This window comes from Streptomyces sp. NPDC047974, assembly GCF_040653375.1.
In the GTDB taxonomy this organism is placed as follows: Bacteria; Actinomycetota; Actinomycetes; order Streptomycetales; family Streptomycetaceae; genus Streptomyces.
Genome location: NZ_JBEZNU010000012.1, coordinates 161,349 through 213,741, shown reverse-complemented (window position 1 = coordinate 213,741; position 52,393 = coordinate 161,349). Strand labels below are relative to the sequence as shown.

Annotated in this window: 54 protein-coding genes and 4 tRNA genes; 25 read left to right on the top strand and 33 right to left on the bottom strand. The window is 71.4% G+C overall.

Annotated elements, in window-relative coordinates; translation table 11 throughout:
- Positions 1 to 124: 124 nt before the first annotated feature.
- Both AB0E19_RS19450 and AB0E19_RS19445 read left to right on the top strand, forming a co-directional pair.
- Complete coding sequence (locus AB0E19_RS19450) at positions 125 to 415, top strand: hypothetical protein (protein ID WP_362181261.1); 291 nt, start codon at positions 125 to 127, stop codon at positions 413 to 415.
- Between the two features lie 71 nt (positions 416 to 486).
- Positions 487 to 861 carry a hypothetical protein gene (locus AB0E19_RS19445; protein WP_362181279.1) on the top strand — a complete coding sequence of 125 codons (375 nt, stop codon included), beginning with the start codon at positions 487 to 489 and terminating at the stop codon, positions 859 to 861.
- A 56-nt stretch (positions 862 to 917) separates the two neighbouring features.
- On the opposite strand, the gene AB0E19_RS19440 is transcribed toward AB0E19_RS19445, so the two are convergent.
- Complete coding sequence (locus AB0E19_RS19440; RefSeq protein ID WP_362181258.1) at positions 918 to 1,814, bottom strand: hypothetical protein; 897 nt, start codon at positions 1,812 to 1,814, stop codon at positions 918 to 920.
- 305 nt (positions 1,815 to 2,119) lie between these two features.
- Here AB0E19_RS19440 and AB0E19_RS19435 point away from each other — a divergent pair, with 305 nt between their 5' ends.
- The 14 genes from AB0E19_RS19435 (at position 2,120) to AB0E19_RS19370 (ending at position 14,413) form a co-directional block, all read left to right on the top strand.
- Positions 2,120 to 2,332: a hypothetical protein gene (locus tag AB0E19_RS19435; protein ID WP_362181255.1), complete on the top strand. Its 213-nt coding sequence runs from the start codon at positions 2,120 to 2,122 to the stop codon at positions 2,330 to 2,332.
- A gap of 92 nt (positions 2,333 to 2,424) precedes the next feature.
- On the top strand, positions 2,425 to 3,435 hold the full coding sequence (locus tag AB0E19_RS19430; protein ID WP_362181252.1) for a hypothetical protein: 1,011 nt from the start codon (positions 2,425 to 2,427) through the stop codon (positions 3,433 to 3,435).
- A gap of 27 nt (positions 3,436 to 3,462) precedes the next feature.
- Entirely contained in the window at positions 3,463 to 4,668 is a 1,206-nt protein-coding gene (locus AB0E19_RS19425; RefSeq protein ID WP_362181249.1) for a phage tail protein, read from the top strand.
- Positions 4,665 to 5,966 (top strand): tape-measure protein, encoded by a 1,302-nt coding sequence (locus tag AB0E19_RS19420; protein ID WP_362181246.1) that lies wholly within the window; start codon positions 4,665 to 4,667, stop codon positions 5,964 to 5,966. Before AB0E19_RS19425 ends, AB0E19_RS19420 begins: the two co-directional genes overlap by 4 nt.
- Positions 5,967 to 6,000: 34 nt before the next feature.
- Positions 6,001 to 6,924 carry a phage tail protein gene (locus AB0E19_RS19415; protein WP_362181243.1) on the top strand — a complete coding sequence of 308 codons (924 nt, stop codon included), beginning with the start codon at positions 6,001 to 6,003 and terminating at the stop codon, positions 6,922 to 6,924.
- 143 nt (positions 6,925 to 7,067) lie between these two features.
- A complete protein-coding gene (locus AB0E19_RS19410; protein ID WP_362181240.1) occupies positions 7,068 to 8,261 on the top strand; it encodes a hypothetical protein in 1,194 nt (397 codons plus the stop codon).
- A gap of 43 nt (positions 8,262 to 8,304) precedes the next feature.
- Positions 8,305 to 9,492: a hypothetical protein gene (locus AB0E19_RS19405; RefSeq protein ID WP_362181237.1), complete on the top strand. Its 1,188-nt coding sequence runs from the start codon at positions 8,305 to 8,307 to the stop codon at positions 9,490 to 9,492.
- A 41-nt stretch (positions 9,493 to 9,533) separates the two neighbouring features.
- On the top strand, positions 9,534 to 10,676 hold the full coding sequence (locus tag AB0E19_RS19400) for a hypothetical protein (RefSeq protein WP_362181234.1): 1,143 nt from the start codon (positions 9,534 to 9,536) through the stop codon (positions 10,674 to 10,676).
- Positions 10,677 to 10,683: 7 nt separating this feature from the next.
- Positions 10,684 to 11,784 (top strand): hypothetical protein, encoded by a 1,101-nt coding sequence (locus AB0E19_RS19395; protein WP_362181231.1) that lies wholly within the window; start codon positions 10,684 to 10,686, stop codon positions 11,782 to 11,784.
- Positions 11,784 to 12,419 (top strand): hypothetical protein, encoded by a 636-nt coding sequence (locus AB0E19_RS19390; RefSeq protein WP_362181228.1) that lies wholly within the window; start codon positions 11,784 to 11,786, stop codon positions 12,417 to 12,419. Before AB0E19_RS19395 ends, AB0E19_RS19390 begins: the two co-directional genes overlap by 1 nt.
- Before the next feature lie 37 nt (positions 12,420 to 12,456).
- A complete protein-coding gene (locus AB0E19_RS19385; RefSeq protein WP_362181225.1) occupies positions 12,457 to 12,882 on the top strand; it encodes an ATP-binding protein in 426 nt (141 codons plus the stop codon).
- Between the two features lie 92 nt (positions 12,883 to 12,974).
- On the top strand, positions 12,975 to 13,886 hold the full coding sequence (locus AB0E19_RS19380; protein WP_362181222.1) for a peptidoglycan-binding protein: 912 nt from the start codon (positions 12,975 to 12,977) through the stop codon (positions 13,884 to 13,886).
- Positions 13,887 to 13,929: 43 nt separating this feature from the next.
- Entirely contained in the window at positions 13,930 to 14,163 is a 234-nt protein-coding gene (locus AB0E19_RS19375; protein ID WP_362181219.1) for a hypothetical protein, read from the top strand.
- A complete protein-coding gene (locus AB0E19_RS19370; protein WP_360601179.1) occupies positions 14,150 to 14,413 on the top strand; it encodes a hypothetical protein in 264 nt (87 codons plus the stop codon). The genes AB0E19_RS19375 and AB0E19_RS19370 overlap by 14 nt, the downstream gene beginning before the upstream one ends.
- A 62-nt stretch (positions 14,414 to 14,475) precedes the next feature.
- Here the strand turns inward: AB0E19_RS19370 and AB0E19_RS19365 are convergent, their stop codons facing one another.
- From AB0E19_RS19365 to AB0E19_RS19320, 10 genes are all read right to left on the bottom strand, one after another.
- Positions 14,476 to 18,375, bottom strand: coding sequence for a DNA-directed RNA polymerase subunit beta' (locus AB0E19_RS19365; RefSeq protein ID WP_362181215.1), 3,900 nt, complete (start codon positions 18,373 to 18,375; stop codon positions 14,476 to 14,478).
- Between the two features lie 98 nt (positions 18,376 to 18,473).
- On the bottom strand, positions 18,474 to 21,956 hold the full coding sequence (gene rpoB / locus AB0E19_RS19360) for a DNA-directed RNA polymerase subunit beta (protein ID WP_362181212.1): 3,483 nt from the start codon (positions 21,954 to 21,956) through the stop codon (positions 18,474 to 18,476).
- 546 nt (positions 21,957 to 22,502) lie between these two features.
- Positions 22,503 to 22,889: a 50S ribosomal protein L7/L12 gene (rplL, locus tag AB0E19_RS19355; protein WP_031009366.1), complete on the bottom strand. Its 387-nt coding sequence runs from the start codon at positions 22,887 to 22,889 to the stop codon at positions 22,503 to 22,505.
- Between the two features lie 111 nt (positions 22,890 to 23,000).
- Complete coding sequence (gene rplJ, locus AB0E19_RS19350; protein WP_030494216.1) at positions 23,001 to 23,531, bottom strand: 50S ribosomal protein L10; 531 nt, start codon at positions 23,529 to 23,531, stop codon at positions 23,001 to 23,003.
- Between the two features lie 247 nt (positions 23,532 to 23,778).
- Positions 23,779 to 24,684, bottom strand: a complete 906-nt coding sequence (locus tag AB0E19_RS19345; RefSeq protein ID WP_362181207.1) for a hypothetical protein — start codon at positions 24,682 to 24,684, stop codon at positions 23,779 to 23,781.
- Positions 24,685 to 24,853: 169 nt separating this feature from the next.
- Positions 24,854 to 25,582, bottom strand: coding sequence for a 50S ribosomal protein L1 (gene rplA, locus AB0E19_RS19340; protein WP_360601168.1), 729 nt, complete (start codon positions 25,580 to 25,582; stop codon positions 24,854 to 24,856).
- Positions 25,583 to 25,666: 84 nt separating this feature from the next.
- Positions 25,667 to 26,101 (bottom strand): 50S ribosomal protein L11, encoded by a 435-nt coding sequence (gene rplK / locus AB0E19_RS19335; protein WP_018543896.1) that lies wholly within the window; start codon positions 26,099 to 26,101, stop codon positions 25,667 to 25,669.
- 159 nt (positions 26,102 to 26,260) lie between these two features.
- Positions 26,261 to 27,154: a transcription termination/antitermination protein NusG gene (nusG, locus tag AB0E19_RS19330; protein ID WP_362181202.1), complete on the bottom strand. Its 894-nt coding sequence runs from the start codon at positions 27,152 to 27,154 to the stop codon at positions 26,261 to 26,263.
- Between the two features lie 44 nt (positions 27,155 to 27,198).
- Positions 27,199 to 27,483: a preprotein translocase subunit SecE gene (secE, locus tag AB0E19_RS19325; protein ID WP_362106537.1), complete on the bottom strand. Its 285-nt coding sequence runs from the start codon at positions 27,481 to 27,483 to the stop codon at positions 27,199 to 27,201.
- 104 nt (positions 27,484 to 27,587) lie between these two features.
- Positions 27,588 to 27,660, bottom strand: a tRNA-Trp gene (locus AB0E19_RS19320).
- Positions 27,661 to 27,863: 203 nt separating this feature from the next.
- On the opposite strand from AB0E19_RS19320, the gene AB0E19_RS19315 reads away from it, so the two are divergent.
- Together AB0E19_RS19315 and AB0E19_RS19310 are read left to right on the top strand one after the other, a co-directional pair.
- Positions 27,864 to 29,090, top strand: a complete 1,227-nt coding sequence (locus tag AB0E19_RS19315) for a pyridoxal phosphate-dependent aminotransferase (RefSeq protein WP_362181198.1) — start codon at positions 27,864 to 27,866, stop codon at positions 29,088 to 29,090.
- Positions 29,091 to 29,226: 136 nt separating this feature from the next.
- A complete protein-coding gene (locus AB0E19_RS19310) occupies positions 29,227 to 30,246 on the top strand; it encodes an adenosine deaminase (RefSeq protein ID WP_362181195.1) in 1,020 nt (339 codons plus the stop codon).
- Here AB0E19_RS19310 and AB0E19_RS19305 read toward each other — a convergent pair.
- Complete coding sequence (locus AB0E19_RS19305; protein WP_362181192.1) at positions 30,239 to 30,835, bottom strand: helix-turn-helix domain-containing protein; 597 nt, start codon at positions 30,833 to 30,835, stop codon at positions 30,239 to 30,241. The two genes, AB0E19_RS19310 and AB0E19_RS19305, sit on opposite strands and share 8 nt — an antisense overlap.
- Before the next feature lie 87 nt (positions 30,836 to 30,922).
- Here AB0E19_RS19305 and AB0E19_RS19300 point away from each other — a divergent pair, with 87 nt between their 5' ends.
- A complete protein-coding gene (locus AB0E19_RS19300; protein ID WP_362181189.1) occupies positions 30,923 to 31,561 on the top strand; it encodes an NAD(P)H-binding protein in 639 nt (212 codons plus the stop codon).
- Positions 31,562 to 31,577: 16 nt separating this feature from the next.
- Here the strand turns inward: AB0E19_RS19300 and AB0E19_RS19295 are convergent, their stop codons facing one another.
- The 6 genes from AB0E19_RS19295 to AB0E19_RS19270 form a co-directional block, all read right to left on the bottom strand.
- Entirely contained in the window at positions 31,578 to 32,633 is a 1,056-nt protein-coding gene (locus AB0E19_RS19295) for a UDP-N-acetylmuramate dehydrogenase (protein WP_362181186.1), read from the bottom strand.
- Between the two features lie 55 nt (positions 32,634 to 32,688).
- A complete protein-coding gene (locus AB0E19_RS19290) occupies positions 32,689 to 33,117 on the bottom strand; it encodes a MaoC family dehydratase (RefSeq protein ID WP_362181183.1) in 429 nt (142 codons plus the stop codon).
- Positions 33,118 to 33,119: 2 nt separating this feature from the next.
- Complete coding sequence (locus AB0E19_RS19285) at positions 33,120 to 33,572, bottom strand: MaoC family dehydratase N-terminal domain-containing protein (protein ID WP_362181180.1); 453 nt, start codon at positions 33,570 to 33,572, stop codon at positions 33,120 to 33,122.
- 86 nt (positions 33,573 to 33,658) lie between these two features.
- Complete coding sequence (rpmG, locus tag AB0E19_RS19280) at positions 33,659 to 33,823, bottom strand: 50S ribosomal protein L33 (protein ID WP_003956487.1); 165 nt, start codon at positions 33,821 to 33,823, stop codon at positions 33,659 to 33,661.
- A gap of 114 nt (positions 33,824 to 33,937) precedes the next feature.
- A tRNA-Met gene (locus tag AB0E19_RS19275) sits at positions 33,938 to 34,010 on the bottom strand.
- A gap of 44 nt (positions 34,011 to 34,054) precedes the next feature.
- A tRNA-Thr gene (locus tag AB0E19_RS19270) sits at positions 34,055 to 34,127 on the bottom strand.
- 206 nt (positions 34,128 to 34,333) lie between these two features.
- On the opposite strand from AB0E19_RS19270, the gene AB0E19_RS19265 reads away from it, so the two are divergent.
- Together AB0E19_RS19265 and AB0E19_RS19260 are read left to right on the top strand one after the other, a co-directional pair.
- Positions 34,334 to 35,593 (top strand): amidohydrolase family protein, encoded by a 1,260-nt coding sequence (locus AB0E19_RS19265; RefSeq protein ID WP_362181177.1) that lies wholly within the window; start codon positions 34,334 to 34,336, stop codon positions 35,591 to 35,593.
- Positions 35,594 to 35,609: 16 nt separating this feature from the next.
- Complete coding sequence (locus AB0E19_RS19260; protein ID WP_362181173.1) at positions 35,610 to 36,266, top strand: SDR family oxidoreductase; 657 nt, start codon at positions 35,610 to 35,612, stop codon at positions 36,264 to 36,266.
- A 62-nt stretch (positions 36,267 to 36,328) separates the two neighbouring features.
- Here AB0E19_RS19260 and AB0E19_RS19255 read toward each other — a convergent pair.
- Positions 36,329 to 36,410: transfer RNA gene (locus tag AB0E19_RS19255), tRNA-Tyr, on the bottom strand.
- A gap of 172 nt (positions 36,411 to 36,582) precedes the next feature.
- Between AB0E19_RS19255 and AB0E19_RS19250 the strand changes: the two genes are divergently transcribed.
- The 4 genes from AB0E19_RS19250 to AB0E19_RS19235 are packed head-to-tail and all read left to right on the top strand — an operon-like array spanning position 36,583 to position 39,494.
- A complete protein-coding gene (locus AB0E19_RS19250) occupies positions 36,583 to 37,074 on the top strand; it encodes a YajQ family cyclic di-GMP-binding protein (RefSeq protein WP_362181170.1) in 492 nt (163 codons plus the stop codon).
- 55 nt (positions 37,075 to 37,129) lie between these two features.
- Positions 37,130 to 37,636 carry a methylated-DNA--[protein]-cysteine S-methyltransferase gene (locus AB0E19_RS19245; protein ID WP_362181167.1) on the top strand — a complete coding sequence of 169 codons (507 nt, stop codon included), beginning with the start codon at positions 37,130 to 37,132 and terminating at the stop codon, positions 37,634 to 37,636.
- The gene (locus AB0E19_RS19240) at positions 37,633 to 38,259 is read left to right on the top strand and encodes an alpha-ketoglutarate-dependent dioxygenase AlkB (RefSeq protein WP_362181164.1); all 627 of its coding nucleotides are present in this window, start codon (positions 37,633 to 37,635) and stop codon (positions 38,257 to 38,259) included. The genes AB0E19_RS19245 and AB0E19_RS19240 overlap by 4 nt, the downstream gene beginning before the upstream one ends.
- Entirely contained in the window at positions 38,256 to 39,494 is a 1,239-nt protein-coding gene (locus AB0E19_RS19235; protein ID WP_362181161.1) for an amino acid permease, read from the top strand. The genes AB0E19_RS19240 and AB0E19_RS19235 overlap by 4 nt, the downstream gene beginning before the upstream one ends.
- On the opposite strand, the gene AB0E19_RS19230 is transcribed toward AB0E19_RS19235, so the two are convergent.
- From AB0E19_RS19230 to AB0E19_RS19165, 14 genes are all read right to left on the bottom strand, one after another.
- Positions 39,460 to 40,476 (bottom strand): hypothetical protein, encoded by a 1,017-nt coding sequence (locus AB0E19_RS19230; protein ID WP_362181158.1) that lies wholly within the window; start codon positions 40,474 to 40,476, stop codon positions 39,460 to 39,462. The two genes, AB0E19_RS19235 and AB0E19_RS19230, sit on opposite strands and share 35 nt — an antisense overlap.
- A gap of 5 nt (positions 40,477 to 40,481) precedes the next feature.
- Entirely contained in the window at positions 40,482 to 40,910 is a 429-nt protein-coding gene (locus tag AB0E19_RS19225; protein WP_362181155.1) for a YccF domain-containing protein, read from the bottom strand.
- The gene (htpX, locus tag AB0E19_RS19220) at positions 40,907 to 41,770 is read right to left on the bottom strand and encodes a zinc metalloprotease HtpX (RefSeq protein ID WP_362181152.1); all 864 of its coding nucleotides are present in this window, start codon (positions 41,768 to 41,770) and stop codon (positions 40,907 to 40,909) included. Before htpX ends, AB0E19_RS19225 begins: the two co-directional genes overlap by 4 nt.
- A 154-nt stretch (positions 41,771 to 41,924) precedes the next feature.
- A complete protein-coding gene (gene mscL, locus AB0E19_RS19215) occupies positions 41,925 to 42,401 on the bottom strand; it encodes a large conductance mechanosensitive channel protein MscL (protein WP_362181149.1) in 477 nt (158 codons plus the stop codon).
- A 37-nt stretch (positions 42,402 to 42,438) separates the two neighbouring features.
- Positions 42,439 to 43,962 carry an NADH-quinone oxidoreductase subunit N gene (locus tag AB0E19_RS19210; protein ID WP_362181145.1) on the bottom strand — a complete coding sequence of 508 codons (1,524 nt, stop codon included), beginning with the start codon at positions 43,960 to 43,962 and terminating at the stop codon, positions 42,439 to 42,441.
- Positions 43,962 to 45,539 carry an NADH-quinone oxidoreductase subunit M gene (locus AB0E19_RS19205; protein ID WP_362181142.1) on the bottom strand — a complete coding sequence of 526 codons (1,578 nt, stop codon included), beginning with the start codon at positions 45,537 to 45,539 and terminating at the stop codon, positions 43,962 to 43,964. The genes AB0E19_RS19210 and AB0E19_RS19205 overlap by 1 nt, the downstream gene beginning before the upstream one ends.
- A 3-nt stretch (positions 45,540 to 45,542) precedes the next feature.
- Positions 45,543 to 47,522: an NADH-quinone oxidoreductase subunit L gene (locus tag AB0E19_RS19200; protein WP_362181139.1), complete on the bottom strand. Its 1,980-nt coding sequence runs from the start codon at positions 47,520 to 47,522 to the stop codon at positions 45,543 to 45,545.
- Positions 47,519 to 47,896, bottom strand: a complete 378-nt coding sequence (gene nuoK, locus AB0E19_RS19195) for an NADH-quinone oxidoreductase subunit NuoK (protein WP_362181136.1) — start codon at positions 47,894 to 47,896, stop codon at positions 47,519 to 47,521. Before nuoK ends, AB0E19_RS19200 begins: the two co-directional genes overlap by 4 nt.
- Positions 47,896 to 48,453 carry an NADH-quinone oxidoreductase subunit J gene (locus tag AB0E19_RS19190; protein ID WP_362181133.1) on the bottom strand — a complete coding sequence of 186 codons (558 nt, stop codon included), beginning with the start codon at positions 48,451 to 48,453 and terminating at the stop codon, positions 47,896 to 47,898. Before AB0E19_RS19190 ends, nuoK begins: the two co-directional genes overlap by 1 nt.
- Entirely contained in the window at positions 48,450 to 49,037 is a 588-nt protein-coding gene (locus tag AB0E19_RS19185) for an NADH-quinone oxidoreductase subunit I (protein WP_362181130.1), read from the bottom strand. Before AB0E19_RS19185 ends, AB0E19_RS19190 begins: the two co-directional genes overlap by 4 nt.
- Positions 49,038 to 50,000, bottom strand: a complete 963-nt coding sequence (locus AB0E19_RS19180) for a complex I subunit 1 family protein (protein WP_360601122.1) — start codon at positions 49,998 to 50,000, stop codon at positions 49,038 to 49,040. It lies immediately after the preceding gene.
- Positions 49,993 to 51,237 (bottom strand): NADH-quinone oxidoreductase subunit C, encoded by a 1,245-nt coding sequence (locus AB0E19_RS19175; protein WP_362181126.1) that lies wholly within the window; start codon positions 51,235 to 51,237, stop codon positions 49,993 to 49,995. The genes AB0E19_RS19180 and AB0E19_RS19175 overlap by 8 nt, the downstream gene beginning before the upstream one ends.
- Complete coding sequence (locus tag AB0E19_RS19170; RefSeq protein ID WP_360601118.1) at positions 51,234 to 51,827, bottom strand: NADH-quinone oxidoreductase subunit B family protein; 594 nt, start codon at positions 51,825 to 51,827, stop codon at positions 51,234 to 51,236. Before AB0E19_RS19170 ends, AB0E19_RS19175 begins: the two co-directional genes overlap by 4 nt.
- The gene (locus AB0E19_RS19165) at positions 51,818 to 52,210 is read right to left on the bottom strand and encodes an NADH-quinone oxidoreductase subunit A (RefSeq protein ID WP_189948350.1); all 393 of its coding nucleotides are present in this window, start codon (positions 52,208 to 52,210) and stop codon (positions 51,818 to 51,820) included. Before AB0E19_RS19165 ends, AB0E19_RS19170 begins: the two co-directional genes overlap by 10 nt.
- Positions 52,211 to 52,393 lie beyond the last annotated feature (183 nt).

The following is a 52,393-nucleotide window of genomic DNA, read 5'->3' as shown; positions in this document are numbered from 1 at the left end:
GATCCCGACCTGGAACCGGCCGATCCGCTGCCGCTGGTCCCGGGAGGGGTGACGGCCCGCCGTCCCGCCCCGCCCCCTCCTTCCCCCCTGTTCGTACGCATCCGATCAAGGAGTACGCATCACCATGGCCCGTTTCGACGTCAACGCCGCCCGCGCCCAGCGCCAGGAGGGCCGCGGCCGCTCCTGGACCTTCGAGCTGGACGGCGACACCTTCACCCTCCCGACGGAGCTCTCCCGTACGACCGCGAAGGGCCTGCGCAAGCTCGACGACAACGACGTGGACGGCCTGCTCGCGCTGCTCATGGGCGCCGAGCAGTTCGCCCGCTTCGAGGAGCACGACGTCACCATGCAGGACATCGCCGCAATCCTGGAGGCGTACGGCAAGGAGACCGGGCTCGGCCTGGGGGAAGACTGAGCCTCGTCGAGTTCGTCGACGAACACGCCGAGGCCCTTGAGGCGGACCTGATCCGCTACTACGGGACCGACATCCTCGACTGGCACCGGGGCGAGCTGTCCAGCCGGCGGCTGCTGGTGCTGATCAAGCACCTGCCCCGGGACAGCGCGCTCCAGCGCGACCTCCACGGCGAGGTGGCCGAGTGGTCGGTCACCGACCATCTGCTGGCGGCGGTGGTGGACCACCTGGCCGTCGCCAACTGGATGTTCTCCTGCGTCAACGGCGCGGAGGACGGCGACGCGCCCGAGTTCCCGGAGCCGGTGCCCCGTCCGAAGTCCACGAAGGACGAGGAGGACGGGGAGGAGGACGGGAAGGGATCCGGCGCGTCCGGGGCGGCGGTCGCCCCGGGCGCCGGGGAGGCCGTCCCGGCCGTCTCCCCCGGCCAGCTGGCCCGCTTCTTCGGCTGACCGCGGCCGGCCGGCCCGTCCGCCCGTCGGCGCCACCCTCCCGGAGTCCGTTCCCGTCAGGGGGCGGACTCCGGAGGTGCTTCCTGGGCGCGCTCGGCGGCCAGCTCCTCCTCCAGGGCCTTGGCCCGCTCGGAGAGCGTCCGGGGCTTGCGGGGCTCGGCGTCCCGGCGCTCGACGGCGCCGCCGGACTGCTGGACGGGGACGTGGGAGAGCGGCGGGACGATCGGGCGGCCGCCCTTGCCCCGCACGACCTTCCGCACGGGCTGCGCGGTGCGCCGGGCGCGCCTCTCCTGAGCCGTGACCAGCGGGTCGGGCGCCGTCGCGTGGGGCTCGGACTCCTTGCCGTACGCGGCTTCGGACTCGGGTTCGGGTGCGGATCCACCCGCGGGTTCGGGCTCGGGCCCGCCCCCGTCCCCGGCCCCTTTCCCCTCCCCCGCCTCGCGCTCCCCCGCGTCCTGCTCCCCCGTCTCGCGCTCCCCCGCGTCCTGCTCCCCCGCCTCGTGCTCCGGCGCGGAGCCCTGTTCGAACAGGGCGCGCTCCCGGCGCACCCTTTCCTCGGCCTCGACGACGGAGGCGGGCGGTTCGAGGAGGCGTGCGAAGGGCAGGGCGATGACCCGGGCGCCGTCCTGCGGCCCGGCGTCCGTGCGGCGCTGCGGGCGTCGGATGCCGCGGCCGTCGCTCTGGCCCTGGGCGTAGGCGTCGGCGACGCGGCGCTCGTACTCCCGCCGGATGCGCGGGAGTTCGTCGGAGACGGCCTCGGCCCAGCCGGAGGTGAAGGCGGTGGTCTCCCGGCGGTCGATCTCGGATCTGGGGATCACGACGAGCTCCTCGGGGGCGTACCCGAAGACGTGGACGAGCTCGGAGAGCCGTGCGAAGAGGTGGGGCAGGTCCGGATGGGAGGCGAGCCAGTCGACCACCCGCTCCCGCCGGTCGGCGTCCGACTCCGTGTCCATGTGTCAGTGCTGCCTTCCAGCCCCCTGGGGTCCCCGCGCGCCCCTCGCGCCCCGCGCTGCCCCGGAGTGGTCGGGTCCGGGAGAGCGCCCTCCAGATTACCCGGTCCGGTTTTCCTTTCGATCACGGCCAACTCGTTCGAGAACCTGACGAGAAGACACGCCGTCACCTCCATCTCGCTCGACAAACCTCGAACGAGTGTTCCACACTCTGTTCGCACAATAGTTCGAAAACGTGGTGCCCCCGCTCTCCACACGCACGCGGCGCCGCCACGCACGCACGGGCAAGCACAGGAAGGCAGGCGTCCATGACTCAGCCGGGCGAGGCATCGCGACCGCACATCCCTCTCCAGGACCGCCTCCGCCGGCTCCTCGACGGACCCGCCGCCCTCGACAAGAGGGCCCTGCTCGGGACCCTGTACGCCGAGGTCTCCCGCCGCGAGACCCTCGCGTACGCCGCCGGCTGGAACGACGCCCTCGCGACGGTGCGGCGCGGCCCCCGCCGGGCCCCCGACGCCTAGCCCCCGCGCACCGCCCCTGCGAACGAGCCCCTGCCGGAGACCGGCAGGGGCTTTTCGGCGCTTGGCCCTCACGGGCCGGAAGCGGAGCACACATGACCAAGGAACAGGAGATCCTCGACAGGATCTCCGATCTGAAGGCCGCACTTCTGGAGGAGCGGGCCAACCCGAAGGGCGACAAGGAACCGAAGCTGCCCTCCCTGCTCAAGGACCACCTCGTCAACGTGGCCCCGAAGGTCGCCACGGAGGAGCTCCTCAGCGGCTTCCTCAAGGACTGGACCGACGCGTACGACAAGATCAAGCAGATCCACACCGAGGTCAGCAAGCACAAGACGACCGAGATGCTGGAGATGCTGGGCCTGAACAGCATCGCCGCCGTGCACGAGAAGTACCAGGAGGCGAAGGAAGACCCGACGGTCGCGTGGAAGGACTGGCTCTGGGGGGCCATCGGAGGCGCCGTCCTCCTCGTCGCGATCCCCGCCCTCGCCCTGTTCTTCGCGGGCCAGCTGGTCAACCTGTCGCGGACCATCCAGACCTGGCGCCCCTTCGGCGACAACAGCGCAGGGGCACGCGCCGGGCGGAGGATCCTCGCCTCGAACGGCAACAGCGGAGTGTCGCTCCAGACGCTCGGCGCCGTCAACCAGCGCGAGCAGCGGGTCTTCATGGGCGGCACCAGCCTCGCCGACCTCGTGAGCAACCCCGCCAACGCCCAGCAGGCCGAGACGCTGGCCAAGGCCCTCGAAAAGCTGAACCCGCAGGTGGAGAGGTTCGACGCGAAGGCCCCCTCGTTCCTGGACTCGTTCAAGAGACTGCCGGACCAGAACAAGGCCGACAAGGCGGTGACCGTCCTCGGCACGGTGGGCGAGGCCATCAAGAAGGTCAACGCCGTGAAGCTGAAGAAGATCGCCGACGGCCTCGAAAAGCTCAACTCCGAACTGGACAGGTTCCAGCCCACCAAGCTGCCCACGGAAACCCAGCTCGGGAACACCGCCCAGGCGATGAGCAACCTCGCCACCCAGACCGGAACCCTCCGGGAGAAGTTCCAGAGCCTGAGCGGCACCATCACCTCCCTCGACCAGGACATCGCGGGCTCCGTCTCCCGCTGACCCCCACCCCCAGAAAGGAGGTGACCCATGTCCCTCGTCAGTTCCGCGAAGAAGGCCTCGGACTCCCTGCGCGCCCTCAAGTCGCAGGCGTCCGGCACCGGCACCTCGGTCAAGAAGGTCGGCGACGCCGGCCGTGCGGCCAACGGGCAGCTGAAGAACCTCAAGAGCGGCGCCCAGGGCGCCGGCGGCCAGCTGAAGAACCTCAGGACCGCGTCCGACCAGGCCGAACGGGCCATGAAGAAGGCCGGCGACACCGCCCAGTCCGCCGGCGGCAAGCTCGCCAAGTACGAGTCCGGCGCCGGCAAGGCCGCCAAGGGCCAGGACAAGCTCAACCGGTCCATGAAGGGCAACTTCCTGGTCCGCCTGCTCGAACTCTTCATGCCGCTCATCGAGGCCATCGTCGACATGGCGCTGCGCTCCAAGACGATGCAGACGGTCCTGAAGAAGGCCTTCAACGCCATCAAGAGCGTCATCAGCTCGGTCATGAAGGCCGTCGGGCCGATCATGAAGAAGGCCGGCAGCCTCATCAAGACGGTCTGGAACGGCATCAAGAAGGCCATTTCCAGCGTCGTCAAGGCCGTCGCCACCGTCATCAAGACCTACGTGAAGATATGGAAGACGGTCATCACCACGGTCATGAAGGCGATCAAGACCGTCATCAGCACCGTCTGGAACGGCATCAAGCGCGTCATCACCCCGGTGGTGAACTGGATCAAGAGCGCGATCCCCAAGGCGTTCAGCGCCGTCAAGGAGAAGATGTCGTCCATCTGGAACGGCCTCAAGGACATCGCGTCCCGCGCCTTCGAGGGCATCAAGAGCGGCGTCAAGGGCCCGATCAACGCCGTCATCGGCCTGATCAACTCCATGATCCGCGCCGTCAACAAGGTCAAGGTCTCCGTCCCCGGCTGGGTCCCCGTCGTCGGCGGCAAGACCTTCGGCGTCGACATCCCGACCATCCCGATGCTCGCCACCGGCGGTGTCGTCATGCCCCGCACCGGCGGCGTCCCCGCCATCCTCGCCGAGGCCGGCGAAGCCGAGGCCGTCCTGCCGCTCTCCAAGCTCGACCGGCTCCTCGCCCTCACCGCCCGCCGCGCCCGCCAGGCCCAGGGCCCCGGCGCCGCGGCCGGCGCCGGACTCCACATCGAGCACTACCACGCGGCCCGCGGCAGCGACCCGCACGCCACCGCCGACGCCCTCATGTACCTCGTGAAGGCGCGTGGAGCCCGGGCATGAGTGCCGCGCTCGCCCTGCCCCGGCTCGCCATGCCCCGCTTCCAGGTCGCCCTCGGCCCGATGCGGGGCCTCCGGCAGGCGGCCGAATCGGCGAGCGGAGCGGTACGGAACCTGCGGACCGGCGTCCAGCGGGCGTCCGCCGGCATCGGCACCCTCGCCACCGCCGCCCGTGACGCCGCCACCGCCACCCGCGCCCTCGGCCGGGACGCCACCACCGCCCGCACCGCCCTCGACCGGCTCCGCCGCTCCCCCGCCGCCACCCGCCTCAAGCGGACCGCCACCGCCGCCGGCAAGGCCCGCCGGGCCGCGGGGCGGATCGGCACCGGAGCCGGGGCCGTCCTCGCGCTCCTGCTGCCTCTGCTGCCCGTCGCCGACGTCATCACCGGCCTCATGGGCACCTTCGGCACCGTCATGACCATCGCCTCGGTCGCCATGACAGGCATCAACGTCGCCATGCGGGCCAACCCGCTCGGCTTCCTCGTCGGCCTGCTCGTGCCCATCGCCGCGTACCTGATCGAACTCGCCGTCAACTCCGAGACCGGACAGCGGATCATCCGCCAGGTCCTCCAGCAGGCGCTCAAGGTCGTCCAGTCCGTCTGGAACTTCGTCAGCCCCTTCATGAAGGCGCTCGGCAAGGCCGTCGGGACCTACGCCAAGGCCTACCTGACCGTCTTCACGACCGCGCTGAGGATCGTCGGCTCGGCCATCGGCGGAATCTCCCGGATCGGGTCCGCCGTCCGCTCCGCGAGCAACGCCCTGCGCTCCCTCGCCTCCCGCACGCTCGGCGGCGTCAAGAACGCCGTGAAGCCCGTCGTCCGCTGGATCACCGACAAGATCCCCGGCTTCTTCCGCACCGCCAAGGACGCCGTCTCCCAGGCCCTCAGGGGCATCGGCGACCTGGTCGAGGGCGGCCTCAGTGCCGTCTTCGGCGTGGTCAAGGGGCCGATCAACGGCCTCATCGCCTTCGCCAACTGGATCATCGACGGGCTCAACAAGCTGAGCTTCAAGATCCCGCTCACCGGCAAGAAGTTCGGCGTCTCCCTCGACAAGATCCCGATGCTCGCCGAGGGCGGCATCGTCGCGCCCCCCGAGGCCGGCGCCTACCGCATCGACGCGCTGGACGAGCTGGAGCACCGGCGCGTCCCCGCGCTCACCGAACCGCCCCCGCGCCCGCACCGCGTCCGGGAGTTCCGCGAGGAGCCCGGCGCCGGCCCCCGGGGGGTGGCCGAGGACCTCTTCTTCCTCCTCACCGCCCACGCCGGGACCCCCGCCGGCGCCGCACAGCCGGCCCTGACCTGACGACCCCGCCCACCCGAAGTGAGGTGACGGCCCCATGGCCGAGACCACGACCCCGTACGCCGGAAACACCCACACCGCCGACCTCGCGCCCGGCTCCCTCATCACCCAGGACGGACAGATCCAGTGGGCCGGGCTGCTCATCGGCCCCGGCACCCCCTTCGCCGTCGACAAGTCCGGGCTGAGCGGCTGGGAGGACCTCCCCGAGTACGACTCCTCCGACGCCGACCGCCCGACCTCCCACGGCGCCTGGCCCGGCTCCCGCTACGCCAAGCCCCGCAAGACGGGCGGCACCGTCGTGCTGATGCCCGAACACGGCGGCGCCGTCACGGCCGTCCGGGCGCTGCGCCAGGCGCTGGCCCTGCTCGACGAGGAGCGGTGGCTCGCCGTCCGGCTGCACGGCGAGACCCTCGCCGTGCGGGCCCGGATCGCCCAGCGGGTGATCCCCGCCGACCAGGGCTTCGCCACCCAGGGCAGCAGCCGCATGTCCGTCCAGTGGCTCGCCACCGACCCCCGCCGGTACGTGGTCAACGAGCAGCAGGCCACGACCACCCCGCCGCAGCCGGAGGCCGGCCTCACCTGGCCGCTGACCTGGCCGCTCTCCTGGGGCGAGGCCAAGTCGACCGGCGACGCCGTCGTCGAGAACACCGGCTCCGCCCCCACCCACCCGGTGATCGTCTTCCGCGGCCCCTGCTCGATGCCGAGCGTCACCGAGCGGGTCAGCCGGCGCCGGCTGCGGTACGCGATCGACCTCGCGGCCGGCGACGAGCTCACCGTCGACACCCGCGCGGGCTCCGTCATGCTCAACAACTCCGCCTCCCGGCTGCACACGGCGATGGCCGACTCCACCCCGGAGGAGCTGTTCGTCCTGGAGCCCGGCCGCAGCGACCTCTCCTTCCGCCCGGAGGAGGGCACCGACCAGGCCCTCATGACGGTCCGCTGGCGCAGCGCCGAGTGGTGACGGCCGCGCGAGGAGCGCGCCCGCGCGCCGCACGGTGACCCCGTACGACCCCTGGCCGCCCGGCGCCCCGCCGCCGGGCGGCCTTTCGTGTGCCGCCGTCCGGCGGCCGTGCCGCACCCCCTCCCCTACCCCGAGGTGACCCCATGACCGTACGAGCCGCCTGGCTCCTGCCCGAAGGGCAGACCCGCGAGGACACCCGACTCACCCTCGCCGCCCTCCTCACCCCCAGCGGCCAGAGCGCCGAGGAGACCCCGCTCCGGTCGCGGCCCGGCGTCCTGCCGGGCGGGCTGCTGCTGAACGGCGGCTCGCCGATGCAGGCCACCATCGGCACCGGCCGCGCGATCGTCCAGGGCAAGGACACCGCCCAGGGCGCGTACCTCGTCGCCGTCACCGCCCCGGAGACCCTGACGATCGAGGACGGCAACGCCCAGTACGACCGGATCGACCTGATCGAACTGGCCGTGATCGACGACCTCTACGACCGGACCGGCACCACCGAAGCCGTCGTCCGCCTGGTCAAGGGCGAGCCGAGCGCCACCCCGGTCGCCCCCGCGAGCGGCGTCGGCAGCGTGCTGCAGCTGTACACGGTCAGGGTGCCGAAGGGCACCTCGGCCGGCACCGGCGGCATCGCCTGGGCCACCGCCGTCACCACCCAGCACTGGCCCGTCGTCGCCCTCGGCGGGATCCTGCCGACCAGCGGCTACAAGGGCGCCTACGCAGGCCAGTACCGGGACGCCGCCGGCCTCCTCCAGCGCTGGGACGGCACCACCTGGGTCTCGTACCCGAAGGCGATCGGCGGCATCGCGCCGAGCGGCACCGCCGCCGGCTCCTACACCGGCCAGTTCCGGGACACCGGCGGCGGCCTCCAGCGCTGGGACGGCGCCGCCTGGCAGCACACCCAGGGCACCTCGACGCTGCTGCTCAGCGCCACCCAGTGGCTCACCGCCCAGCAGCAGAGCATCGCGGCCAACACCTGGACCGTGCTGAGCCTGCCCACCGTGGAGGTCGACGACGGCGCCGGCTGGAACGGCACCACCACCTACACCGTCCCGCGCGCCGGCTGGTGGCGGATCTCCGCCCACGCCACCTGGGAAGGCGCCTCGTCCACCGGCGTCCGCGGCTCCCGGGTCCTGGTCTCCGGCGCCGGCCAGTCCCGCATGACCTGGCTCCACCCGGCCGGCAGCGGCGCCGTCACCGTCGGCGGCGGCGGCGTGGTCCGGCTCGCCGTCGGCGACACGCTCCAGATCGCCGGTTTCCACAGCCACACCGCCGCGCTGAAGACCCTCGGCGGCTCCGGCTACGCCTGCAACCTCACCGCCGAATGGATCAAGGCCTGACCCGGTCCGCGCTCCCCGCGGCCCCTCCCGATTGGAGAACCCCATGAACCTGCGCAGCAGCTGGACCGTCGAGACCGGCCAGACCCGCGAGGACACCCGCCTCACCCAGACCGGCGTCACCACCCTGGCCAACCCGGTCCAGGTCCGCTCCGGCGTCCTGCCCGGCTCCTACGACGGCCAGTACCGGCTCGCCGCCTTCTGGACCTTCGGCTCCGCCCCCATGACCGCGACCGTCTCCGAGGGCCGCGCCGTCATCCAGGGCGACATCTCGCAGGGCGCCTACCCGGTCACCCTGCCGAACTCCGAGACCCTCACCTTCGCCCCGGGCCACGCCCAGTACGGCCGCATCGACCTGATCGTCCTCCGGATCTACGACGGCCTGTACGACGACAACCAGCGGTACGAGGCCAAGCTGGAGATCCTCCAGGGCACCGCCGACGCCGGCCCGCAGGCCCCGCTGGTCCCGGAGCGCTGCCTCCCGCTGTACGAGGTCCTCGTCCCGGCCGGCGTCAGCGCGGGCAACGGCGGCATCCCCTGGAACACCTCGCTCAAGGACCTCCGCACCCCGGTCGTCTCCCTCGGCGGCATCCTCCCGGTCGAGGGCGCGGTGCTGCCCGGCGCCTACCCCGGCCAGTACCAGGACGCCGGCGGCGCGCTCCAGCGCTGGGACGGCGGCGCCTGGGTGCCGTACTCCTCGGCGCTCGGCGGCATCATCCCGAACTCCGCCGCCAGCACCCCGGCCAGCTACACCGGGCAGTACCGCGACTCCACCACCGGAATCCTCCAGCGCTGGAACGGCACGGCCTGGGTGCCGGCCGTGCCGGGCCCGTACTACACCGAGAACAACGACCAGGGCGAGACGACCTCCGGCACCTACACCTCGACGCTCCCTGGCCGCACCACCAACCCGCTCAAGATCAGCTTCACCGCCCCGCCGTCGAAGGCGGTCGTCGCCCACTACGGCTGCCGCACGCGCGCCCGGGACGACCTGTACTCGTACATGGCACTCGAACTCTCCCTGAACGGCACCGTCCTCATCGCCCCCGAGGACGAGTACGGGATCTACACCGCCACCACCACGACGACCTCGGTCTCCTCCATGCGCCGGTTCACGAACCTGACCCCGGGCCAGACCTACACGCTCACCGCCTACTTCCGGGTCGCCCCCGCCTCCCCGGCCGTCAAGGCGTTCTTCGACAACACCTTCATCAAGGTCGACCCGCTGCCGTAGCCCCGGCCGCCCCACCACCCGCCCCACGAGAGGAGCACCCCATGCCCCTTCGCCCCGGCTGGCTGCTGCCCGACGGCCAGACCCGACAGACCACCCGTCTCACCGCCCTCGGGGCCGCCACCCCGGTCGCCCCGCTCGTCTCCCGCTCCGGCATCCTGCCGGGCTCCGCCGACGGCACGTACCGGGTCAGCGGCCTGTCCCTGACCGGCAGCGGGCCGATGACCGCGACCGTCCACTCCGGCCGTGCCCTCGTCCAGGGCCGGCCCGAGCAGGGCGCGTACCCCGTCGCCCTCGACGGCGACACCGTCCTCGCCTTCGGCGACGGCGACCCGCTCGCCCCGCGGATCGACCTCGTCGTGCTGCGCGTGTACGACGACGAGTTCGACAGCCTCACCCGCCACGAGGCCGTCCTGGAGGTGCTCGTCGGCCAGCCGTCGGCCACCCCGTCCGCCCCGGCCGTCCCCGCCGCCTCGCTGCCGCTCTTCACCGTCCGGGTCAAGGCCGGCACCTCGGCCGGCACCGGCGGCATCGACTGGACCGGCGGCGACCTCACCGACCTGCGCACCACCGTCGTCTCGGCCGGCGGCATCCTGCCCGTGTACAACAACGCCGGCGTCCCCGGCTCCTACCCGGGCCAGTACCAGGACAACGACACCGCCCACCACCTCCAGCGCTGGAGCGGCACCGGCTGGGTCGCGTACCCCAGGGAGATCGGCGGCGTCGCCCCCCAGGGCGCGCTCACCGTCGGCGGCTACACCGGGCAGTACCGCGAGCACAACGGCGTCCTCCAGCGGTGGAACGGCACCGTCTGGGCGAACTACCAGCCGCCCGTGGAGGTGGAGTCGGCCACGACCGGCGCCGCCGCGCTCACCGGCTGGGCCCTCGTCGCCTTCGACGCCCGCCGCAGCCGCGGCCTGTGCACCATGTCGGTCACCGTGACCCGCACCGGCACCCAGATCGACGTCAACACGGCGGGGAACGTCACCAACGACGAGCCGCTCTGCACGCTGCCGTCCGGCTGGCGGACCCCCGTCGGCATGGAGGCCGTCGCCGGCGACGGCTACGGCTGCGGCGCCGCCTACCTGTCCCCCACGGGCACGGTCACCCTGCGGACCTGGTCCTCCAACGGCGCCCTCGTCCCCGGCCGCAACATCCGCGTCAGCGCCACCTACATCCTCCCGTGAGGTCGTCATGAGTCTCGACACGCCCTACCGGGCCATCTTCTGCGACCTGGTGACCGACCAGACCCTCGACATCCTGCCGCTGCGGGACGTCTCCTTCGAGGACTACATCGGCCGGGCCGGCTCGCTCTCCGGCACCGTCCCCATCCCCGACCGCGCCATGGCCGACCGCGCCCACCAGATCAAGCCCGGCCGCACCACCGTCTACCTGGAGCGCGGCGGCTACCTGTGGTGGGGCGGCATCGTCTGGACCACCAACCTCCAGGGCAGCGACCGCGGAGTGGTGACCCTCTCCGTCCAGGCCGCCACCTTCGACTCGTACGCGGGCCGCCGCCGCATCCGCACCGAGCTCAAGTACACCCAGGTCGAGCAGTTCGACATCATCCGCGGCCTCTGGAGCGAACTCGGCGCCGGCCTCGGCGCCAGCTCGGTCGACCCCGGCGACGACGTGCCCACCAAGGCGGTCCCGCGGACCGCGGCGTGGCGCTTCGGCGACGAGACCGTCTACCAGGAGGCGCTCGACCAGCTCGCCGCCTACGAGGACGGCGTCGAGTACCACGTCCTCGTCTACCGCGACCCCGCCGACGGGCAGCGCGTCCGCCGGCTCCGGCTCGGCTCCCCCAAGATCCGCACCGGCGCCACCGACATGGTCTTCGACCGCCCCGGCACCATCCTCGGCTACTCCCTCCCGGACGACGCCACCCGCGGCGGCACCACCTCGCTCGCCCGCGGCGCCTCCGGCAACGGCAACGCCGCCGCCGAGTCCCGGCCGACGGTGTCCGCGGAGATCCCCGCCGTCGGCCTGCCCGACCGCTGGCCCCAGCTGGACCTCTCCACCGACTACAACGACGTCAGCGACAAGGCCGTCCTCGACGCGCTGGCCACCGCCGTCCTCCGGGAGGCCCAGGGCTCCGTGCAGATCCCCGAGATCAGCATCCGGCTGTCCGGGATCGTCCCCCCGGCCCTCCTCGGCCGCACCGCCCGCATCCGGATCACCGACGAATGGCACCCGACGGGCCTCGACGCCCGCTACCGGATCGTCGGCGTGAAGGTCCGCCCGGCCGAACGCGGCCGCCCCGACACCGCCGACCTCGCCCTGGAGGCCCTCTGATGGCCCTGCTGCCCGAGTCCATCATCGACCGGCTGATCCAGATGGAACGCCGGATCAACGCCCTGTCCACGGCGGTCAACACCCGCCCCCCGCTCACCGAGATCCTCAACGGCTCGCTCGCCGTCAGGCGGCAGGAGGGCCCCCAGGACCCGGTGACCCTGGTCGCGCAGATCACCACCAGCGGCCCCGGCGGCAGCAAGCCCGTGCTGCGGGTCAACGACGCCTACGGCCACGAGATCCTCTCCGACGACATCCTCACCGGCGGCCTCGCCCGTCCCTGGCTGCCGATGCTGCCGCCGCAGGACCTCGCCTCGGTGAACTGGCCGGCCACCAGCGCCACCGCCTGGACCGCCATCGCCCAGTCGCAGAACCCGATCTGGCAGCCCAAGATGCGGCTGCGGATGCTCACCCGGGTCTCCTCCGGGGCCACCGGGCAGATCCGGGTGATGGTCGGCGGCGTCCCGTTCGGCTCCACCGTGGCCGCCGGCGCCGTCTTCGACCACACCGCCGCCGTCACCGCCGACATGCAGGCCGACTTCGGCAAGGACCTCACCGTGGAGGTCCAGGGGATCGTCACCAGCGCCTCGGGCACCGTCTACGCCCGGCCGGTGCTGATGTACGGCCGCCAGACCTGACCGACCGCCCGCCCGTCCTCCCGCAAGGAGAGCACCCATGATCCCCGACCCCACCCAGCCCTGGGGCGTCGCCATCGACTACGCGGGCCGCGGCACCGTCGCCGAGCAGGGCCACACGGTCGAGCTGCGGCTGTACGACAACAGCCTCGGCGGCCCGCTGGAACCCGACCCGATGACCGGCGAGTACCCCGCGGTGTACGTCACCGCGCAGATCGCCGAGAACGGCGAGGGCGGCGCCCAGCTGCGCGGCTACGGCCTCACCATGGTCCAGCCCGTCAACGGCCGGCCCGCCGTCCCCGACCCCGACGCCGTCGTCCGCGCGGTCGCCGCCGCCCTCACCGACTTCGAGACCCGCAGGACCGCCTTCGCCGCGCTCTGCGCCGCCTGGACCCCGGCCCCCGAACCGGAGCCCTCGCCCGAACCGGAGCCCTCGCCGGAACCGGAACCGGAGCCCGGGGCGTAGCCCCCGCGCCCCGTCCGCCCCACGCACTCCCCCCGCCCCATCCGCCCCGCGCCCCCGACGGCCGGGGTTTTCGCATGTCTGGAGGACCTCAGATGGCCACCCCCTTGTCCGCGGACCGGCTCCTCGCCGCGCTCCGCGCCGAAGGCGTCACCGTCGTCGAACACCCCGGCTGGCGCGGCCACCACCGCAACCGCGCCGGCGCCTGGGGCCCCGTCGCCGGCGTCATGATCCACCACACCGTCTCCACCGGCACCGCCCACTCCGTCGAGATGTGCTTCGACGGCTACGACAGCCTCCCCGGCCCCCTCTGCCACGGCGTCATCGCCAAGGACGGCACCGTCCACCTCGTCTCCGACGGCCGCGCCAACCACGCCGGCGGCGGCGACCCGTCCGTCCTGCGGGCCGTCGTCACCGAGGCGTACGGCGACCGGCCCCCGGCCCCCCGCGAGCACCAGGGCAGCGCCGGCGCCGTCGACGGCAACTCCCGCTTCTACGGCTTCGAGTGCGTCAACCTCGGCAACGGCCGCGACCCCTGGCCGGCCGCCCAGCTCGACGCGATCGAACGCGTCTCGGCCGCCCTCTGCCGCGCCCACGGCTGGGGCGCCAGGTCCGTCATCGGCCACCTGGAGTGGTCCGACTGGAAGAGCGATCCCAAGGGCTTCGCCATGCCCGTCATGCGCGACCGGGTGCAGAAGCGGCTCGGCGCCGCCCCCGCCCCCCGGCCCACCGCCCCCGCCACGCCGGCCACCCCCCGCTACCAGCCCTTCCCCGGCGCCGCCTTCTTCCGGAACGACCCCAGCTCGCCGGTGATCACCGCGATGGGCCGCCGGCTGACGGCCGAGGGCTGCGGCCGCTACCAGGTCGGACCCGGCCCCCGCTGGACCGAGGCCGACCGCAGGTCGTACGAGGCCTGGCAGCGCAAGCTCGGCTTCCGCGGCGCCGACGCCGACGGCTGGCCCGGCGCCGCCTCGTGGAACGCGCTGAAGGTCCCGTACACCACGTGATCCCCCCCGTGATCCCGCAGTGATCCCCCAAGGAGGGACCCCCATGTCCGAAGCCGCGAAGCGCACGGCCCGCACCGTGCTGCAGACCGCCGTCGCCCTCGCCCTGGTCCTGCCGGCGCTCGTCGACGCCTCCGGCATCCCCGCCACCCTTCCCTGGGTCGCCGGCGCGCTCACCGTGGCCGGCGCCCTGACCCGGGCGATGGCGGTCCCCGCCGTACAGCTCCTGCTGCCCCTGTGGCTGCGGACGGACCAGGGCGGCGCCGATGACCGAGGCTGATCCGAACGACCCGGTCGCGGTGGCGCTCGAACTGGAGCGGCTGCGCGGCACCCTCGAAGCCGGCTTCGCCCGCGTCGACGGCTCGCTCGCCCTGCTCGTCCAGCGCAGCGACCAGACCGACAAGCAGCTCGCCGACCACGAGGCCCGCCTCGACGACCTGGAGCGCGCCCGCTGGCCGCTCGCCTCCATCGCCGCGCTCACCGCCGGCGCGGGCGTGCTCGTCGCGCTGTGGGAACTGGCCGGGCGGTGAAACCCCGAAGGGCGGCCACCCCGTGCGCAACGGGGTGACCGCCCTTCGGTCAAGCGACTCGCTTACTGGTTGTACGGACCGTAGTCGTAGTCCTCCAGCGGAACGGCCTGGCCGGAGCCGGTGCCGAACGGCGAGTAGTCGAGGTCGTCGTAGCCGACGGACGAGTACATCGCCGCCTTGGCCTCCTCGGTCGGCTCGACCCGGATGTTGCGGTAGCGGGACAGACCCGTACCGGCCGGGATGAGCTTACCGATGATCACGTTCTCCTTGAGGCCGATGAGGCTGTCGGACTTGGCGTTGATCGCCGCGTCCGTCAGGACTCGGGTCGTCTCCTGGAAGGAGGCGGCCGACAGCCAGGACTCCGTGGCCAGCGAGGCCTTGGTGATACCCATCAGCTGCGGACGGCCGGAGGCGGGGTGACCGCCCTCGGTGACCACACGACGGTTCTCCTGCTCGAACTTCGAGCGCTCGACCAGCTCGCCCGGGAGGAGCTCCGCGTCGCCGGACTCGATGATCGTCACGCGGCGGAGCATCTGCCGGATGATGATCTCGATGTGCTTGTCGTGGATCGACACGCCCTGCGAGTTGTAGACCTTCTGGACTTCGCCGACCAGGTGGACCTGGACCGCGCGCTGACCGAGGATCCGGAGCACGTCGTGCGGGTTGGTGGCACCCACGGTGAGCTTCTGGCCCACCTCGACGTGGTCGCCCTCGCCCACGAGCAGACGGGCACGCTTCGAGATCGGGAACGCCGTCTCGTCGCTGCCGTCGTCCGGGGTGACGACGATCTTCTTGGTCTTCTCGGTCTCCTCGATGCGGACGCGACCGGCCGCCTCGGAGATCGGGGCGACACCCTTGGGCTGACGCGCCTCGAAGAGCTCGACGACACGCGGCAGACCCTGGGTGATGTCGTCACCGGCCACACCACCGGTGTGGAAGGTACGCATCGTCAGCTGGGTACCGGGCTCACCGATGGACTGGGCGGCGATGATGCCGACCGCCTCACCGATGTCGACCAGCTTGCCGGTGGCCAGCGAGCGGCCGTAGCAGAAGGCACAGGTGCCGACGGCGGACTCACAGGTCAGGACCGAGCGGGTCTTGACCTCCTCGACGCCCGCGTTGACCAGGGCGTCGATGAGCACGTCACCCAGGTCGACGTTGGCCGGCGCGATGACCTTGCCGTCCACGACGACGTCCTCGGCGAGCATCCGCGCGTACACGGAGGTCTCGACGTCGTCCGTCTTCCGCAGGACACCGGCCTCGTCCTTGGCCGCGATCCGCAGCTTCAGACCGCGCTCGGTGCCGCAGTCCTCCTCGCGGATGATGACGTCCTGCGAGACGTCCACCAGACGACGGGTCAGGTAACCCGAGTCGGCGGTACGCAGGGCGGTGTCGGCCAGACCCTTACGGGCACCGTGCGTCGAGATGAAGTACTCGAGGACGGTGAGGCCCTCACGGAAGGACGCCTTGATGGGACGCGGGATCGTCTCGTTCTTGGCGTTCGACACCAGACCACGCATACCGGCGATCTGACGCATCTGCATCATGTTTCCTCGGGCGCCCGAGTCCACCATCATGAAGATCGGGTTCGTCCGCGGGAAGTTCGCGTTCATCGCCTCGGCGACCTCGTTGGTCGCCTTGGTCCAGATCGCGATGAGCTCCTGAGTGCGCTCTTCCTTGGTGATGAGACCGCGCTCGTACTGCTTCTGGACCTTCTCGTCCTGCTCCTCGTAGCCCTTGACGATGGCCTTCTTGGCCTCGGGCACGACGACGTCGGAGATGGCCACGGTGACGCCCGAACGGGTCGCCCAGTGGAAGCCGGCCGCCTTCAGGTTGTCGAGCGTCGCCGCCACGATGACCTTGGGGTAGCGCTCCGCCAGGTCGTTGACGATCTCGGAGAGCTGCTTCTTGCCCACCGAGTAGTCGACGAACGGGTAGTCCTCGGGCAGCAGCTCGTTGAAGAGCGCGCGGCCCAGCGTGGTCTTCACGCGGAACGAGTCGCCCTGCTGCCACTCCGGCTCGCCCTCCTCCGCGACCGGGGGGACCCAGCCGCGCGGCGGGACGGTGCCGATCGGGAAGCGGATGTCGATCTCCGACTGGAGAGCGAGCTCCCCGGCGTCGAACGCCATGATCGCCTCGGCCGTGGAGCCGAACGCGCGGCCCTCGCCCTTGGTGTCACGCAGCTCGCCGTCGGTGGTGAGGAAGAACAGACCGAGGACCATGTCCTGGGTCGGCATCGTCACCGGGCGGCCGTCGGCCGGCTTGAGGATGTTGTTCGAGGACAGCATCAGGATGCGGGCCTCGGCCTGCGCCTCCGCGGAGAGCGGCAGGTGCACGGCCATCTGGTCACCGTCGAAGTCCGCGTTGAAGGCGGTGCAGACGAGCGGGTGGATCTGGATGGCCTTGCCCTCGACCAGCTGCGGCTCGAAGGCCTGGATGCCGAGGCGGTGCAGCGTGGGCGCACGGTTCAGCAGAACCGGGTGCTCGGCGATGACCTCTTCGAGGACGTCGTACACGACCGTGCGGCCGCGCTCGACCATCCGCTTGGCGCTCTTGATGTTCTGCGCGTGGTTCAGGTCGACCAGGCGCTTCATCACGAACGGCTTGAAGAGCTCCAGCGCCATGGCCTTCGGCAGACCGCACTGGTGCAGCTTGAGCTGCGGGCCGACGACGATGACGGAACGCGCCGAGTAGTCGACACGCTTGCCGAGCAGGTTCTGACGGAATCGACCCTGCTTGCCCTTCAGCATGTCGCTGAGGGACTTCAGCGGACGGTTGCCGGGGCCCGTGACCGGGCGACCACGACGGCCGTTGTCGAAGAGGGCGTCGACCGCCTCCTGGAGCATCCGCTTCTCGTTGTTCACGATGATCTCGGGGGCACCGAGGTCGAGCAGACGCTTCAGACGGTTGTTGCGGTTGATCACACGGCGGTACAGGTCGTTCAGGTCGGAGGTCGCGAAGCGGCCACCGTCGAGCTGCACCATCGGACGGAGGTCCGGCGGGATGACCGGCACGCAGTCGAGAACCATGCCCTTGGGGCTGTTCGCGGTCTGCAGGAACGCGGAGACGACCTTGAGGCGCTTGAGCGCACGGGTCTTCTTCTGGCCCTTGCCGGTACGGATGATCTCGCGGAGCTTCTCCGCCTCCTCCTCCAGGTCGAAGGACTCCAGGCGCTTCTGCAGCGCCGCGGCACCCATCGAGCCGTCGAAGTACGTGCCGAAGCGGTCACGCAGCTCGCGGTAGAGGAGCTCGTCGCCCTCCAGGTCCTGGACCTTGAGGTTCTTGAAGCGGGACCAGACCTCGTCCAGACGGTCGATCTCGCGCTGCGCGCGGTCGCGCAGCTGCTTCATCTCGCGCTCGGCGCCCTCGCGCACCTTGCGGCGCACGTCGGCCTTGGCGCCCTCGGCCTCCAGCTCGGCCAGGTCGGACTCGAGCTTCTTGGCGCGGTTCTCCAGGTCGGAGTCGCGGCGCTGCTCGATCTGCTGGCGCTCGACGGAGACGTGGGCCTCCAGCGACGGCAGGTCGCGGGTACGACGCTCGTCGTCGACGAAGGTGATCATGTACGCCGCGAAGTAGATGACCTTCTCGAGGTCCTTCGGGGCGAGGTCGAGCAGGTACCCGAGGCGCGACGGGACGCCCTTGAAGTACCAGATGTGGGTGACGGGAGCGGCCAGCTCGATGTGGCCCATCCGCTCACGGCGCACCTTGGCGCGGGTGACCTCGACGCCACACCGCTCACAGATGATGCCCTTGAAGCGGACACGCTTGTACTTGCCGCAGTAGCACTCCCAGTCCCGGGTCGGACCGAAGATCTTCTCGCAGAAGAGTCCGTCCTTTTCGGGCTTCAGGGTGCGGTAGTTGATGGTCTCCGGCTTCTTGACCTCGCCGTGGCTCCACTGACGGATGTCGTCAGCGGTGGCCAGACCGATCCGGAGCTCGTCGAAGAAGTTGACGTCGAGCACTATGCGTCAATCCCTCTCAGGGTTGTAAGGCTGTGGGGTCTGATACGGGGGTCCTGGGGCCGGCGGACCTTGATCACTCAAGGTCCGCCGGACTCCCGTCAGACCTCTTCGACGCTGCTCGGCTCGCGCCGGGACAGGTCGATGCCGAGCTCCTCCGCTGCGCGGAAGACGTCCTCGTCGGTGTCGCGCATCTCGATGGACATGCCGTCCGAGGACAGCACCTCCACGTTGAGGCACAGGGACTGCATCTCCTTGATGAGCACCTTGAAGGACTCGGGGATGCCGGGCTCAGGGATGTTCTCGCCCTTGACGATGGCCTCGTAGACCTTCACGCGGCCGGTCACGTCGTCGGACTTGATCGTCAGCAGCTCCTGGAGGGCGTACGCGGCGCCGTAAGCCTCCAGCGCCCACACCTCCATCTCACCGAAGCGCTGGCCACCGAACTGGGCCTTACCACCCAGCGGCTGCTGGGTGATCATCGAGTACGGGCCGGTCGACCGGGCGTGCAGCTTGTCGTCGACCAGGTGGTGGAGCTTGAGGATGTACATGTACCCGACCGAGATCGGGTCCGGGAACGGCTCGCCGGAGCGGCCGTCGAACAGGCGCGCCTTACCGGTCGGGAGCACCATGCGCTCGCCGTCGCGGTTCGGGATGGTGTGCTGGAGCAGACCGGCGAGCTCGTCCTCGCGGGCACCGTCGAAGACCGGGGTCGCGACGTTGGTGCCGGGGGCGACCTGGTCGGCGCCGATGGCCTGCAGGCGCTGCGCCCACTCGTCCGCGAGGCCGGAGACGTCCCAGCCGCGGCTGGCGAGCCAGCCGAGGTGGATCTCCAGGACCTGTCCCGGGTTCATTCGGGACGGGACACCCAGCGGGTTGAGGATGATGTCGACCGGGGTGCCGTCCTCGAGGAAGGGCATGTCCTCGATCGGGAGGATCTTGGAGATGACACCCTTGTTGCCGTGGCGGCCGGCGAGCTTGTCACCGTCGGTGATCTTGCGCTTCTGGGCGACGTAGACGCGGACCAGCTGGTTCACGCCCGGGGGAAGCTCGTCCCCCTCCTCGCGGTCGAAGACGCGGACACCGATGATCTTGCCGGTCTCGCCGTGCGGGACCTTCAGGGAGGTGTCGCGGACCTCACGGGCCTTCTCACCGAAGATCGCGCGGAGCAGGCGCTCCTCCGGGGTGAGCTCGGTCTCGCCCTTGGGCGTGACCTTGCCGACCAGGATGTCGCCGGCGACGACCTCGGCACCGATGCGGATGATGCCGCGCTCGTCGAGGTCGGCGAGGACCTCCTCGGAGACGTTCGGGATGTCCCGGGTGATCTCCTCGGGGCCGAGCTTGGTGTCACGGGCGTCGACCTCGTGCTCCTCGATGTGGATCGAGGAGAGGACGTCGTCCTGCACGAGGCGCTGCGACAGGATGATCGCGTCCTCGTAGTTGTGGCCCTCCCACGGCATGAACGCCACGAGGAGGTTCTTGCCGAGCGCCATCTCGCCGTCTTCGGTGGCGGGACCGTCGGCGAGGACCTGGCCCTCGATGACGTGGTCACCCTCGGCGACGACGACCTTCTGGTTGACGGAGGTGCCCTGGTTCGACCGGGAGAACTTGTGCAGGCGGTACGTGTTGTACGTGCCGTCGTCGTTGGCGACCGTGATGTAGTCGGCCGACAGCTCCTGGACGACACCGGCCTTGTCGGCCTTGAGGACGTCGCCGGCGTCGGTGGCACAGCGGTACTCCATGCCGGTGCCGACGAGCGGGGCCTCCGCCTTGATGAGCGGGACGGCCTGGCGCATCATGTTCGCGCCCATGAGGGCGCGGTTGGCGTCGTCGTGCTCGAGGAAGGGGATCATGGCGGTCGCGACCGACACCATCTGGCGCGGCGAGACGTCCATGTAGTCCACGTCCGACGGCTCGACGTAGTCGACCTCGCCGCCACGCTTGCGGACCAGGACGCGCGGCTCGGTGAACTGCAGGTCGTCGTTGAGCGCGGCGTTGGCCTGCGCGATGACGAACCGGTCCTCCTCGTCGGCGGTGACGTAGTCGACCTCGTCGGTGACCTGGCCGTCGACGACCTTGCGGTACGGCGTCTCGATGAAGCCGAACGCGTTGACGCGGCCGTACGAGGCGAGCGAACCGATCAGACCGATGTTCGGGCCTTCGGGGGTCTCGATCGGGCACATGCGTCCGTAGTGGGACGGGTGCACGTCTCGGACCTCGAAGCCGGCCCGCTCACGGGAGAGACCACCGGGGCCCAGCGCGGACAGACGACGCTTGTGCGTCAGACCCGAGAGCGGGTTGTTCTGGTCCATGAACTGGGACAGCTGGCTGGTGCCGAAGAACTCCTTGATGGAGGCGACGACCGGCCGGATGTTGATCAGGGTCTGCGGCGTGATCGCCTCGACGTCCTGGGTGGTCATCCGCTCGCGGACGACGCGCTCCATGCGGGCCAGGCCGGTGCGGACCTGGTTCTGGATGAGCTCGCCGACGTTGCGCAGACGACGGTTGCCGAAGTGGTCGATGTCGTCGGTCTCGACGACGATCTCGTTGCCGTTCTCGCCGATCGTCTCGGTCTCGCCCGCGTGGAGCTTCACGAGGTACTTGATCGTGGCGATGATGTCGTCGGTGGTGAGGATGCCCGCGTCGAGCGGCTCGTCGGCGCCGAGCTTCTTGTTCACCTTGTAGCGGCCGACCTTCGCGAGGTCGTAGCGCTTGGGGTTGAAGTACAGGTTCTCGAGCAGCGTCTGCGCGGCCTCGCGGGTCGGCGGCTCGCCCGGACGGAGCTTGCGGTAGATGTCGAGCAGCGCGTCGTCCTGGCCCTGGGTGTGGTCCTTCTCCAGGGTGGCGCGCATGGACTCGTACTCGCCGAACTCCTGGAGGATCTGCTCGGTGGTCCAGCCGAGCGCCTTCAGGAGGACGGTGACCGACTGCTTGCGCTTGCGGTCGATGCGGACGCCGACGAGGTCGCGCTTGTCGATCTCCATCTCCAGCCAGGCACCCCGGGACGGGATGATCTTGGCCGAGAAGATGTCCTTGTCGGACGTCTTGTCGATGGAGGAGTCGAAGTAGACGCCCGGCGAACGGACGAGCTGCGAGACGACGACACGCTCGGTGCCGTTGATGACGAAGGTGCCCTTGTTCGTCATGAGCGGGAAGTCGCCCATGAAGACCGTCTGGGACTTGATCTCGCCGGTCTCGTTGTTGGTGAACTCGGCGGTGACGAAGAGCGGGGCGCCGTACGTGAAGTCACGGTCCTTGCACTCGTCGATGGAGTTCTTCGGCGGCTCGAAGCGGTGGTCGCGGAAGGTCAGCGACATCGACCCGGAGAAGTCCTCGATCGGGGAGATCTCCTCGAAGATCTCCTCCAGACCGGACTTCGTGGGGACGTCCTGTCCCGACTCGAGGGCGGCCTCGACGCGAGCCTTCCAGGCGGCATTGCCGAGCAGCCAGTCAAAGCTCTCGGTCTGCAGCGCGAGGAGGTTCGGAACCTCGAGGGGCTCCTTGATCTTTGCGAAGGAGATGCGCAGCGGGGCGGTGCTGGCGGCGTTGTTCATGTTGTTCGAGGCGTTGCGCGAGGCGGCCAAGAGGGGGTCCTTCCGAGGGCTCGGACTCACTACGCGCGTACCGGTCCCCAGCAACGCTTCACGGCAGACGTTTCCTGAATTGACCAAAAGGCCAGGTCAGACGGGGTCGGTCCACGAAGCTGATGCGAAGGTATGCCCCTGGTGACGGGCAGGGGGCAGCTAACAGGCAGCGCAAAGGGACAGTGTAGCCACTTGGCCCACTGATGTCCAGGGCGACTTCCTCGCGACCCTCGTTGCTCTCAACTCCGCGGTACTCGCGCCGTGCGGCGCACCTCGATACTGCCCGTTCGGTCGTCGATCCATGCCTCGGAAACGGATCGTTGTGACGACGCGTCCTGAGAATTGCGCGCGGCGTGCCGTTCGTCAAGGCCCCCGCCCGTGAGCGGCGCACGGCGAAGATCACCATACTCCGCTTCCGGGGGCCCCGAGGACCCCCGCCACGCGGGTCCCGGGAACGCCGAAAGGCGACCACCCAGATGGATGATCGCCTTTCGGTGCCTCCGCGTTACACGGGGGCGAGAGTCAGCTCAGCGAGCCGAAACGGCCTTACTTGACCGTGACGGTGGCGCCGGCGCCCTTGAGGGCCTCGGCGGCCTTCTCGGCGGCGTCCTTCGCGACCTTCTCGAGGACCGGCTTCGGGGTGCCGTCGACGAGGTCCTTGGCCTCCTTGAGGCCCAGGGAGGTGAGCTCGCGCACGACCTTGATGACCTGGATCTTCTTGTCGCCGGCACCCTCGAGGATGACGTCGAACTCGTCCTGCTCCTCGGCGGCACCGGCGGCGTCGCCACCACCAGCGGCCGGGGCGGCAACGGCGACGGCCGCGGCGGCGGTGACGTCGAACTTCTCCTCGAAGGCCTTCACGAACTCGGAGAGCTCGATGAGGGTCATCTCCTCGAACTGGGCGAGGAGGTCGTCCTGAGAGAGCTTCGCCATGATGGGCGATCCTTCCACTAATTCGGCAGGTGCCGATGTGTCTATAGAGGCGGGCGTAACGGCCCGCTACGACCCGCGCACTAGGCGGCGCGGATCAATGCGCGAGCCGAATTACTCGGCACCGCCCTGCTCGGCCTGCTTGGCACGGAGCGCGTCCACGGTGCGGACGAGCTTCGACGGCAGAGCCTGGAAGAGCTGAGCAGCCTGAGACTGCTTGCCCTTGAAGGCGCCGGCCAGCTTGCTGAGCAGAACCTCGCGGGACTCGAGGTCCGCAAGCTTCTTGATGTCGTCGGCGGAGAGAGCCTTACCGTCAAGGACACCAGCCTTGATGATGAGGTTCGGGTTCTCCTTGGCGAAGTCACGCAGGGCCTTCGCCGACTCCACCGGGTCACCGGTGACGAAGGCGACCGCGGTCGGACCAGCGAAGTGCTCGTCCAGTGCGGTGATCCCGGCCTCGTTGGCCGCAATCTTGGTCAGCGTGTTCTTCACCACGGCGTACTGGGCGTTCTCACCGAGCGAGCGACGCAGCGTCTTGAGCTGCGCGACGGTGAGACCCCGGTACTCGGTCAGCACGGCGGCGTTGGAGCTGCGGAACTGGTCCGTGAGCTCGGCCACCGATGCAGCCTTGTTGGGCGTCGGCATAGTGCGTTCGCCTCCTTCCGGGTGATGAGGACCGCTCAGAAGGGGCTGAACAAACGAAAACGCCCCGGCGCAGGCGCACGGGGCTCAGCTCGACCGGATGGAACATCCGGGAACTCTCCACAGTCACCTGCGCGGGTCGTCCGCAGTCAGCGGATCCTTCGGCCACCGCACCCGGTAAGGGCACAGCAACGACCAGCGGTCTTTGGCTTCTGTGGAAGAGTACGTGATGGTTCGACCCAGGGGCAAATCAGCCCTGAGCGCCCGCCTCGTCGGCCTCCTGGAGCATCTTGAAGAGGTCGACGGTCTCGCTCGCCGGCGGGGCCTCGACGGCGCTCTTGGTGCCGTAGTCGCTGTAGTCGGCGCGGATCTGCACCTTGCCCTCGGCCATCTCCATGCCGATGTCCATGCGGGCCGGGTAGCCGTCCTTGTTGACCCAGACCTCGGTGTCGTAGCCCTTGAGGCCGGTCTTCTTCACGTTCTCGATGAGCTTGTCGTGCTCCTCCTTGGAGAGGAGCTTCGAGGACTCGTTCGCCGCGAGCATCTGCTCGAAGGTGAGCGTGCCCTTGTAGTGCTCGGTCTCCATGCCGTTGACCTTCTCGGCACCGACGTGCTTGAGGTCCGGGGAGTCGAGCAGCAGGGCCAGCTGCTGGGCCGGGTCCTGGTTCATGTTGTCCAGGCCGCCGGTCAGCTGCTTCTGGAGGGCCTTGTCGCCGGACTCCGCGGCCGCGGCCTTCATGTCCAGCTTCATCCAGCGCTTGCCGTCCATCTCGGCGGCCTGCTTCTCGCCCATGTCCATGTACATGACGTTGTCGAGCATGACCATGCGCATCTGCTCGGGCGCGTCGGGGTCGCCCGCGCTCAGCATGGAGCCCTTCATGGTGATGTCCATCGACGCCGGGGCCCAGCCCTGGACGCCGGTCATCTCGATGGTCCCGGACTCGGCGCCGGCGCCCTCGATGCTCATGGTCATCGTGACCTTGGCCGACTTGGCGGCCGAGGTCTTCTCGTACGCCGCCGTCAGGGCCTGCAGCGGGTCGCCGAGGGCTTTGCCGACCGCCTTGGCGTCGCCGTCGTTGCAGCCGGCCAGCCCCGCGACGAGAGCCGCCGCGGAGACGGTCGCGACGCCCGCGCGCTTCCAGGTGGACTTGCTCATAGGTGTTCCCCACCCCTTGATCTTCATGATCGTCGTCTTTGCGTCTTTGCGTTCTCTTGAACCGTATCCGACGGCTACGACAGGAGGAGACGCAAATAAAGCCGCCCCCCGTTCCTCCGGAGAGGAACGGGGGGCGGCTTCAGGACTGACTGCGCCGAGCCGGAAGGGCTCAGACCGCGGCCGGGTCCTCCTCGACGAGGAGGTTGCGGGTGCGGTTCGAGTCGACCGGGATGCCGGGGCCCATCGTGGTGCTGATGGCGGCCTTCTTGATGTAGCGGCCCTTGGCGGCGGACGGCTTCAGACGGAGGATCTCCTCCAGGGCCGCGCCGTAGTTCTCCACCAGCTGCGTGTCGTCGAAGGACGTCTTGCCGATGATGAAGTGCAGGTTCGAGTGCTTGTCGACGCGGAACTCGATCTTGCCGCCCTTGATGTCGTTGACAGCCTTGGCGACATCGGGGGTCACGGTGCCGGTCTTCGGGTTCGGCATGAGACCACGCGGACCGAGCACGCGGCCGAGGCGGCCGACCTTGCCCATGAGGTCCGGGGTGGCGACCACGGCGTCGAACTCGTTGAGGCGCTGGCCCTTGGCGATCTCGTCGATCAGCTCGTCGGAGCCGACGATGTCGGCGCCCGCGGCGACCGCGGCCTCGGCACGCTCACCGGTCGCGAAGACCAGGACCCGGGCGGTCTTGCCGGTGCCGTGCGGAAGGTTCACGGTGCCACGGACCATCTGGTCGGCCTTGCGCGGGTCGACGCCCAGACGGAAGGCCACCTCGACGGTGCTGTCGAACTTGGTGGTGGAGGTCTCCTTGGCGAGACGCACGGCCTCGAGCGGGGCGTACTGCTTCTCCCGGTCGATCTTGGCGTCGGCAGCCCGGAGGGACTTGCTGCGCTTCACTTCTGCTCCTGTGGTGTTTCAGGTATGGAGTCGTGGTGCGGACCAGCGCTTGGCCCTACCACTGAGGTCACGAGGGGGAGGTGATCAGCCCTCGACCGTGATGCCCATGGAACGGGCGGTGCCGGCGATGATCTTCGACGCGGCGTCCAGGTCGTTCGCGTTGAGGTCGGGCATCTTGGTGGTGGCGATCTCGCGGACCTGCGCCTCGGTGATCTTGGCGACCTTGGTCTTGTGCGGCTCGCCGGAGCCCTTCTCCACACCCGCGGCCTTGAGGATCATCTTGGCGGCCGGCGGAGTCTTGGTGACGAAGGTGAAGGAACGGTCCTCGTAGACCGTGATCTCCACCGGGATCACCCAGCCACGCTGCGACTCGGTCGCGGCGTTGTAGGCCTTGCAGAACTCCATGATGTTGACGCCGTGCTGACCGAGCGCGGGGCCGACCGGCGGGGCCGGGTTGGCCGCACCGGCGTTGATCTGGAGCTTGATAAGCCCCGTGACCTTCTTCTTCTTGGGAGGCATTGCTCTCTCCGGGTCCTAGTGAGAGTTTTCAGCCGATCCATCCGGTCATCCGGATGGAGGCATACCGCACAACGATAACGGGTATGGCTGCGCGTCCAAAAACCGAGCAGGTCAGAGGGGCTGTGGCAGCCCCTCTGACCTGTCCGGAAACTTGTGTCGTCAGTTCTTCTGGATCTGGTCGAAGCTGAGCTCGACCGGGGTCTCGCGACCGAAGATCTCGACGAGGCCCTTGACCTTCTTCGAGTCCGGGTTGATCTCGTTGATCGTGGCCTGGAGGGTGGCGAAGGGGCCGTCGGTGACGGTGACCGAGTCGCCGACCTCGAAGTCCAGGACCTGGACCTCCAGCTTGCGGGCCGGAGCCGGCTTGCCCTCGGCCTCGGCGGCCTCGCGGGCGGCCTTCTCCTCGGCCTCCGGGGCGAGCATCTTGACGATCTCGTCCAGGGTCAGCGGGTACGGGTCGTAGGCGTTGCCCACGAAGCCGGTGACGCCGGGCGTGTTGCGGACGACGCCCCAGGACTCGTTCGTCAGGTCCATGCGGACGAGGACGTAGCCGGGGAGCTTGTTCTGCTTGACGTTCTTCCGCTCGCCGCCCTTGATCTGGACGATCTCTTCCTCGGGCACCTCGGCCTGGTAGATGAAGTCCTCGACGTTGAGCGAGACGGCGCGCTGCTCCAGGTTGGCCTTCACGCGCTTCTCGTAGCCCGCGTAGGTGTGGATGACGTACCACTCGCCGGGCAGGGTGCGCAGCTCCTCGCGGAGAGCGGCGACGGGGTCGACCGGGGCGGCCGGCTCGGCCTCCTCCTCGGTCTCGACCTCGACCTCGGCCTCGACGTCGTCGTCCTCGGCGGCCTCGTCGTCCTCGGAGTCGTCGGCGGCCTCGTCGGCGGACTCCTCGTCCGCGTCCTCGGCGTCCTCCGCGTCGTCCTCGACGTCGTCCGCCGCGACGTCCGCAGCCTCGTCCAGGTCCTCGTCCTCGTCGGCGGCCTCGACGATGTCCAGCTCGTCCTCGACGGACTCGGACTCGAAGGCGTCGTTCAGGTTCGCGTCAGACACGGTGGCTGCTTCTTCCTGCGATACAGATGGGGTGGAACAAAAAGTCAGCCGAAGACGTACTTGACTGCTTCCTGGAAGCCCAAGTCAATCACGGTCACCAGGCCGATCATCACGACCACGAAGACGATGACGACCGTGGTGTACGAGGTGAGCTGACTACGCGTCGGCCAGACGACCTTGCGGAGCTCGGCGATGATCTGCCGGTAGAAGACGGCGAGACGGCCCAGAGGGCCCTTCTTCCCGCGCTTGCCGCCCTTGCGGCCCTTCTTCTTCGACTCGGACGCGTCTTCGGCATCAGGCATGTCGATGGAGCCAACGGCGTCCGTCACGATCTCTCACCTGATTCCGGGTCGTGGCCGTGCCGCGCCCGGGTGGAGCCGCACGACAATGCAATGAAGACGTACATGCGCACACAGCCTGGCGGTGTGTGTAGCAGGGCCGGAGGGACTTGAACCCCCAACCGCCGGTTTTGGAGACCGGTGCTCTACCAATTGAGCTACGACCCTTTGCGGTGTCCCCCAACCTACCCCATGTGTGACGGGGCGGCTGCGGGCCAACGAGGAGTGAGTGTACGTGGTCTTGGGGCCTCACGTCGAACAGGAACCGCGCCGACCTGCCCGAGGGCCCTACTCCGACCGGTATCGACCGCTCCTGTCCGCTCCCTGAAACCTGTGTGCCGGGCCGGGAAACGGTCTGGGACGATGGCCGCATGAGCGCTGCTACCCCTCCCACCGAGCGTCGGGTCTCCGCCCGGATCGGTGCGATCTCCGAGTCCGCCACTCTCGCCGTCGACGCCAAGGCCAAGGCCCTCAAGGCCGCCGGGCGCCCGGTGATCGGTTTCGGCGCCGGAGAGCCCGACTTCCCGACTCCGGACTACATCGTCGACGCGGCCGTCGAGGCCTGCAAGAACCCGAAGTTCCACCGCTACACGCCGGCCGGCGGCCTGCCCGAGCTGAAGGCCGCGATCGCCGCCAAGACGCTCCGCGACTCCGGCTACGAGGTGGACGCCTCCCAGGTCCTGGTGACCAACGGCGGCAAGCAGGCGATCTACGAGGCGTTCGCCGCGATCCTCGACCCGGGCGACGAGGTCATCGTCCCGGCGCCGTACTGGACCACCTACCCGGAGTCGATCCGCCTCGCCGGCGGCGTCCCGGTGGAGGTCGTCGCCGACGAGACCACCGGCTACCGCGTCTCGGTGGAGCAGCTGGAGGCGGCCCGGACGGAGCGGACGAAGGTCGTCCTCTTCGTCTCCCCGTCGAACCCGACCGGTGCCGTCTACAGCGAGGCCGAGACCGAGGCGATCGGCCGCTGGGCCGTCGAGCACGGCCTGTGGGTCCTCACCGACGAGATCTACGAGCACCTGGTGTACGGCGGTGCCACCGCCGCCTCGCTGCCGGCCGTCCTGCCGGAGCTGCGCGACAAGTGCATCGTCGTCAACGGCGTCGCCAAGACGTACGCGATGACGGGCTGGCGCGTGGGGTGGATCATCGGCCCGAAGGACGTCGTCAAGGCCGCGACCAACCTCCAGTCGCACGCCACCTCCAACGTCTCCAACGTGGCCCAGGTGGCCGCGCTCGCCGCCGTCTCCGGGAACCTGGACGCGGTCGAGGAGATGGGCCGGGCCTTCGACCGCCGCCGCCAGACCATCGTGCGGATGCTCAACGAGATCGAGGGCGTCTTCTGCCCGACCCCCGAGGGCGCGTTCTACGTGTACCCCTCGGTGAAGGCCCTCCTCGGCAAGGAGATCCGCGGCAAGCGCCCGCAGAGCTCCGTCGAGCTGGCCGCGCTGATCCTGGACGAGGCCGAGGTCGCGGTCGTCCCGGGCGAGGCCTTCGGCACCCCCGGCTACCTGCGCCTGTCGTACGCGCTCGGCGACGAGGACCTGGTGGAGGGCGTGTCCCGGATGCAGAAGCTGCTGGCCGAGGCCCGCGACTGACCACGGGGCGACGGCACCGACCGAACGCACAAGCGGGCCCCGACTCCTCCGAGTCGGGGCCCGCTTGTGCGTTCGGTCGGGTATCGATCGGGGAATCGCCGTGCATACCGCCATTCGGGTAAGGCAGGATCGGGCGATGGAGCACCCCCGCGATCTCACCCAGCTGCCCAAGGCCCATCTGCACCTGCACTTCACCGGTTCGATGCGGCCCTCGACCCTCATCGAACTGGCCGACAAGTACGGGGTGCACCTCCCGGAGGCGCTGAAGGGCGGTACGCCTCCGCAGCTGCGGGCGACCGACGAGCGCGGCTGGTTCCGCTTCCAGCGCCTGTACGACATCGCCCGCTCCTGCCTGCGCGCGCCCGAGGACATCCAGCGGCTGGTGCGGGAGGCGGCGCAGGAGGACGTCAGGGACGGCTCCGGGTGGCTGGAGATCCAGGTCGACCCGACCTCGTACGCGCCCCACCTGGGCGGTCTCATCCCGGCCCTGGAGATCATCCTGGACGCGGTCGACGCGGCCGCCCGGGAGACCGGTCTCGGGATGCGGGTCCTGGTCGCCGCGAACCGCATGAAGCACCCGCTGGAGGCCCGCACGCTGGCCCGGCTCGCGGTGCGGTACGCGGACCGGGGCGTGGTCGGCTTCGGGCTCTCCAACGACGAGCGCCGGGGCATGGCCCGCGACTTCGACCGGGCCTTCGCGATCGCCCGCGAGGGCGGCCTCCTGGCGGCCCCGCACGGCGGCGAACTGACCGGCCCCTCCTCCGTCCGCGACTGCCTGGACGACCTGCGGGCGTCCCGCGTCGGGCACGGCGTCCGCGCGGCGGAGGACGAGCGGCTGCTGCGCAAGCTCGCGGAGCGGGGCGTGACCTGCGAGGTCTGCCCCGCCTCGAACGTGGCCCTGGGCGTCTACGAGAAGCACGAGGACGTCCCGCTGCGCACCCTCTTCGAGGCGGGCGTGCCGCTGGCCCTCGGCGCCGACGACCCGCTCCTCTTCGGCTCCCGCCTGGCCGCCCAGTACGAACTCGCCCGGCGCCACCACGGCTTCACGGACCCGGAGCTGGCCGAGCTGGCCCGCCAGTCCGTCCGCGGTTCGGCGGCCCCGGAGGACGTCCGGAAATCGCTCCTGGCGGGGATCGACGACTGGCTGGCTAGCTGAGCCCCCGCATCAGGGTGCGGGCGATCGCGCGGGCGAAGTCGTCGACGGGCGGGGGCCCCTCCCCCTCCGGCAGCGCGTCGTAGACGAAGGCCCGCTGCGCGCAGGCGCCGAGGAGGAGCGCGGCGGCGGCCCCCGGGTCGGCGTCGGGGCCGATGCGGCCGTGCTGCTGCTCGGCCCGCAGATAGGCGGTGAGGCCCTCGATGGGCCGGTGGGGGCCGGCGCCGAGCTCCCGGATGGCGGCGTCGTGGCGGGCCTTGAGCAGGGGTTCGGCGTAGAGCGAGGCGGCGATCGGGAAGGTCTGCTCGTAGAAGCGGGCGGCCTGCCGGGCGATCTCGGTGAGGTTCTCCTCGACCGTGCGGCGGCCGGGGTCGACGGCGAGCGCCTCCAGGAGGCCGCCGAGCCGCGGCAGCCGTTCCGTCAGGACGGTGAGGAAGAGCTGCTCCTTGCTGGCGAAGTGCTTGTAGAGCGCGGCCTCCGAGCAGCCCGCCGCCCGGGCGATCTCCTTGGTGGTGGTGCGGGCGAGCCCGACGGTGCCCATGAGGTCGCGCGCGGCGTCGACGATCCGGACCCGGGTCGGCTTCTGTTCCATGCATCCTCCACTCACTCTTGACGCGTAGGTGAGTATCCACCCACCCTGAGGTGAGTGAGCACTCACTTACCACTCTGGGAGGCTGTCATGAAGCTCACCGTCTTCGGTGCGACCGGTGGCGTGGGCCGGGAGATCGTCCGGCAGGCGCTGGACGCGGGTCACGAGGTGACGGCGGTCGTACGGGACCCCGCGCGGTTCACCCTCACCGGCGAGCGCCTGGAGGTCTTCCGCAGCGACCTCTCCGACGCCGGGGCCCTGCGCGGCGCGGTGGCCGGCCGGGACGCGGTCCTCTCGGGCCTGGGCGCCCGCAACCGCGCGGACGCGGCCTCCGGCATCGCGGCCCGGCTCACACGGCCGGTGCTCGGCGCGATGGAGGCGGAGGGCGTGCGGCGGCTCGTCGTGGTCAGCGCGGCCCCCGTGGGGCCCGCCGCGGAGGGCGACGGCCTGCTGGACAAGGCCGTCCTGGCGGTCATCACCAACGTCCTCAAGGACGTCTACGCCGACCTGCGGGTGATGGAGTCCGAGCTGGCCGCGAGCGCCACCGACTGGACCTCGGTCCGGCCGCCCAAGCTGACCGGCAAGCCGGTCACCGGCCGCTACCGCACGGTCGTCGGCGGCACCCCGCCCAGGGGCCGCACCCTGGCCCGCGCGGACGTGGCCCACGCCATGCTGGCGGTCCTCGACGACCCGTCGACGGTCCGCCGGGGCGTGGGCGTCGCGTACTAGGCCCCGACGGTGGCCCTCAGAGCTCGACCCCGACCGTCACCGGTTCGTTGACGAGGGTGACGCCGAAGGCGGCGTGGACGCCGGCGACGACCTCACGGGCGAGGGCCAGGAGGTCCTCCGTGGTGGCCTCGCCGCGGTTCGTCAGGGCGAGGGTGTGCTTGGTGGAGATGCGGGCGGGGCCGGAGCCGTATCCCTTGGTGAAGCCGGCCTTGTCGATGAGCCAGGCGGCGGAGGTCTTGGTGCGGCCCTCGCCGGCCGGGTAGGCGGGCGGGGCGATGTCCGGGCCGAGGCGCTCCGCCACGCGCGCGAGGAAGGTCTCGTACTCCCCCGCCGTGAGGATCGGGTTGGTGAAGAAGGAGCCGGCGGACCAGGTGTCGTGGTCCTCGGGGTCGAGGACCATGCCCTTGCCCGCGCGGAGCTTCAGGACGGTCTCACGCGCGCGTGCGAGGGGGACGCGGTCGCCGGCCTCGACGCCCAGGGCCCGGGCGGTCTCCGGGTACGCGAGGGGGGCGGAGAGCCCGCCGGCGTCCTCCAGGTCGAAGCGGACCCGGAGCACCACGTACCGCTCCGGGTGCTCCTTGAAGAGGCTGTGCCGGTACGAGAAGGCGCACTCGGCGTTCGTGAGGGTGACCGTCTCCTCGGCCCGGCGGTCGTAGGCGACGACCTCGGCGATGGTCGCGGAGACGTCCTGCCCGTAGGCGCCGACGTTCTGGATCGGGGTGGCGCCGGCCGAGCCCGGGATGCCGGCCAGGCACTCGACGCCGGCGAGGCCGGCCTCCACGGTCCGGGCGACGGCGTCCGTCCAGACCTCGCCCGCGGCGAGCTCCAGCCGGGTCCCGTCGAGGGAGAAGCCGGTGGTGGCGATGTGCAGCGCGGTGCCCTCGAAGCCCTTGTCCCCGATGACCAGGTTGGAGCCGCCGCCGATGACGAGCAGCGGGGTCCCGGAGGCGTCGGCCTCGCGGACCGCGGCGATCACCTCGTCGTCGGTGGTGGCCGTGACGAGCCGGGTGGCGGGACCGCCGAGCCGGAAGGTGGTCAGGGGGGCGAGGGGGGCGTCCTTGAGCTGCTGCACGCAGACAAGGGTACGTAGGTATCGCCTGGGCGATGCCTACGCACCCCCGTGCCCGTCAGGCCAGCCGGACGACCGCCCGGCTCATGCCCAGGACCTTCTGGCCCGCGCTGGTGGCCGTGAGGTCCACCCGCACCTGCCGGTCGTCCAGCTTGGCGGCGACCTTCGCGGAGACCTCGATCACGGCGCCGGCACCGTCGTTCGGGACGACGACCGGCTTGGTGAAGCGGACGCCGTACTCGACGACGGCGGCGGGGTCGCCGGCCCAGTCGGTGACGACGCGGATCGCCTCGGCCATGGTGAACATGCCGTGGGCGATGACGTCGGGAAGGCCGACCTCCACCGCGAACTTCTCGTTCCAGTGGATGGGGTTGAAGTCCCCGGAGGCACCGGCGTACCGCACGAGGGTGGCGCGGGTCACGGGGAAGGTCCCCGCGGGCAGCTCGGTGCCGACCTCGACCTCGTCGTAGGCGATCTTCGCGGTCATGGTCAGGCCTCCTCGGGGGCGCGGGAGACGAGCTTGGTCCAGGCGGTGACGACGTGCTCGCCGGTCTCGTCGTGGACCTCGCCGCGGATGTCCAGGATGTCGTTGCCGGCCAGCGACTTGATCGCCTCGATCGTGGAGGTGACCGAGAGGCGGTCGCCGGCGCGGACGGGCCGGGTGTAGGCGAACTTCTGGTCGCCGTGGACGACGCGGCTGTAGTCGAGGCCGAGCTGCCGGTCCTCGATGACCTGACCCGCGGCCTTGAACGTGATGGCGAACACGAAGGTCGGCGGGGCGATCACGTCGGGGTGGCCGAGTTCCTTGGCCGCCTCCGCGTCGGTGTACGCGGGATTCGCGTCACCGATCGCCTCGGCGAATTCGCGGATCTTCTCGCGGCCGACCTCGTAGGCCGGGGTGGGCGGATAGGTCCGGCCCACGAAGGACTGGTCGAGTGCCATGGCCTCGATACCTCCTGCTGGATCTGGTGCGAAAAACGCCACGAGGCCGCCCCCTGAGAGGGGGGCGGCCTCGTGAACGAGCCTGATTAGCGCGTCTCGCGGTGCGCGGTGTGCGAGTTGCAGCGGGGGCAGTGCTTCTTCATCTCAAGACGGTCCGGGTTGTTACGCCGGTTCTTCTTGGTGATGTAGTTCCGCTCCTTGCACTCCACGCAGGCCAGCGTGATCTTCGGGCGGACGTCGGTGGCAGCCACGTGAGTGCTCCTTGACGGACGGATGGGATGGGATGGTCGAACCCCCATGCCGAAACATGGGGACATGAAAGAGTAGCCGATCGCAGGACCGACCCCGCAATCGGCTACTGTGTGTAGCGGTGACCGGACTTGAACCGGTGACACAGCGATTATGAGCCGCTTGCTCTACCGACTGAGCTACACCGCTTTGATGTCGGTCATCCCGCCCGAAGGCGGGATTCCCTTCACCAGAGCCCCAATACGGAATCGAACCGTAGACCTTCTCCTTACCATGGAGACGCTCTGCCGACTGAGCTATTGGGGCGAGCGAGGAAGACATTACACGGTCCTCGGCCCATCACCCAAATCCGTTTCCCCTGGCCGTCCGGGAAGGGCTCGCACCCGCCCCGTACGCCACTCGTGGACTCATCGGTACGACTATTGCGCTCCTCCTCGAAGGCGGCCGCGCCCGCCCCTAGGCTCTGCCCCACGCTGCGTGATCTCGATCTTGGTGACTTGGTGAGGAGCCCGATGTCGGCCGACAGCAAGCAGCCCCGTCCGCCTTCCGACGACGCGGGCGGCGCGGCGACCGAGGACGCGAACGCGCTCCTGCTGTCGAACGCCCGGCTGACGGACGGACGGACCGTGGACGTGCGGCTCGTCCGGGGCCGGATCGAGGCCGTCGGCACCGCCGGGAGCCTGAGCACGGCCGGGGCCCGGGTGGACCTGGCCGGCTATCTGCTGCTGCCGGCCCCGGCCGAGCCGCACGCCCACGCCGACACGGCGCTCTCGGCCGACACCGCGGGCCCGGTCTCGTACGCCCCCGAGGCGGTGCAGCGGCGGGCCACCGAGGCGGCGCTGCTCCAGCTCGGGCACGGGGCGACCGCGCTGCGGGCGCACGTGCGGATCGGCGACGTGCACGCGCTCGGGCCCCTGGAGGCCGTGCTCCAGGCGCGGCGGTCGCTGCGCGGCCTCGCGGACCTCACGGCGGTGGCGGTGCCGCGGCTGCTCACCGGGGCGGCGGGCGCGGACGGGCTCGCGCTGCTGCGGGACGCGGTGAAGATGGGCGCCGGGGTGGTGGGCGGCTGCCCGGACCTGGATCCCGACCCGGCGGGGTACGTGGAGGCGGTCCTGGAGGTGGCGGCCGAGCACGGGGTGCCGGTCGACCTGCACACGGACGGGGACGACCCGGCGCGGCTCGCCCGCTTCGCGGCGATGGCCGGCGGGCTGCGGCCCGGGGTGACGATCGGCCCGTGCGCGGGCCTCGCGCGGCTGCCGGAGGACGTGGCGGGCCGGGCGGCCGACCGGCTGGCGGCGGCGGGCGTGACGGTGATGTGCCTGCCGCAGGGCGGCTGCGCGGGGACCGAGCGGCGGGGCACGGCCCCGGTGCGGCTGCTGCGCTCCGCGGGGGTGCGGCTCGCGGCGGGCGGCGGGGCGCTGCGGGACGCGGCGAACCCGGTGGGGCGCGGCGACCCGCTGGAGGCGGCCTTCCTGCTGGCCTCCCTGGAGGGCCTGGAGCCGGCGGAGGCGTACGGGGCGGTGAGCACCCGGGCGCGCGAGGCGATGGGCCTTCCGGAGGTACGGGTGGAGGCGGGTTTCCCGGCGGAGCTGCTCGCGGTGCGGGGCCTGGGGCTGGCGGGCGTGCTGTCGCTGGCGTACAGCCGGATCGTGGTGCACCGGGGGCGGGTGGTGGCGCGGACGAGCGCGGTGCGGGAGTACTGCGACTCGGCGGCGGCGCTCGATCTGCCGCGGCAGGCGCGGACGGATCCGGGAGGCCCGGCGGCCCGCTGAGCCGTACGGTCGGAACATGCGCATCGTCATCGCTGGAGGACACGGTCGGATCGCCCTGCGCCTGGAGCGGCTGCTCTCGGCGGGCGGACACGAGGCGGTCGGGCTGATCCGCCGCCCGGAGCAGGCGGAGGACCTGCGGGCGGCGGGTGCGGAGCCCGTCGTGCTCGATCTGGAGTCGGCGTCGGTGGAGGAGGTCGCGGAGGTCCTGCGGGGCGCGGACGCGGCCGTCTTCGCGGCGGGCGCGGGCCCGGGCAGCGGGGCGGCCCGCAAGGACACGGTGGACCGGGGTGCGGCGGTCCTGTTCGCGGACGCGGCGGAGCGGGCGGGCGTCCGGCGCTTCGTGGTCGTCTCGTCGATGGGCGCGGACGCCCGGCACACGGGCGACGACGTCTTCGACGTCTACCTGCGGGCGAAGGGCGCGGCGGACGACGCGGTCCGGTCCCGCCCGGGCCTGGAGTGGACGGTCCTGCGTCCCGGCATGCTCACCGACGACGCCGGGACGGGCCTGGTCCGGCTGGAGGCGCGCACGGGCCGCGGCCCGATCCCCCGTGACGACGTGGCGGCGGTCCTGGCCGAGCTGGTGGACTCCCCCGGCACGGCCGGCCTGACCCTGGAACTGGTCTCGGGCTCGATCCCGGTCGGCGTCGCGGTGACGGACGTGGCCGGCAACTGACCCGGCCCCCGCTCCCGAAACGGAGAAGGCCCCCGGTGCAAGCACCGGGGGCCTTCTTCACGTGGCGACGCCAGGATTCGAACCTGGGTAGGCTAAGCCGACGGATTTACAGTCCGCTCCCATTGGCCACTCGGGCACATCGCCATGGGTTCGCTGCCTTGGTTCACCGCGTTTCTGCGGTGTTCCCCGGCAACGACGTAAACAATACCTGATCCCCGGGGGTGGTTCGCCACCGGATTGATCAGCGGTTCGGGTGGCGGGTCACCCCCTAGGCTTTGGGGGTACCCCACAGCATCCGAGCAAGGAGCCACGAGTCATGGCCGACTCCAGTTTCGACATCGTCTCCAAGGTCGAGCGGCAGGAGGTCGACAACGCCCTCAACCAGGCCGTGAAGGAGATCTCCCAGCGCTACGACTTCAAGGGAACCAACGCCTCGATCTCCTGGTCGGGCGAGAAGATCCTGATGCAGGCGAACGGCGAGGAGCGCGTGATGGCGATCCTCGACATCTTCCAGTCCAAGCTGATCAAGCGGGGCATCTCGCTCAAGTCGCTGGACGTCGAGGGCGAGCCGCAGCTGTCCGGCAAGGAGTACAAGCTCTTCGCGTCGGTCACCGAGGGCATCTCTCAGGAGAACGCGAAGAAGGTCGCGAAGGCCATCCGCGACGAGGGCCCCAAGGGCGTCAAGGCGCAGGTGCAGGGTGACGAGCTGCGGGTCAGCTCGAAGAGCCGGGACGACCTGCAGGCCGTGCAGGCGCTGCTCAAGGGCAAGGACTTCGACTTCGCGATCCAGTTCGTGAACTACCGGTAGGTCCGTGTCCGAAAGCCGCCGGTCCACGGGTCGGCGGGGCTCGCACACTGGAGTCATGGACGACATCACCGTGTACGCGTACGCCGGCGGCCCCCTGGGCGAGATGCTGCTGACCGGGCAGGTCTCGGCGGGGGGCCGTCTCGCGCTGCGGTCGCTCTCGCTGCCGGGGCAGAAGGGGGCGGTCGCGGTCGCGGACGGCTGGGTGCGCGACCAGGAGGCCTTCGCGGAGGTCGCGGCGCAGCTGGAGGAGTACTTCGCCGGGCGGCGGGAGCGGTTCGAGGTGCCGCTGGCCGCGGACGCCGGGACGGAGTTCCAGCGGCGGGTCTGGGCGGCCCTGGAGGAGATCCCGTACGGCGCGACCGTCGGCTACGGGGAGCTCGGACGGCGGATCGGGGCCGGCGGGGCCGCGGTGCGGGCGGTGGGCACGGCGATCGGGCGCAATCCGCTGCTCGTGGTGCGGCCCTGCCACCGGGTGATCGGCGCGGACGGGAGTCTGCGGGGGTACGCGGCGGGCCTGGAGCGGAAGCGGGCGCTGCTCGAACTGGAGGGGGCCCTCGGGTGACCGAGGGGCTGTTCCCGCGCGAGCGGGCCGAGGTGGCGCCCGGGGCGGTGCACGTGCCGGGGTGGCTGCCGGTCGAGCGGCAGCGGGAACTGGTCGTCGCCTGCCGCGAGTTCGGGCGCGGACCGCTGGCGTACCGGCACACCGTGCTGCCCGGCGGGGGTGTGATGTCGGTGCGGTCGCTGTGCCTGGGCCGGCAGTGGGTGCCGTACCGGTATCTCGACACGGTGGGGGTCGAACTGCCGGAGTGGCTGGCCGCGTTGGGGCGGGCGGCGGTGGCCGAGGCGTACGGGGACGACGGCGGTTTCGCGCCGGACACCGCGCTGGTGAACTTCTACGGGGACGGCGCCCGGATGGGCATGCACCAGGACAAGGAGGAGCGGTCCGGGGCGCCCGTGGTGTCGCTGAGCCTCGGGGACCGCTGCGTCTTCCGGCTGGGGAACGCCGAGGGGCGCGGGCGGCCGTGGAACGATGTGGAGCTGGCGTCCGGGGACCTGTTCGTCTTCGGCCGGGAATCGCGCTGGGTGTACCACGGCGTGCCGAGGGTGTTTCCTGGGACCGCCGATCCGTCGCTCGGGCTCACCGGGCGGCTCAACCTCACTCTGCGGGAGACAGGTCGCTCGTGAGCGCACCACTGCGCCGGTCCCTCGGCGTCCTCGACGCCGTCGTCATCGGGCTCGGCGCCATGGTCGGCGCGGGGATCTTCGTCGCCCTCGGGCCCGCGGCCGGCGCGGCCGGCACCTCGGCGGGGCTGCTCACCGCGCTGGGGCTCGCCGCGGTCGTCGCGTACTGCAACGCGATGGCCTCGGCCCGTCTCGCCGCCCTGTACCCGGAGTCCGGCGGCACCTATGTGTACGGTCGCGAACGGCTCGGGCCCTTCTGGGGGTATCTGGCCGGCTGGGCCTTCGTGGTGGGCAAGACGGCCTCCTGCGCGGCGATGGCGCTGACCGTCGGCGCCTACCTGTGGCCGGACCACGCGCACGCGGTGGCGGTGGCCGCCGTGGTGGCCCTGACGGCCGTCAACTACGGGGGTGTGCAGAAGTCGGCGCTGCTGGCGCGGGTGATCGTGGCGGGGGTCCTCGCGGTGCTCGCCGCGGTCGTCACGGCCTCCTTCGCGGGCGCCCCCGACGGCCGGTTCGGGCTCGGCGGGGAGGTCACGACGGGCGGGGTGCTCCAGGCCGCCGGTTTGCTCTTCTTCGCGTTCGCGGGGTACGCGCGGATCGCCACGCTCGGCGAGGAGGTGCGCGATCCGGCCCGGACGATCCCCCGGGCGGTGCCGCTCGCCCTGGGCATCGCGCTCGCCGTGTACGCGCTGGTCGCGGTGGGCGTGCTGCTGGTCCTCGGGCCGCTCGCGCTGGCCGACTCGGCCGCTCCGCTCGCCGACGCGGTGCGGGCGGCCGGCTCCTCCTGGCTGGTGCCGGTGGTCACGGCCGGCGCGGCCGTGGCGGCGCTCGGCTCGCTGCTCTCGCTGATCCTCGGGGTGTCCCGGACGACGCTGGCGATGGCCAGGGACGGCTATCTGCCCGGCGGGCTCGCCGCCGTCCATCCGCGGTTCCGGGTGCCGCACCGGGCGGAGCTCGCGGTGGGCGCCGTGGTGGCCGTGGCGGCGGCGACGGCGGACGTGCGGGGCGCGATCGGCTTCTCGTCGTTCGGCGTGCTCGTCTACTACGGGATCGCGAACGCCTCGGCGTGGACGCTGGGCCGCCGGGAACGGGTCCTGGCGGTGCTGGGGCTCGCCGGATGCGCGGCGCTCGCGGGGGCGCTGCCGCTGGGGTCGGTGCTCGCCGGTTCCGGGGTGCTCGCGGCGGGCGTGGTGGTGTACGCGGTCAGTCGAGGACGACCCGGACTCCCTCGGCCCTGAGGCCGTCCACCCATTCCTGGAAGGTGGCCGGGCGGGGGACGGCGAGGAGCGGGGTGACGCCGAGGCAGGCGCGGGCGATGTCGGCGTGGTGCCAGATCAGGGTGCAGCCGGAGAGCTCCTGGCCGAGGGCGCGCGGGGAGCCGAAGGGGTAGGCCAGGCCGGGGCCGTGGACCGCCTCGGTGAGGGCGCAGACGAGGCCGTCCTCGTCGGTGATCCCCCGGCCGTCGAGGGTGTACGTGGTGCCGGGGACGGGGTCCGGCAGCTCGTACGAGCGCTGGGCGGCCTGTCGCCGCCAGGTGGCGCGGGAGGCGCCGGTGAAGCGGCGCCAGGTGCCGGTCTCGGCGGGGGGCCGGTGGCCGTGGAAGAGGTCCCAGACCTCGCGGGTGGGCGGCGGGACGAGGCCGGTGCGGGGGAAGGCCACGGTGAGGTCGAGCAGGCCGTGGTGGTCGCGGGCGGTGTCCCAGCCGGTGACGTGGCCCGCCTCGCCCTCGTGCTGGAGGTTCCCGCCGCGGCGGAGGACCTGGTAGCGGACCTCGCCGAAGCCCGTGGCTCCGGTGGCGAGGGCGTCGCGGAGCGCGCCGCGCGGGGAGCAGCCGAGGAAGGTGACCTCGGTGCGGGAGGGGTCGGGGCCGGGGAGCGGGATCAGGTGGGCGCAGGGGATCGCTCCGGTGGCGCCGCCGTGGAGGCGGCGCGGCGGGCCGGCCGCCTCGATGGTGACGAGGTCGCCGCGGGCGCCGAGGACGCGGACGGCGGTGAACCGCCAGGGGCCGTCGGGGGTCTCGACGTCGAGGGTGCCGAGCGGGGCGGTGCCTTCGACGATGGCCTGGGTGACGGCCCGGGCGAGCTCGCCGCGGGGTTCGCAGCCGCGGAGTTCGTGGCGGAGGCGGGGGTGCGGGGCGGGGTCGCCGTAGAGGCCGTCGACGTCGTGGCAGAGGGCCAGGACGTGGCGGCCGGAGAGCAGGGCGTAGCGGGGTTGGTGCACGGGACTCAGAAGCCCGGGCGGCCGTACTGCTGCTGCCCGTACGCGTGGCCGCCGTACGCCTGGTCGGTGGGGACGATGTCCTTGCCGAGGGGCAGCAGGGAGACGGGGATGAGCTTGAAGTTCGCGATGCCGAGCGGGATGCCGATGATCGTGATGCAGAGCGCGACGCCGGTGACGATGTGGCCGATGGCGAGCCACCAGCCGGCGAGGATCAGCCACAGGACGTTGCCGATGCAGGAGGCGGCGCCGGCGCCGGGCTTGTCGACGACCGTGCGGCCGAAGGGCCAGAGGGCGTAGAGGCCGATGCGGAAGGCGGCGAGGCCGAAGGGGATGCCGATGATGGTGATGCAGAGGAGAACGCCGGCGAGGAGGTAGCCGAGGAACAGCCAGAAGCCGGAGAGGACGAGCCATATGACGTTGAGGACGGTCTTCACGGTCGGTGTCCTGCCATCTCTTCGAGCCGGGCGATCCGCTCGGCCATGGGCGGGTGGGTCGAGAACATCTTGGAGAGTCCCTTACCCGGACGGAAGGGGTTCGCGATCATCATGTGGCTCGCGGTCTCGATGCGGGGCTCGGCCGGCAGCGGGAGCTGCTTGGTGCCGGCTTCGAGCTTCCTGAGGGCGTCGGCGAGGGCGAGCGGGTCGCCGGTGAGCTGGGCGCCGGAGGCGTCGGCCTCGTACTCGCGGGAGCGGGAGACGGCGAGCTGGATGATGGAGGCGGCGATCGGGCCGAGGACGAGGATCAGCAGGTAGCCGAGGAGGCCGGGTCCTTCGTCGTCGCTGGAGCGGCCGACGGGGATCAGCCAGGCGAAGTTGACGAGGAACATCACGACGGAGGCGAGCGCTCCGGCGACCGAGGAGATGAGGATGTCCCGGTTGTAGACGTGGCTCAGCTCGTGGCCGATGACGCCGCGGAGTTCGCGCTCGTCGAGGAGGGAGAGGATGCCCTCGGTGCAGCACACGGCGGCGTTGCGCGGGTTGCGGCCGGTGGCGAAGGCGTTGGGCGCCTGGGTCGGCGAGATGTACAGGCGCGGCATCGGCTGGCGGGCCTGGGTGGAGAGCTCCCGGACCATCCGGTAGAGGGCGGGGGCCTCGAATTCGCTGACGGGGCGGGCGCGCATGGCCCGCAGCGCCAGTTTGTCGCTGTTCCAGTACGCGTACGCGTTGGTGCCGATCGCGACGACGAGTCCGACGATCAGGCCCGTACGGCCGAAGAAGCTGCCGATGACGATGATGAGGGCGGAGAGCCCTCCGAGGAGTACGGCGGTCCTCAGCCCGTTGTGCCGGCGGTGCACGGTACGCCCTCCAAGTGGTGCGGCAGGGGAACCCTTTGCTTCATGGTCCACGCGTCCAGTGGACCCTCACGTACTGGTCAACGCCAGGCGGGAGGCTGCGGTTCCCCCGGCCGCACCGGGGAGGGGTTACGCCGTCCGGGTGATCCCGGCCGGGTCAGCGCGCGGCGGGGATCTTGTCGGTGCCCGTGGCGAGGCCCGCCTTGACGAGGGCGTCGGCGACCGGCTCGACCTCGCTGGTGCAGTGGGCGCAGCGGGAGGCGATGGCCGGGATCTCCGCGTAGCAGCGGGGGCAGTCGCGCTTCTCGGACTTGGGGTCGGCGGCCTCTTCCTTCGCGAACTTCTCCTGGACCTTCGCCATGGGGACGACGAAGAGGAAGTAGAGGACGAGGGCGGTGATGGCGAAGGCGATGGTGGCGGCGATGGCGAGGCCGTACGGGAAGACGGTCTTGCCGACGCTGAACTTCGCCTCGCTGAAGTCGCCGACGGAGCCGGTGGCGAGGCCGATGAGCGGGGTGATGAACGCCTTGCTGAAGCCGGTGACGACGGCCGTGAACGCCGAGCCGACGGCGAGGCCGATGGCCATCGAGACGACGTTCCCGCGAAGTATGAAGTCCTTGAATCCGTTCAGCACGGGGTGTTGCTCCTAGAGGCGATGCGTGGGGGGAGGGTCAGAACAGGCCGGTCGTCGCGAAGCGGAGGACGAACTGCGGGTAGCCCGACAGGACGGCTCCGACGACGGCGGTCAGCACGATCGCCAGGGTGACGGGCGCGGGGGCCCGCCGCCGCTCGGTGGCGATCGCGTCCTGGGGCGTGCGGAACAGCAGGGCCGTCCACCGCAGGTAGTACGCGAGGCCGATGACGACGTTGACGCCCATGACCACGGCCAGCCAGCCGAGGCCCGCGTCGACGGCCGACGAGAAGACGGTCACCTTGGCGAAGAGGCCGATGATACCCGGGGGCAGACCGGCAAGATTCAGGAGGAAGAAGGCGAGCGCGAGGGCGGCGGCGGGGCTGGTGGCGTACAGCCCGGCGTGGTCGGTGATCCGCTTGCCGGGGTGGGTGCGGGCGACGAGGGCGACGACCGCGAAGGCGCCGAGGTTCACGACGGCGTACATGAGGGCGTACGCGACGGTGGCGCCGACCTGCTCGTCGCTGGAGTACGCGGCGGCCCCTATCGGCACCAGGAGGTAGCCGGCCTGGGCGACGGAGGACCAGGCGAGCAGCCGGACGGCGCTCCGCTCGCGGGTGGGGTCCTGGCGGAGGGCGGCGACGTTGCCCGCCGTCATGGTGAGGGCGGCGAGGACCGCTATGGCCGGGCCCCAGACGTCGGCGTACGAGGGGAAGGCGACGACCGTCACCAGGATGAGCCCGGTGAAGCCGACGGCCTTGCCGACGACCGACAGGTACGCGGCGACGGGCAGCGGGGCGCCGCTGTAGGTGTCGGGGACCCAGAAGTGGAAGGGTACGGCGGCGACCTTGAAGGCGAAGCCGACGAGGGTGAGGGCGACGCCGGTCTGGGTGAGGGTCTGGAACGGCCCGGGGACCTCGTCGAGGCGGGCGGCGATCTCGGTGAGGTGGAGGGTGCCGGTGGCGGCGTAGACGAAGCTCGCGCCGAGGAGGGTGACGGCGGTGGCGGTCACCGAGGAGAGGAAGAACTTGAGGGCGGCCTCGCCGGAGCGGCGGTCGCCGCGCTTGAGACCGACGAGCGCGAAGGCCGGCAGCGAGGCCACCTCCAGGGCGACCACGAGGGTGGCGAGGTCGCGGGCGGCGGGCAGCAGGGCGGCGCCGGCGGCGGAGGACAGCAGCAGGAACCAGTACTCGCCGGCCGGGAGCTTCTCCCGGGTGGCGGGCAGCGAGAGCAGGCCGGTGAGCAGGGCGCCGCCGAGCACCAGGAGCTGGATGACCAGGGTGAAGTGGTCGGCGGTGTAGCTGCAGCCGGCGGTCTGGACGCGGCCGGCGGTCTGGGCGACGGGGGTGAGGCAGAAGGTGGCGCGGTCGCCGGCGCGCAGCGGCAGCAGCAGGACGAGGGCGGCGGCGAGGCCGGCGAGGGAGATCCACCCGAGGAGCTGCTTGCGCGCGGCGGGGAGGAAGAGGTCGGCGACGAGGACGCCGAGCGCCACCAGGGCGGTGAGGGTGGGGGGCGCGATGGTCGCCCAGTCGACGGACTGGACGAGCGAGGCGTCGGCGGTCATCACTGGGTGCCTCCGGCGAGGAGCTGCTGGACGGCCGGGTCGGTGAGGCCGAGGAGGACGGCGGGCCAGAGTCCGGCGAGGACGGTGAGGGCGACGAGCGGGGTCCAGGCGGCCAGCTCGTACGCCTGGACGTCGGCGAGCTCGGGCTCGCCGGCCGGGCGCGGGCCGCCCATGCAGACGCGGCGGACCACGATCAGCAGGTACGCGGCGGAGAGCAGGGTGCCGAGGCCGCCGAGGACCATGAAGACGAGGTACGCGGGGCGACTGAGCCCCTCGGCCGGGTCGAAGGCGGCGAAGAGGGCGAGCATCTCGCCCCAGAAGCCGGCCAGGCCCGGGAGGCCGAGGGAGGCGACGGCGGCGAAGGCGAGGAGCGCGCCGAGGCGGGGGGCGCGGCCGTAGAGGGCGGCGCCGGTGGCCCCGGCGAGGGTGTCGAGGTCGGCGGTGCCGTACCGGTCCTTCACGGCGCCGACGAGGAAGAACAGCAGGCCGGTGATGAGGCCGTGGGCGATGTTGGCGAAGAGCGCGCCGTTGACTCCGGTGGGGGTCAGGGTGGCGATGCCGAGGAGCACGAAGCCCATGTGGCCGACGGAGGAGTACGCGATCAGCCGCTTGAGGTCGCCCTTGGCGCCGGGCCGCGCCAGGGCGAGGCAGGCGAGGGAGCCGTAGACGATGCCGACGGCGGCGAAGGCGGCCAGGTAGGGCGCGAGGGTGCGCATGCCGTCGGGGGCGATGGGCAGGGCGATGCGGACGAAGCCGTACGTGCCCATCTTGAGGAGCACGCCGGCGAGGAGGACCGAGCCGACCGTGGGGGCGGCGGTGTGGGCGTCCGGCAGCCAGGAGTGCAGCGGCCACATCGGGGTCTTCACGGCGAGCCCGAGACCGATCGCCAGGACGGCGGTGACCTGCACCGACGTGGTAAGTCCGCGGCCGTTGTCGGTGGCGAGCGCGACCATGTCGAAGGTGCCGCCCTTTATCCCGACGAGGAGCAGGCCGAGCAGCATGATCACGGAGCCGAGCAGCGTGTAGAGGATGAACTTCCCGGCGGCGGGCCGCCGGCCCTCGCCGCCCCAGCGGGCGATGAGGAAGTACATCGGGACGAGGACCATCTCGAAGGCGAGGAAGAAGAGGACCAGGTCGAGGACGGCGAAGGTGGCGAGGGTGCCGGCCTCCAGGACGAGCAGCAGCGCGACGAAGGCCTTCGGGGACGGGCCCGTGGGCGGCTTGAAGTAGGAGTACAGCGCGCAGAGGAAGGTCAGCAGCGCGGTCAGCACCAGGAGGGGGAGCGAGATGCCGTCGACGCCGAGGTGGATCCGCACGTCGAGCGCCCTGATCCAGCTGATGTCCGTGGTCGCCTGCATCCTCGACGGCCGGTCGTGGTCGAAGCCGAGGGTGAGGGCGAGCACGGCGAGGAGGATCGCGCCGGTGACGGTGACGCCGTGGCGGAGCACGGCCTGGTCGGGCGACTTCCCCTTCAGTCCGGGCGGGGCGGGCAGGAGCGCGGCGGCGGCGCCGAGGAGCGGCGCGGCGACGGTGAACGCGAGGAGGAACTGCATCACGGACGGGCTGATATCGATCACGGCTCACGCTCCGGCGAAGGCGTTGGCGAGGGCGACGGCGGCGATCGCCAGGACGACGGAGCCGGCGAGCAGGGCGCTGAGGTAGGTCTGCACGTTGCCGGTCTGGGCGCGGCGGACGAGCCAGCCGAGGCCCTTGGCGGTGTTCGCGGCGCCGCTCACGTAGGTGTCGACGACCTCGCGGTCCAGGAAGCGGACCAGGGACGCGGCGCCGAGCACCGGACGGACGAACACCTTCCGGTAGAGGGCGTCCAGGTGGAAGCCGTCGGCGGCCGGGCGGTACAGCGGGCCGAGGAGGGCGCGGCCGGGGTCGGCCGGGTCCTCGGCGGGGTGCGGCAGGTGCAGCGCCTCGGCCTCGACGAGACCGGCGTCGGCGTCCGGGTGGGCGACGTGCGGGGTCTTCACGGCGGGTACGGCCCTGGCGGCGAGGGTGCGCCAGACGGCGTACGTCACGGCGCCGCCGGCGACGGCGAGGCCGGTGCCGAGGACGGCGGTGGTGAGCGTCGGGGTGAGGGCCTCGCCGTCGAACCAGTCGTCCAGGTAGGCGGCGCTGAGGCCGAAGCCGAGGGACGGGATCGCGAGGACCCACAGGACGGAGGTCATCGCGATCGGCTGGCGTCCGTGATCCGGCGCCTGGGCGCCCCTTCCCCGGAAGGTGCGCAGCCAGAGGCGGAGTGCGTACGCGGCGGTGAGGAGGGCCGTCAGCAGGCCCGCGACGAGGACGGTCCAGCCGGCCCCGGCGGGGATGCCGGCCCGGTCGCCGAGCGCGGTGTGCTCGGCGGCGACCAGGACGGCCTCCTTGGAGAAGAAGCCGGCGAAGGGCGGGATCGCGGCGAGCGCGAGGAGGGCGACGGTCATCGTCCAGTACGCGTCGGGGATCCGCTTCGCCAGGCCGCCCATCCGGGACATCGCGGTGAGCGAGTTGGTGCCGGCGGCGTGGATGACCGCGCCGGCGGCCAGGAAGAGCAGCGCCTTGAAGGCGGCGTGCGACAGGAGGTGGAAGACGGCGGCCCCGCGGTCGCCGACGGCGAGCGCGCCGGCCATGTAGCCGAGCTGGCCGATCGTCGAGTAGGCGAGGACCCGCTTGATGTCGTCCTGGGCGAGCGCGGCGAGCGCCGAGCCGACCATGGTGATCGCGGCCATCACGGCGAGCACGGTCATCGCGGCGGCGGAGGCGGCGAAGACCGGCAGGAGCCGGGCGACGAAGTAGATGCCGGCGGCGACCATGGTGGCCGCGTGGATGAGCGCGGAGACCGGCGTCGGGCCGGCCATGGCGTCGGGGAGCCAGGTGTGCAGCGGGAACTGCGCGGACTTCCCGGCCACGCCGGCGAGCAGGAGGAGGGCCACCAGGGTGGGGTGGTCGAGTCCGCCGCTCGCGACGGTGGAGAGGATGCCGTCGATGCGGAAGGTGCCGGCGTCGGCGGCGAGCGCGAAGAGCCCGAAGAGGAAGGGGACGTCACCGAGCTTGGTGACGAGGAAGGCCTTCAGGGAGGCGGAGCGCGCCTCGGGGGTCTCCCAGTAGTGCCCGACGAGGAAGTACGAGCAGATGCCCATGATCTCCCAGCCGACCAGGAGGACCATCAGGTCGCCCGAGTAGACGACGAGGAGCATCGCGGCGGTGAAGAGGGAGACGAGGGCCGCGTACGAGGGGTAGCGCGGGTCCTCGCGGAGGTAGCCGGTCGAGTAGATCTGCACGCAGCTCGCGACCACGCCGACGAGGACGGCGACGAGGGCGGCGAAGCCGTCGATGTGGAGGCCCAGGGTGATCGGCACGGAGCCGGTGGGCGTGAGCTGGGTGCTCGCCTCGATCACCGTGTTCCCGCCCTGCCGGACGGCGACGAGGACGGCGAGGACGGCGGCGGCGAGGGTCGGGAGGACGGCGAGCGGCCGGACGAAGCCGGGCGCGGTGCGGCCCAGGGCGAGGCCGGCGGCGGAGCCGAGGAAGGGCAGGGCGGGGACGAGGGCGGCGAGGGTCGTGGTGGTCACGCGGCGGCCTCGGCCTTCTCGTCGGAGCGCTCCGGGGTCCCGGGGGTCTCCCCCGTCTCCGCCGGGTCCGTCTCCGCCGTGTCGCGGAGGCGGTCGACGTCGGCCGTGCCGCGGTTGCGGTAGACCATCAGGACGATCGCGAGGCCGATGCCGATCTCGGCGGCGGCGATGGCGATGGTGAAGAGGGTGAGGGCCTGGCCGGCGTGGAGGGCGTCGCGGAGCCAGACGTCGAAGGCGACCAGGTTGAGGTTGACGGCGTTGAGCATCAGCTCGACCGACATCAGGACCAGGATCGCGTTGCGGCGGGCGAGGACGCCGTACAGGCCGACGCAGAAGAGCAGCGCGGCGAGGACGGCGGGGTAGGCGAGGTGCATCAGTCCCGCTCCCCTTCCGGCTTCTTGCGGGACAGGACGATGGCGCCGACCAGGGCGGCGAGCAGCAGCACCGAGAGCGCCTCGAAGGGCAGCACCCAGTGCCGGAAGAGGATCTCGCCGGTCACTCCGGTGGAGCCGAGCGCGGGCCCCTCCAGGTCGATCCAGCTCTTGTGGAAGGCGTCCCAGACCACCCAGACGAGCGCCGCGGCGGCGGCCGCGGCGACGGCGAGGGCGACCGGCCGGTTGGCCGAGTCGGCGTCCGGGGAGCGGCCGATCGGCGCCTTGGTGAGCATCAGTCCGAAGAGGAGCAGGACGACGACCGAGCCGACGTAGATCAGGACCTGGACCCAGGCGATGAACTCGGCGGTCAGCAGGAGGTACTCGACGGCGAGGCCGCCGAGCGCGACCACGAGCCAGAGCGCGGCGTGCACGAGCTGCTTCGTGGTGACGGAGACGACGGCGGCGCCGAGGGTGACGAGGCCGACCAGGAGGAAGGCGATCTCGACGCCGGTGGGCGAGAGGAAGCCGGGGTGGGCCGGCGGGGCGGCGAGGATCACTGCGGGCCCTCCTGCTGCGGGGTCTCTGCTGCGGCCTGCTCGGCCGCCTGGGCCGCCGCCGCGGCGGTGGCGGCCTTCTCGGCGGCCTTGCGGGCGGCGGCGATCTCCTTGGGCTCCTCGGCCCCCGGGTCGAGCGCGGGCGGCTCGGGGACCGTCCACATCCAGTCGCGGAGCTTGTCGCGCTCGTGGGTGAGCTCCAGGATGTCGGTCTCGGCGTACTCGAACTCCGGCGACCAGAAGAGGGCGTCGAAGGGGCACACCTCGATGCAGATCCCGCAGTACATGCAGAGGGAGAAGTCGATGGCGAAGCGGTCGAGGACGTTCCGGCTGCGCTCGCGGCCGCCGGGGGCGGCGGCCGGGACCGTCTCCTTGTGGGAGTCGATGTAGATGCACCAGTCGGGGCACTCGCGGGCGCACAGCATGCAGACCGTGCAGTTCTCCTCGAACAGCGCGATCACCCCGCGCGAGCGGGGCGGCAGCTCGGGCTGCGCGTCCGGGTACTGCGCGGTGACCGTCTTCCGGGTCATCGTGCGGAGGGTGACGGCGAGGCCCTTGGCGAGGCCGGAGCCGGGGATCGGAGCCATTTACTGGATCGCCACCTTCACGATGCCGGTGAGCGCGATCTGCGCGAGGGCGAGGGGGACGAGCGTCGTCCAGGCGAGCTTCTGGAGCTGGTCCTCGCGCAGGCGCGGGTAGGAGACCCGCAGCCAGATCACGACGAAGGCCAGGACGGCGGTCTTGAGCAGGGTCCACAGCCAGCCGAGGCCGTCGTCGCCCCAGGGGCCGTGCCAGCCGCCGAGGAAGAGGACGGTGGTGAGGCCGCAGAGGACGACGATGCCGGCGTACTCGGCCAGCAGGAAGAGCGCGAAGCGGAGGCCGGTGTACTCGGTGTACGCGCCGAAGATGATCTCCGAGTCGGCGACCGGCATGTCGAACGGCGGGCGCTGGAGCTCGGCGAGGCCCGCGACGAAGAAGACGAGCGCGCCGACGATCTGCCACGGCACCCACCACCACTCGAAGGCGTCGAGGACGCCGGTGAGGGAGACGGTGCCGGCGGCCATCGCGACCGACGCGGCGGCGAGCAGCATCGGCAGCTCGTACGCGAGCAGCTGCGCGGCCGTGCGCAAGCCGCCGAGCAGGGAGAACTTGTTCGCGGACGCCCAGCCGGCCATCAGGCTGCCGAGCACGCCGACGCCCATGACGGCGAGCGCGAAGAAGATCCCCGCGTCGACGACCGCGCCGACGGAGCCCGGTGCGACCGGGATCGCGACGAGGACGAGCAGGTACGGGAGGAGGGCGACGGCCGGCGCGAGCTGGAAGACCCGCCGGTCGGCGTCCTTCGGGACGACGTCCTCCTTCTGCGCGAACTTCACGCCGTCGGCGACGAGCTGGGCCCAGCCGTGGAAGCCACCGGCGTACATGGGGCCGAGCCGGCCCTGCATGTGCGCCATCACCTTGTGCTCGGTCTGCCCGACGACGAGCGGCAGCACGAGGAACGCGACGAAGACGAGCAGCAGCCGCACGGCGACATCGAGTGCGTCAGTCACGCGGATCGCCTCCGGCGGGGTCGGGGTCGGGGTGGGTGGCGGGATCGGGATCGGGGTCGCGGTCGGGGGCCCGGTCGGGCTCGGGCTCGGCGCCGGACGTGGTGTCGGGCTTCGCGTCCGGTCCGGGCTTCGCGTCCGGTACGGGCTCGGTGCCGGGCTTCGCGTCCGGTGCCGGCTCGGAAGCCGGGGGTTCGGCCTGCGGCGCGGGCGGTGGCGACGGCTCGTCGAACGCCGGGACGGCGTGGTGCCAGGGGGCGTCGGAGCTGCGGGTGCGCGCGGGCGGCGAGGCGGAGGGCGGGGCCTCCCCGGCCTCCGCCGGCTCCGCCGCCTGCCGGCTCGCCGAGCCCTGGCTCGCGCTGCGCGTACGGCGCGGGGCCGCCGGGGTCTCAGGGGCCACCGGGGTCTCCGGGGCCGCCGGGGTCTCGGGGGCCGGTGTGGCCTGCTGGCTCGCCGAGCCCTCCGACGCGGAGCGGGTGCGGCGGGCCGGTGCGGATCCCGGCTCCGGGGCCGCCGGGGCGGCCTGGCTCGCCGAGCCCTCCGACACGGAGCGGGTGCGGCGGGCCGGGGTTTCCTGGGTGGCCGAGCCTTCCGTGGTGGTGCGGGTGCGGCGGGGGCGGTCGGCGGCGGCGCCTCGGGCGGGGCGTTCGGGGGCCGGGGGGAGCTGGCCCTTGAGCGGGCCCCACTCGTTGGGGTCGGGGACGCCGGGCGGCAGCATCTGGCGGCGCTTGGGGCCGCCGTCGTGCGACTCGCCCGGCTCCTTCGCGCCGGGCCACGCCTTGGCGACGCGGGCGGCGAGGACGAAGTCCTTGCGGAGGGGGTGGCCCTCGAAGTTCTCGGGCAGGAGGAGCGGCGTGAGGTTCGGGTGGCCCTCGAAGACGACGCCGAACATCTCGTGCGTCTCGCGCTCGTGCCAGGCCGCGCCCGCGTACACGCCGATGGCGGTGGGGAGGGTGGCCGCCTCGTGGGGGACGGTCGTGCGGAGGAGGAGGCGGCGGGGGGCGCCGCCGAGGGCGACGACGTGGGCGCAGATCCGGAAGCCCGTGCCCGGTTCGTCCACCGCGCTCAGCCAGTCGAAGTACGTGCAGCCGAGGGTGTCACGGGCCGTGCGGAGGGCCTCGGTCCAGGCCGCCGGGGGGACGTCGACCGTCAGGAGGTCGTAGGCGTGCTCGGCCGTCGCCTCCGGGCCGAAGACGTCCGTGACCGCGTCCGGCAGGGTCGCGTACGGGTCGGCGCTCATGCCTCGGCTCCCGGGGGCGTGACGAGGGGGCTGGTCAGCTGCGCGACCGTGGGCGCGGCGGCGTACCGCTCGCCGAGGTTCTCGCGGGCGATCTTCTCCTGGAGCTTGAGGATGCCCTGCAGCAGCGCCTCGGGGCGGGGCGGGCAGCCGGGGACGTACACGTCGACCGGGATGATCTGGTCGACGCCCTTCGTCACGGAGTACGAGTCCCAGTACGGGCCGCCGCAGTTCGAGCAGGCGCCGAAGGAGATCACGTACTTCGGCTCGGGCATCTGCTCGTAGAGCCGCTTCACGGCCGGGGCCATCTTGTCCGTCACCGTGCCGGAGACGATCATCAGGTCGGCCTGGCGGGGGCCGGGCGCGAAGGGGATCACGCCGAGCCGGATGAAGTCGTGCCGCGCCATGGACGCGGCGATGAACTCGATCGCGCAGCAGGCGAGGCCGAAGTTGAAGACCCAGAGGCTGTAGCGGCGGCCCCAGTTCAGGACCACCTTCATGGGCTCGGGGGCCAGCCGGGAGAGCGTGCCGAGCTTCGGTGCCGGCAGGGGCACGGCGCCGCCTGCGGAGGTGCCGTCGGGTGTTACGTCCATGCCAGGACGCCCTTCTTGTAGGCGTAGAGCAGCCCGACGGCCAGGAAGCCGAGGAAGACGAACATCTCGACGAGGGTGGTGGCGCCGTAGCCGGGCGCGGCGAAGACCGTCGCCCACGGGAAGAGGAAGATCGAGTCGACGGCGAAGATGACGTAGAGGAAGGCGTAGACGTAGTAGCGGACCTGGGTGTGGGCCCAGCCCTCCCCCACCGGGTCGACGCCGCACTCGTAGGTGAGGAGTTTCTCCGGGGTCGGCACGACGGGCCGGAGCAGCCGGCCGGCGCCGAAGGCGACCGCGACGAAGAGCACGCCGACGACGGCGAGCAGGCCGACGACCGAGTACGTATCGAAATATCCCGCCGCGACTACGGTCGGTTCCCGCACGTCCGCCGCCCCTCTCGGTCCCTCGCCGGTTTCCTGGCCAAATTCACCGACGCGAGTCTAGGCCCTGCTAAAAGGAGCGTAAGCAGGTGCGGGTGGGGTTATCCCCCCCGGCCGACACCCACCTCCCCCATGGCCCGGAGCGGGCGGGTGACGGCAGGCTGGGGGCATGACCGCTGATCACCT

Excerpts from the sequence above, each read along its gene's own strand:
- AB0E19_RS19450 (WP_362181261.1), top strand. The coding sequence starts at position 125 with ATGGCCCGTTTCGACGTCAACGCCGCCCGCGCCCAGCGCCAGGAGGGC.
- AB0E19_RS19440 (WP_362181258.1), bottom strand. The coding sequence starts at position 1,814 with ATGGACACGGAGTCGGACGCCGACCGGCGGGAGCGGGTGGTCGACTGG.
- AB0E19_RS19435 (WP_362181255.1), top strand. The coding sequence starts at position 2,120 with ATGACTCAGCCGGGCGAGGCATCGCGACCGCACATCCCTCTCCAGGAC.
- AB0E19_RS19430 (WP_362181252.1), top strand. The coding sequence starts at position 2,425 with ATGACCAAGGAACAGGAGATCCTCGACAGGATCTCCGATCTGAAGGCC.
- AB0E19_RS19425 (WP_362181249.1), top strand. The coding sequence starts at position 3,463 with ATGTCCCTCGTCAGTTCCGCGAAGAAGGCCTCGGACTCCCTGCGCGCC.
- AB0E19_RS19420 (WP_362181246.1), top strand. The coding sequence starts at position 4,665 with ATGAGTGCCGCGCTCGCCCTGCCCCGGCTCGCCATGCCCCGCTTCCAG.
- AB0E19_RS19415 (WP_362181243.1), top strand. The coding sequence starts at position 6,001 with ATGGCCGAGACCACGACCCCGTACGCCGGAAACACCCACACCGCCGAC.
- AB0E19_RS19410 (WP_362181240.1), top strand. The coding sequence starts at position 7,068 with ATGACCGTACGAGCCGCCTGGCTCCTGCCCGAAGGGCAGACCCGCGAG.
- AB0E19_RS19405 (WP_362181237.1), top strand. The coding sequence starts at position 8,305 with ATGAACCTGCGCAGCAGCTGGACCGTCGAGACCGGCCAGACCCGCGAG.
- AB0E19_RS19400 (WP_362181234.1), top strand. The coding sequence starts at position 9,534 with ATGCCCCTTCGCCCCGGCTGGCTGCTGCCCGACGGCCAGACCCGACAG.
- AB0E19_RS19395 (WP_362181231.1), top strand. The coding sequence starts at position 10,684 with ATGAGTCTCGACACGCCCTACCGGGCCATCTTCTGCGACCTGGTGACC.
- AB0E19_RS19390 (WP_362181228.1), top strand. The coding sequence starts at position 11,784 with ATGGCCCTGCTGCCCGAGTCCATCATCGACCGGCTGATCCAGATGGAA.
- AB0E19_RS19385 (WP_362181225.1), top strand. The coding sequence starts at position 12,457 with ATGATCCCCGACCCCACCCAGCCCTGGGGCGTCGCCATCGACTACGCG.
- AB0E19_RS19380 (WP_362181222.1), top strand. The coding sequence starts at position 12,975 with ATGGCCACCCCCTTGTCCGCGGACCGGCTCCTCGCCGCGCTCCGCGCC.
- AB0E19_RS19375 (WP_362181219.1), top strand. The coding sequence starts at position 13,930 with ATGTCCGAAGCCGCGAAGCGCACGGCCCGCACCGTGCTGCAGACCGCC.
- AB0E19_RS19370 (WP_360601179.1), top strand. The coding sequence starts at position 14,150 with ATGACCGAGGCTGATCCGAACGACCCGGTCGCGGTGGCGCTCGAACTG.
- rplL (WP_031009366.1), bottom strand. The coding sequence starts at position 22,889 with ATGGCGAAGCTCTCTCAGGACGACCTCCTCGCCCAGTTCGAGGAGATG.
- rplJ (WP_030494216.1), bottom strand. The coding sequence starts at position 23,531 with ATGCCGACGCCCAACAAGGCTGCATCGGTGGCCGAGCTCACGGACCAG.
- AB0E19_RS19345 (WP_362181207.1), bottom strand. The coding sequence starts at position 24,684 with ATGAGCAAGTCCACCTGGAAGCGCGCGGGCGTCGCGACCGTCTCCGCG.
- rplK (WP_018543896.1), bottom strand. The coding sequence starts at position 26,101 with ATGCCTCCCAAGAAGAAGAAGGTCACGGGGCTTATCAAGCTCCAGATC.
- AB0E19_RS19315 (WP_362181198.1), top strand. The coding sequence starts at position 27,864 with ATGAGCGCTGCTACCCCTCCCACCGAGCGTCGGGTCTCCGCCCGGATC.
- AB0E19_RS19310 (WP_362181195.1), top strand. The coding sequence starts at position 29,227 with ATGGAGCACCCCCGCGATCTCACCCAGCTGCCCAAGGCCCATCTGCAC.
- AB0E19_RS19305 (WP_362181192.1), bottom strand. The coding sequence starts at position 30,835 with ATGGAACAGAAGCCGACCCGGGTCCGGATCGTCGACGCCGCGCGCGAC.
- AB0E19_RS19300 (WP_362181189.1), top strand. The coding sequence starts at position 30,923 with ATGAAGCTCACCGTCTTCGGTGCGACCGGTGGCGTGGGCCGGGAGATC.
- AB0E19_RS19290 (WP_362181183.1), bottom strand. The coding sequence starts at position 33,117 with ATGACCGCGAAGATCGCCTACGACGAGGTCGAGGTCGGCACCGAGCTG.
- AB0E19_RS19285 (WP_362181180.1), bottom strand. The coding sequence starts at position 33,572 with ATGGCACTCGACCAGTCCTTCGTGGGCCGGACCTATCCGCCCACCCCG.
- AB0E19_RS19265 (WP_362181177.1), top strand. The coding sequence starts at position 34,334 with ATGTCGGCCGACAGCAAGCAGCCCCGTCCGCCTTCCGACGACGCGGGC.
- AB0E19_RS19260 (WP_362181173.1), top strand. The coding sequence starts at position 35,610 with ATGCGCATCGTCATCGCTGGAGGACACGGTCGGATCGCCCTGCGCCTG.
- AB0E19_RS19250 (WP_362181170.1), top strand. The coding sequence starts at position 36,583 with ATGGCCGACTCCAGTTTCGACATCGTCTCCAAGGTCGAGCGGCAGGAG.
- AB0E19_RS19245 (WP_362181167.1), top strand. The coding sequence starts at position 37,130 with ATGGACGACATCACCGTGTACGCGTACGCCGGCGGCCCCCTGGGCGAG.
- AB0E19_RS19210 (WP_362181145.1), bottom strand. The coding sequence starts at position 43,962 with ATGACCGCCGACGCCTCGCTCGTCCAGTCCGTCGACTGGGCGACCATC.
- nuoK (WP_362181136.1), bottom strand. The coding sequence starts at position 47,896 with ATGCACCTCGCCTACCCCGCCGTCCTCGCCGCGCTGCTCTTCTGCGTC.
- AB0E19_RS19185 (WP_362181130.1), bottom strand. The coding sequence starts at position 49,037 with ATGGCTCCGATCCCCGGCTCCGGCCTCGCCAAGGGCCTCGCCGTCACC.
- AB0E19_RS19175 (WP_362181126.1), bottom strand. The coding sequence starts at position 51,237 with ATGAGCGCCGACCCGTACGCGACCCTGCCGGACGCGGTCACGGACGTC.
- AB0E19_RS19170 (WP_360601118.1), bottom strand. The coding sequence starts at position 51,827 with ATGGACGTAACACCCGACGGCACCTCCGCAGGCGGCGCCGTGCCCCTG.